General features: G+C 72.4%; 44 protein-coding genes, 1 rRNA gene and 1 riboswitch. Of the genes, 17 read left to right on the forward strand and 28 right to left on the reverse strand.

Annotated features, from left to right (window positions below; translation table 11 throughout):
* Positions 1-182: 182 nt before the first annotated feature.
* The 5 genes from BZZ08_RS28725 to fabG all read right to left on the reverse strand — a co-directional run bounded on the left by BZZ08_RS28725 (position 183) and on the right by fabG (position 4,929).
* Positions 183-725, reverse strand: coding sequence for a hypothetical protein (locus BZZ08_RS28725; protein ID WP_104635127.1), 543 nt, complete (start codon positions 723-725; stop codon positions 183-185).
* Between the two features lie 84 nt (positions 726-809).
* Positions 810-1,493 carry a uracil-DNA glycosylase gene (gene ung, locus BZZ08_RS28730; protein ID WP_104635128.1) on the reverse strand — a complete coding sequence of 228 codons (684 nt, stop codon included), beginning with the start codon at positions 1,491-1,493 and terminating at the stop codon, positions 810-812.
* Positions 1,494-1,566: 73 nt separating this feature from the next.
* Positions 1,567-3,153, reverse strand: a complete 1,587-nt coding sequence (locus BZZ08_RS28735) for an ABC transporter substrate-binding protein (RefSeq protein WP_198601735.1) — start codon at positions 3,151-3,153, stop codon at positions 1,567-1,569.
* Positions 3,154-3,362: 209 nt separating this feature from the next.
* Positions 3,363-4,124: an SDR family oxidoreductase gene (locus BZZ08_RS28740; RefSeq protein ID WP_104635130.1), complete on the reverse strand. Its 762-nt coding sequence runs from the start codon at positions 4,122-4,124 to the stop codon at positions 3,363-3,365.
* Between the two features lie 43 nt (positions 4,125-4,167).
* Positions 4,168-4,929: a 3-oxoacyl-ACP reductase FabG gene (gene fabG / locus BZZ08_RS28745; protein ID WP_104635131.1), complete on the reverse strand. Its 762-nt coding sequence runs from the start codon at positions 4,927-4,929 to the stop codon at positions 4,168-4,170.
* A gap of 265 nt (positions 4,930-5,194) precedes the next feature.
* On the opposite strand from fabG, the gene BZZ08_RS28750 reads away from it, so the two are divergent.
* On the forward strand, positions 5,195-5,944 hold the full coding sequence (locus BZZ08_RS28750) for a hypothetical protein (RefSeq protein ID WP_104635132.1): 750 nt from the start codon (positions 5,195-5,197) through the stop codon (positions 5,942-5,944).
* Positions 5,945-5,993: 49 nt separating this feature from the next.
* Here BZZ08_RS28750 and BZZ08_RS28755 read toward each other — a convergent pair whose 3' ends face one another.
* The 3 genes from BZZ08_RS28755 to BZZ08_RS28765 all read right to left on the reverse strand — a co-directional run bounded on the left by BZZ08_RS28755 (position 5,994) and on the right by BZZ08_RS28765 (position 8,791).
* Entirely contained in the window at positions 5,994-6,377 is a 384-nt protein-coding gene (locus BZZ08_RS28755) for a DUF3037 domain-containing protein (protein WP_104635133.1), read from the reverse strand.
* Positions 6,374-7,129, reverse strand: coding sequence for a HipA family kinase (locus BZZ08_RS28760; RefSeq protein WP_104635134.1), 756 nt, complete (start codon positions 7,127-7,129; stop codon positions 6,374-6,376). The genes BZZ08_RS28755 and BZZ08_RS28760 overlap by 4 nt, the downstream gene beginning before the upstream one ends.
* Before the next feature lie 249 nt (positions 7,130-7,378).
* A complete protein-coding gene (locus BZZ08_RS28765; RefSeq protein ID WP_104635160.1) occupies positions 7,379-8,791 on the reverse strand; it encodes an aminopeptidase P family protein in 1,413 nt (470 codons plus the stop codon).
* Positions 8,792-8,916: 125 nt separating this feature from the next.
* On the opposite strand from BZZ08_RS28765, the gene BZZ08_RS28770 reads away from it, so the two are divergent.
* The 3 genes from BZZ08_RS28770 to BZZ08_RS28780 all read left to right on the forward strand — a co-directional run bounded on the left by BZZ08_RS28770 (position 8,917) and on the right by BZZ08_RS28780 (position 11,067).
* Positions 8,917-9,900 carry a LuxR family transcriptional regulator gene (locus BZZ08_RS28770; RefSeq protein ID WP_198601736.1) on the forward strand — a complete coding sequence of 328 codons (984 nt, stop codon included), beginning with the start codon at positions 8,917-8,919 and terminating at the stop codon, positions 9,898-9,900.
* Between the two features lie 205 nt (positions 9,901-10,105).
* On the forward strand, positions 10,106-10,603 hold the full coding sequence (locus tag BZZ08_RS28775) for a Rieske (2Fe-2S) protein (RefSeq protein WP_104635136.1): 498 nt from the start codon (positions 10,106-10,108) through the stop codon (positions 10,601-10,603).
* Entirely contained in the window at positions 10,600-11,067 is a 468-nt protein-coding gene (locus BZZ08_RS28780) for a pyridoxamine 5'-phosphate oxidase family protein (protein WP_198601737.1), read from the forward strand. Before BZZ08_RS28775 ends, BZZ08_RS28780 begins: the two co-directional genes overlap by 4 nt.
* 103 nt (positions 11,068-11,170) lie before the next feature.
* Here BZZ08_RS28780 and BZZ08_RS28785 read toward each other — a convergent pair whose 3' ends face one another.
* Positions 11,171-12,082, reverse strand: coding sequence for a LysR family transcriptional regulator (locus tag BZZ08_RS28785; RefSeq protein ID WP_104635137.1), 912 nt, complete (start codon positions 12,080-12,082; stop codon positions 11,171-11,173).
* Between the two features lie 74 nt (positions 12,083-12,156).
* On the opposite strand from BZZ08_RS28785, the gene BZZ08_RS28790 reads away from it, so the two are divergent.
* On the forward strand, positions 12,157-13,149 hold the full coding sequence (locus tag BZZ08_RS28790) for a DMT family transporter (RefSeq protein WP_198601738.1): 993 nt from the start codon (positions 12,157-12,159) through the stop codon (positions 13,147-13,149).
* A 40-nt stretch (positions 13,150-13,189) separates the two neighbouring features.
* Here BZZ08_RS28790 and BZZ08_RS28795 read toward each other — a convergent pair whose 3' ends face one another.
* Positions 13,190-14,527, reverse strand: coding sequence for an aminotransferase class I/II-fold pyridoxal phosphate-dependent enzyme (locus tag BZZ08_RS28795; RefSeq protein ID WP_104635139.1), 1,338 nt, complete (start codon positions 14,525-14,527; stop codon positions 13,190-13,192).
* 35 nt (positions 14,528-14,562) lie between these two features.
* Between BZZ08_RS28795 and BZZ08_RS28800 the strand changes: the two genes are divergently transcribed.
* Positions 14,563-15,249 carry a pyridoxamine 5'-phosphate oxidase family protein gene (locus BZZ08_RS28800; protein ID WP_104635140.1) on the forward strand — a complete coding sequence of 229 codons (687 nt, stop codon included), beginning with the start codon at positions 14,563-14,565 and terminating at the stop codon, positions 15,247-15,249.
* A gap of 48 nt (positions 15,250-15,297) precedes the next feature.
* On the opposite strand, the gene BZZ08_RS28805 is transcribed toward BZZ08_RS28800, so the two are convergent.
* From BZZ08_RS28805 to BZZ08_RS28815, 3 genes are all read right to left on the reverse strand, one after another.
* Positions 15,298-16,248, reverse strand: a complete 951-nt coding sequence (locus BZZ08_RS28805) for a DMT family transporter (protein WP_104635141.1) — start codon at positions 16,246-16,248, stop codon at positions 15,298-15,300.
* 187 nt (positions 16,249-16,435) lie between these two features.
* Positions 16,436-17,440: an EamA family transporter gene (locus BZZ08_RS28810; RefSeq protein WP_104635142.1), complete on the reverse strand. Its 1,005-nt coding sequence runs from the start codon at positions 17,438-17,440 to the stop codon at positions 16,436-16,438.
* 99 nt (positions 17,441-17,539) lie between these two features.
* Complete coding sequence (locus BZZ08_RS28815; RefSeq protein ID WP_104635143.1) at positions 17,540-18,088, reverse strand: Clp protease N-terminal domain-containing protein; 549 nt, start codon at positions 18,086-18,088, stop codon at positions 17,540-17,542.
* Between the two features lie 217 nt (positions 18,089-18,305).
* Here BZZ08_RS28815 and BZZ08_RS28820 point away from each other — a divergent pair, with 217 nt between their 5' ends.
* Positions 18,306-18,473, forward strand: coding sequence for a hypothetical protein (locus BZZ08_RS28820; protein WP_104635144.1), 168 nt, complete (start codon positions 18,306-18,308; stop codon positions 18,471-18,473).
* Between the two features lie 87 nt (positions 18,474-18,560).
* Here BZZ08_RS28820 and BZZ08_RS28825 read toward each other — a convergent pair whose 3' ends face one another.
* Positions 18,561-19,220, reverse strand: a complete 660-nt coding sequence (locus BZZ08_RS28825) for a PadR family transcriptional regulator (RefSeq protein ID WP_104635162.1) — start codon at positions 19,218-19,220, stop codon at positions 18,561-18,563.
* A 578-nt stretch (positions 19,221-19,798) separates the two neighbouring features.
* Between BZZ08_RS28825 and BZZ08_RS28840 the strand changes: the two genes are divergently transcribed.
* Positions 19,799-20,608 (forward strand): PhzF family phenazine biosynthesis protein, encoded by an 810-nt coding sequence (locus BZZ08_RS28840; protein WP_104635145.1) that lies wholly within the window; start codon positions 19,799-19,801, stop codon positions 20,606-20,608.
* Positions 20,609-20,671: 63 nt separating this feature from the next.
* On the opposite strand, the gene BZZ08_RS28845 is transcribed toward BZZ08_RS28840, so the two are convergent.
* Positions 20,672-21,499 (reverse strand): CPBP family intramembrane glutamic endopeptidase, encoded by an 828-nt coding sequence (locus BZZ08_RS28845; protein WP_104635146.1) that lies wholly within the window; start codon positions 21,497-21,499, stop codon positions 20,672-20,674.
* A gap of 80 nt (positions 21,500-21,579) precedes the next feature.
* Positions 21,580-23,097, reverse strand: coding sequence for a glutamate-cysteine ligase family protein (locus tag BZZ08_RS28850; RefSeq protein ID WP_104635147.1), 1,518 nt, complete (start codon positions 23,095-23,097; stop codon positions 21,580-21,582).
* 560 nt (positions 23,098-23,657) lie between these two features.
* Here BZZ08_RS28850 and BZZ08_RS28855 point away from each other — a divergent pair.
* From BZZ08_RS28855 to BZZ08_RS28890, 8 genes are all read left to right on the forward strand, one after another.
* Positions 23,658-24,242 carry a hypothetical protein gene (locus BZZ08_RS28855; protein ID WP_198601739.1) on the forward strand — a complete coding sequence of 195 codons (585 nt, stop codon included), beginning with the start codon at positions 23,658-23,660 and terminating at the stop codon, positions 24,240-24,242.
* Positions 24,243-24,528: 286 nt separating this feature from the next.
* Positions 24,529-24,732, forward strand: a complete 204-nt coding sequence (locus BZZ08_RS28860) for a DUF5999 family protein (protein ID WP_030189388.1) — start codon at positions 24,529-24,531, stop codon at positions 24,730-24,732.
* A 230-nt stretch (positions 24,733-24,962) separates the two neighbouring features.
* Positions 24,963-26,015: a LacI family DNA-binding transcriptional regulator gene (locus tag BZZ08_RS28865; protein WP_104635163.1), complete on the forward strand. Its 1,053-nt coding sequence runs from the start codon at positions 24,963-24,965 to the stop codon at positions 26,013-26,015.
* Between the two features lie 29 nt (positions 26,016-26,044).
* On the forward strand, positions 26,045-26,440 hold the full coding sequence (locus tag BZZ08_RS28870) for a TOBE domain-containing protein (RefSeq protein WP_104635164.1): 396 nt from the start codon (positions 26,045-26,047) through the stop codon (positions 26,438-26,440).
* A 206-nt stretch (positions 26,441-26,646) separates the two neighbouring features.
* The gene (modA, locus tag BZZ08_RS28875) at positions 26,647-27,480 is read left to right on the forward strand and encodes a molybdate ABC transporter substrate-binding protein (protein ID WP_104635149.1); all 834 of its coding nucleotides are present in this window, start codon (positions 26,647-26,649) and stop codon (positions 27,478-27,480) included.
* Entirely contained in the window at positions 27,477-28,337 is an 861-nt protein-coding gene (gene modB, locus BZZ08_RS28880) for a molybdate ABC transporter permease subunit (RefSeq protein WP_446750276.1), read from the forward strand. Before modA ends, modB begins: the two co-directional genes overlap by 4 nt.
* Positions 28,338-28,363: 26 nt before the next feature.
* A complete protein-coding gene (locus BZZ08_RS28885) occupies positions 28,364-29,431 on the forward strand; it encodes an ABC transporter ATP-binding protein (RefSeq protein WP_104635166.1) in 1,068 nt (355 codons plus the stop codon).
* 26 nt (positions 29,432-29,457) lie between these two features.
* Positions 29,458-29,877: a TOBE domain-containing protein gene (locus tag BZZ08_RS28890; RefSeq protein ID WP_104635150.1), complete on the forward strand. Its 420-nt coding sequence runs from the start codon at positions 29,458-29,460 to the stop codon at positions 29,875-29,877.
* A gap of 66 nt (positions 29,878-29,943) precedes the next feature.
* On the opposite strand, the gene gcvP is transcribed toward BZZ08_RS28890, so the two are convergent.
* Positions 29,944-32,829 carry an aminomethyl-transferring glycine dehydrogenase gene (gene gcvP, locus BZZ08_RS28895; protein ID WP_104635151.1) on the reverse strand — a complete coding sequence of 962 codons (2,886 nt, stop codon included), beginning with the start codon at positions 32,827-32,829 and terminating at the stop codon, positions 29,944-29,946.
* Positions 32,830-33,006: 177 nt separating this feature from the next.
* A riboswitch (glycine riboswitch) is annotated at positions 33,007-33,102 on the reverse strand.
* Between the two features lie 150 nt (positions 33,103-33,252).
* On the opposite strand from gcvP, the gene BZZ08_RS28900 reads away from it, so the two are divergent.
* Positions 33,253-33,639, forward strand: a complete 387-nt coding sequence (locus BZZ08_RS28900; protein ID WP_198601740.1) for a PRC-barrel domain-containing protein — start codon at positions 33,253-33,255, stop codon at positions 33,637-33,639.
* Here the strand turns inward: BZZ08_RS28900 and BZZ08_RS28905 are convergent.
* The 11 genes from BZZ08_RS28905 to rrf form a co-directional block, all read right to left on the reverse strand.
* Positions 33,546-34,988 carry a DNA polymerase IV gene (locus tag BZZ08_RS28905; RefSeq protein ID WP_104635153.1) on the reverse strand — a complete coding sequence of 481 codons (1,443 nt, stop codon included), beginning with the start codon at positions 34,986-34,988 and terminating at the stop codon, positions 33,546-33,548. The genes BZZ08_RS28900 and BZZ08_RS28905 overlap by 94 nt on opposite strands.
* Before the next feature lie 70 nt (positions 34,989-35,058).
* Positions 35,059-35,745: a MerR family transcriptional regulator gene (locus tag BZZ08_RS28910; RefSeq protein WP_198601741.1), complete on the reverse strand. Its 687-nt coding sequence runs from the start codon at positions 35,743-35,745 to the stop codon at positions 35,059-35,061.
* Between the two features lie 162 nt (positions 35,746-35,907).
* Positions 35,908-36,381: a bifunctional nuclease family protein gene (locus BZZ08_RS28915; RefSeq protein WP_030189411.1), complete on the reverse strand. Its 474-nt coding sequence runs from the start codon at positions 36,379-36,381 to the stop codon at positions 35,908-35,910.
* A gap of 108 nt (positions 36,382-36,489) precedes the next feature.
* Positions 36,490-37,227: a transcriptional regulator FtsR gene (gene ftsR, locus BZZ08_RS28920; RefSeq protein WP_104635155.1), complete on the reverse strand. Its 738-nt coding sequence runs from the start codon at positions 37,225-37,227 to the stop codon at positions 36,490-36,492.
* Between the two features lie 44 nt (positions 37,228-37,271).
* Positions 37,272-38,123 (reverse strand): FHA domain-containing protein, encoded by an 852-nt coding sequence (locus BZZ08_RS28925; RefSeq protein ID WP_241965593.1) that lies wholly within the window; start codon positions 38,121-38,123, stop codon positions 37,272-37,274.
* Between the two features lie 148 nt (positions 38,124-38,271).
* Positions 38,272-39,129 carry a DUF881 domain-containing protein gene (locus BZZ08_RS28930; RefSeq protein WP_104635157.1) on the reverse strand — a complete coding sequence of 286 codons (858 nt, stop codon included), beginning with the start codon at positions 39,127-39,129 and terminating at the stop codon, positions 38,272-38,274.
* 5 nt (positions 39,130-39,134) lie between these two features.
* Positions 39,135-39,467: a small basic family protein gene (locus BZZ08_RS28935; RefSeq protein ID WP_003977440.1), complete on the reverse strand. Its 333-nt coding sequence runs from the start codon at positions 39,465-39,467 to the stop codon at positions 39,135-39,137.
* Positions 39,464-40,369 (reverse strand): DUF881 domain-containing protein, encoded by a 906-nt coding sequence (locus BZZ08_RS28940; protein ID WP_104635158.1) that lies wholly within the window; start codon positions 40,367-40,369, stop codon positions 39,464-39,466. Before BZZ08_RS28940 ends, BZZ08_RS28935 begins: the two co-directional genes overlap by 4 nt.
* A 99-nt stretch (positions 40,370-40,468) precedes the next feature.
* Positions 40,469-42,964, reverse strand: a complete 2,496-nt coding sequence (locus BZZ08_RS28945) for a mannose-1-phosphate guanyltransferase (RefSeq protein WP_052838780.1) — start codon at positions 42,962-42,964, stop codon at positions 40,469-40,471.
* A 112-nt stretch (positions 42,965-43,076) separates the two neighbouring features.
* Positions 43,077-43,685 carry a CDP-alcohol phosphatidyltransferase family protein gene (locus BZZ08_RS28950; protein WP_052838778.1) on the reverse strand — a complete coding sequence of 203 codons (609 nt, stop codon included), beginning with the start codon at positions 43,683-43,685 and terminating at the stop codon, positions 43,077-43,079.
* A gap of 109 nt (positions 43,686-43,794) precedes the next feature.
* Positions 43,795-43,871: ribosomal RNA gene (gene rrf, locus BZZ08_RS28955) — 5S ribosomal RNA — on the reverse strand; the annotation flags it as partial.

Below are 43,871 nucleotides of genomic sequence, written 5' to 3' on the forward strand. Positions count from 1 at the left end.
GCCCGCCCGCCCTGCGCCGCCGGCGCGCACCCGTGCGCCCGAGCCCTCCCGGCCCCGGGTGCCGGATCTGCCCCGGGGGTCCGGCGGCGGCACCGGGGGGTGCCGTTCGGATCTTGCCGGGGTCGCGGGGTCTGGCAACACGGCACCGTCGCCCGGAGCCGGCCTGACCCGAACGACGCCCCCTAGGGCCGCTGCCGCGGCGGCCGGCCCCACTCCCCCGGCCGGTCGGGCCCGTCCGTGCCCCGGCCGGCGCGGTCCAGGCGCAGCTCCAGCCGCTCGATCGAGGCCCGTACCCCCTCGCCGTAATGTCCGGGGGCGAGGGACTCGGCCGCGGCGCGGGCGCGCCTCAGGTGCAGCCGGGCGGCCTCGCGGTGACCGAGCCGGTCGTAGTCCGCCGCCACGTTCAGGTGGAGTGAGGGGTAGAGGGCCCGGGCGGCGGGGGTGCCCTCGTGCCGGTCGGCGAGCATGTCCTGCGTCAGTTCCTCGGCGGCCGACAGCGCCCGCAGGTCCCAGGCCAGCTCCTCCTCGGGGTCGTCCTGGGTGTCGGCCAGGTAGTGGGCCAGCGTGCAGCGGTGCAGGGCGTCACCGCGCTCGCCGATCTCCGCCCACAGGCCGAGGAAGCGGTGCCGGGCCTCCTCGCGGTCGCCCGCGTGGTGCAGCATGGCGACCTGGCCGATCCGCGTCAGCACGGCATCCGGCGCCGCCTGCTCCTGTCCCTTCGCCACCGCGTCCTCCGTGCCCTCGTCGGCTGTCCCGACGACGCTAACCGCACGCGTCCGCTTTGCCCGACAGGCGGCACCGGGCCCGGCTCACCCCAGGTTGGGGATCGTCCAGTCGATCGGCTCGTGGCCCTGCCCGGCGACCGCCTCGTTGATCTGTGTGAAGGGGCGGGAGCCGAAGAACTTCTTCGCGGACAGCGGGGAGGGGTGCGCCCCCTTGACCACGACGTGCCGCGTCTCGTCGATCAGCGGCAGCTTCTTCTGCGCGTAGTTGCCCCACAGCACGAACACCGCCGGATCGGTGCGGTCGGCCACCGCGCGGATCACGGCGTCGGTGAACAGCTCCCAGCCGCGGGACTTGTGCGAGTTCGCCTCACCGGCCCGGACCGTGAGCACCGCGTTGAGCAGCAGGACGCCCTGCTTCGCCCACGGCATCAGATAGCCGTTGTCCGGGATCGGGGTGTCCAGCTCCGCGTGCATCTCCTTGTAGATGTTGCGCAGGGACGGCGGGACCTTCACGCCCGGCCGGACCGAGAAGCACAGCCCGTGCCCCTGGCCCTCGCCGTGGTACGGGTCCTGGCCGAGGACCAGCACCTTCACCCGGTCGAACGGCGTGGCCTCCAGCGCGGCGAAGACCTCCTCGCGCGGCGGGTAGACGGGGCCGTTCGCCCGCTCCTCCTCGACGAACTCCACCAGCTCCTTGAAATAGGGCTGTTGCAGCTCGCCGCCCAGCACCTCGCGCCAGGACTCGGGCAGCATGGCGATGTCGGTCACGTCAACTTCCTTACGCTGTGCGGTCGCTTCCACTGCTCACGAACCTACCGCCGACCACTGACAACGGGAGCGCCTACCAGCTCGTCTTCCGTTCGAGCTGCCACATCATCATGATCGTCGACGGGTCCAGGGCCTGCTCCGCGCCCGAGATGTCCGTGCTGGCGGCCACGTACTGCTTGCCCTGCCACAGCGGCAGCAGCCGCGCGTCGTTCACCATGATCTGCTGCGCCTGCTCGAACTCCCGCTCCACGTTGGCGCGGTCGCTCTCCCGGCGTGAGCGCGGCAGCAGCTCGCCGGTGATCTCCGGGGTGAGGTAGGGCGTGCCGAGCGCGTTCTGCTTGCCGACGAAGGGGGCGATGAAGTTCTCGGCGTCCGGGAAGTCCGGGGACCAGCCGCGTCCGAAGACCGGGTACTCGCCCTTCTGGTAGCCGGCTACGTACGTCTTCCAGGGGCGGCTCTTGAGGGTGACCTTGAACAGGCCGGAGGCGTCGAGCTGCCGCTTGATCTCCTCGAACTCCTCGGCCGTCTCGGAGCCGTAGCGGTCGGTGGTGTACCAGAGGGTGAGCGGGACCGGGTCGGTGATGCCGGCGCCCTCCAGGATCTTGCGGGCCTTGGGGACGCTGGGGTCGCCGTAGTCGTCGAAGAAGCCCGTGGTGTGACCGGTCAGGCCCTTGGGGACCATCGAGTACAGCGGGTCGACGGTGTCCTGGTAGATCCTGTGGGCGATCACCGTCCGGTCGATCACCTGGGCGACGGCCTGGCGCACCTCCTTGCGTCCCGCCCACGGGTCCTCGGGGTTGAAGACGAGGTAGCTGATCTCCGTACCGCTGCCCTCGACCAGCTGGAGGTTCTCCTCCTTGCCCTCCTTGCCCTGGAGCGTGACGACGTCGTCGGCGGCGAGGCCGCGGTACGTCACCTGGATGTCTCCGTCGCGCAGCGCCTTCACCATGCCGGCGGAGTCCTTGAAGTAGCGGATGGTCACCGCCTTGTTGTGCCGTTCGGCGAAGCCCTCGTAGCGGTCGTTGCGCACCAGTTCGGCCCGTTCGCCGTCCTCGTACGTCTGGAGGGTGTACGGGCCGGAGCCCACGACGCCGTTGCCTTCGTGCAGGGCGTCCGCGGGGTAGTCGCCGGGGTCGACGATCGACATGGCGGGCGTGGCGAGCACGAACGGGAAGGTGGCGTCGGGCTTGTTGAGGTGGAAGACCACCTCGCGCTCGCTCGGCGCCTGGACCCGTTCGAGGCTGCCGAGCAGGCCGGCCGGACCACCGTTGACGTTGATGTCCTTGATCCGGTCGATCGAGTACTTGACGGCCCGGGCGTCGAGGCGGTCGCCGTTGGAGAAGGTCAGGCCCTCGCGCAGCTCGCAGCGGTAGACCTGGTTCGTGCTGTCGGTGAACGAGCACTGCTCGGCGGCGTCGGGCTGGGGTGCGGTGGCCCCGCTGGGGTAACTGAGGAGCGTCTGGTAGATGTTCCGGAACAGTTCCCAGGAGCCGTCCCAGGACGCGGCCGGATCGAGCGTGCTGGGAGCGCTGGTGGTCCCGACGACGATCGGCTCCTCGTCCTCCGAACTGTCGGACGACAGGATGCCGCATCCGGTGACCAGTGACGATATGGACACGATGGCCGCGACCCGCCGCAGGCCTCGCTTCCGGTTGAACACGCGCACGCTCCTCGATCCGCCGTACCAAGGGTCGGCAGACCATACCGCAGCGCCAGGCCCCCTGAACCCCCTTCTGAACAGGGGTTTTGATCATTTGAGGATGACTACGTTGTCATCGTGCACGGGGCTCCGATACGCGGACACGGGCGCCGTTCGCGTCGACGGCGCCCGTGTCCGGGATCGATCCAGAGGGGTCCTCGTGGGCGAGATCAGGCCACGCCGGCGTTGAGGAAGATGCCGCCGTCGACGACGAGCGTCTGACCGGTGACCCAGTCGGACTGCTCCGAGGTGAGGAACGCGGCGGCGCCGCCGATGTCGGACGGCACGCCGAGCCGGCCCAGCGGGTAGCCCGCGGCGGCCTCCTCCTCGCGGCCCTCGTACAGGGCGGCGGCGAACTTGGTCTTCACGACCGCCGGGGCGATCGCGTTGACCCGCACCTTGGGCGCGAACTCGTGCGCCAGCTGCGCGGTGAGGTTGATCAGCGCGGCCTTGCTGACGCCGTACGCGGCGATGAACGGCGAGGGCGAGAGGCCCGCGACGGAGGCGATGTTGACGATCGCGCCGCCGTTGTCCTTCTGCCAGGCGTGCCAGGTGCGCTGGGCGAAGCCGAGCGCCGAGATCACGTTGGTCTCGAAGACCTTGCGCGCCACGTTCAGGTCGAGGTCGGCGATCGGGCCGAACACCGGGTTGGTACCGGCGTTGTTGACCAGGAAGTCGACGCGGCCGAAGGCCTCCATCACGCGCTCGACGGCGACGGCCTGGTGGGCCTCGTCGTGCGCCTTTCCGGCGACGCCGATGACCCGGTCGGAGCCGAGCCGGTCGACGGCCTCCTTCAGCGCGTCCTCGTTGCGGCCGGTGATGCAGACCCGGTCGCCGCGCGCGACGAGCGCCTCGGCGACGCCGTAGCCGATGCCGCGGCTGGCGCCGGTGACGAGCGCGACCTTGCCGGAGAGGGCGGGGAGTTCAGTCATGTCAGTGGTCCCTAATCCCAGTGTTCCCTAGTCTCCGCGCGCCCTAGTCGAGCGGTCCGCCGGCCACGTACAGCACCTGGCCGGAGACGAAGCCGGCGGCCTCGCCGGTGAAGAAGGCGATGGCGTTGGCGATGTCCTCGGGCTCGCCCACGCGCGCGACCGGGATCTGGGTGGCGGCGGCGGCCTTGAAGTCGTCGAAGCCCATGCCGACTCGGTCGGCGGTGGCCTTGGTCATCTCGGTGGCGATGAAGCCGGGGGCGACGGCGTTGGCGGTGACGCCGAACTTGCCCAGTTCCTTGGCGAGGGTCTTGGTGAAGCCCTGGAGACCGGCCTTGGCGGCGGAGTAGTTGACCTGGCCGCGGTTGCCGAGGGCGGAGGAGGAGGACAGGTTGACGATGCGCCCGAACTTGGCGTCCACCATGTGCTTCTGGCAGGCCTTCGACATCAGGAAGGCACCGCGCAGGTGCACGTTCATGACGGTGTCCCAGTCGGAGACGCTCATCTTGAACAGCAGGTTGTCGCGCAGCACGCCCGCGTTGTTGACGAGGATGGTCGGGGCGCCCAGCTCCTCGGCGATCCGCGCGACGGCCGCCTCGACCTGCGCCTCGTCGGAGACGTCGCAGCCGACCGCGATCGCCCTGCCGCCGGCCGCGGTGATCTTCTCCACGGTGTCCTTGCAGGCGGCCTCGTCGAGGTCGATGACGGCGACGGCACGGCCCTCGGCGGCCAGTCGTACGGCGGTGGCGGCACCGATGCCGCGCGCGGCTCCGGTGACTACGGCGACCCGCTGCTCAGTGGTGGACATTCGCTGCTTCTCCTCGTCCTGGGGATGCGGCCCGTGCGGAGCGTGCGCCCTGGGTGAGCGACCGCTTAGTACCTTCCGCAGACGTGACGCTAGAAGCCCTGGCACCCGGTGTCAACGGGACACCGGCCCGGTGTGATCCATTACCTGGCCTTCCCGGTGCGCCGGGCCGCCCCGGTCGCCCGAACGGCCCAGCGCTGCGGGCCGCCCGGCCGCCGGGCCCCTAGCGTCGAAGCGCGAGCCACTCGTGGCCGGAAAGGAGGCGTCCATGCGCCGTCGCACCGGTGCAGCAGGCATAGCCGTCGCGATCGCCGCGATCGTGCCGCTGGCCAGCCCCGCACCCGCCCAGGACCTCAACTCGAACCTGGAGCCGGACTGCCGGAGCTTCACCTACCAGGAAGCGGTACCGATCGGGCTGGACGAGGATCCGGGCCTCCCGGACCCGTCGTGCCCCGAGGGAATGTACGAAGCCCCGTCCGACGAGGCCCCGCTGGAGGAGGGCCTGCTCGACGACGGCCGACTCGACGGGGGCGGAGTCGACGACGGGCGACTCGACGGTGCGCTGCCCGACGGAAGCGGAGCGGGCCAGGCCCGGCCGGACGGGAACGGCTCCGGCGGGGGCGGACTCGGCCAGGACCGGCCGGACGAGGGCCGGATCGACCAGGACCGGCCCGGGCAGTCGCACGCTGCCGGCCAGGGTCCCTTCGACCAGGGCGGGATCCGCGAGGTCCGGGAGGACGACGGCGCGGGCGGCGCGGCGCGGGGAGACCGGGACCAGCTCCCGACGATCTCCGCCACCTCCGTACCCCGTCCGGCCACCACGGTGCCGGCCCCGGCCGTGACCGCACCGGCGCCCGTGACCTCCCCCGCCGTGACGCCGACGCTCGGCACACAGGGCGGCCTGGGCGGCGCCTCGGGCACCGGACCCAGCGACTGGGACATCGGCATCGGCCTGAGCTTCGTCACCGGCGCCGCGCTCGCGGCGGGTTACGTGATCAGACGCCGCCGACGCGCCTGAGACACGCCCCCGGGCCGCACGTGCCGGACCGTCCGGGCGGGCCCCGCCCCTACCGCACCAGCAGGTCGAGGAGCCGTTCCGTCTCGGCCGCCGGATCGGCCGTGAGGCCGGTGTGGACGGGGCCCGGCTGGACGATGGTCGACCGGGGCGCGATCAGCCAGCGGAACCGGCGGCCGGGATCGTCCTCGGCCGCCTGGCCCGCCGCGTCCCCTCCGGCGCACACGCCCTCCACGGCGCGCAGCGCCGCGCGCACCCCGGGCAGGTCCACCCGCGGGTCGAGGGCCAGCAGCCGTCCCTCGTCGAGGGCGGTGCGGGCACCGACGTAGGACCTGGCGCGGCAGTAGACGAGCACGCCGGCGTTGACGCACTCCCCGCGCTCGACGCGCGGCACCACGCGCAGCAGCGCGTACTCGAAGACGTGGCGGTCGCTCACCGCACCCCCTTGACGCGTTCGTGGATCGTGGCGGCCCGCGCGAGCAGGGGTCCGGCGTAGGCCCTGCGGAGGTCGTCGGGTGTGGCGAAGCCGGGTTCGTCCCGCAGCCAGACGTCCGGGATCTCGGCGGTGACCTCGGCCAGCAGCTCCTCGGTGACCAGCGGCGCGAGTGCGGCGGCGGCCGCGCGGACGTCCGGCGCGAAGCGCGCGAGGGCGTGGTCGGCGGCGTCGTAGGGGCGGGCGGCGGAGGTCTCGGCGCCGGGCCAGTTGTGGTGCCAGATCATGGTGGCGCCGTGGTCGATGAGCCACGTCTCGCCGCGCAGGCACAGCAGGTTGGGGTTGCGCCAGGAGCGGTCGACGTTGTTGACCAGCGCGTCGAACCAGACGATCCGCCCGGCCTCCTCGGCGCTCACCTCGAAGGCGAGCGGGTCGAAGCCGAGCGCGCCGGAGAGGAAGTCCATGCCGAGGTTGGTGCCGCCGCTGGACTTGAGCAGCTCCTGCACCTGCTGGTCGGGTTCGCCGAGCCCGAGCACCGGGTCGAGGTCGACGGTCACCAGCCGCGGCACCCGGAAACCCAGCCGGCGGGCCAGCTCGCCGCAGACCACCTCGGCGACGAGCGTCTTGCGGCCCTGGCCCGCGCCGGTGAACTTCAGGACGTAGGTCCCGAGGTCGTCGGCCTCGACGAGTCCCGGCAGCGAGCCGCCCTCACGCAGCGGCGTGATGTAGCGGGTCGCGAGGACCTCTCTCAACACTTGTGCGGGCCACCCGTCTCTTCAGCCTTGCCCGTTCCCGCGGGGAGACTTCCCCCGGGCATGGGGTGAGCATAGTGACCGCGGGTGACCGTCGGCGAGACGGGCCCGGCCCGATCCCTCCGGGACGCTCTTCCCACGTATCCGCAGCGCCCGTGCCCGGATGTGCTCCTGGCCGTCGCGGTCCCCGGGTTGCCGACCTCGGCCGGCCACGCCTCCGCGCAGGTCCGGGGGACCGTCCGTGCCGCGGGCTCAGCCCGCGAAGCGGGCCATCCAGGACTCGACCTCGTCCGCGCCGCGGGGCAGGCCCGCCGACAGGTTCTCGTGGCCGTCCTCGGTGACGACCAGGTCGTCCTCGATCCGGACGCCGATGCCACGCCACTCCTCGGGCACGGTCAGGTCGTCCGCCTGGAAGTACAGGCCCGGTTCGACGGTCAGGCACATGCCCGGCTCCAGCAGGCCCTCCACGTACTCCTCCGTGCGGGCCCGCGCGCAGTCGTGGACGTCCAGGCCCAGCATGTGACCGGTGCCGGCCATGGTGAAGCGGCGTTGCAGGCCCAGCTCGTACGCCCGCTCGGCGGGGCCCTCGATGAAGCCCCACTCCACCAGCCGCGCCGCCAGGTGGCGTTGGGCGGCCTCGTGGAAGTCGCGGTACGCGGCGCCGGGCTTGACCGTCGCGATCCCGGCCTCCTGGGCCTCGTACACGGCGTCGTAGACCTCGCGCTGAAGCGGCGTGAAGGTGCCGCTGATCGGCAGGGTGCGGGTGACGTCGGCGGTGTAGAGGGAGCGCGTCTCCACGCCGGCGTCCAGGAGCAGCAGGTCCCCCGGGCGGACCGGGCCGTCGTTGTCCGTCCAGTGCATGATGGTGGCGTGCTCGCCGGCGGCGCAGATCGTGCCGTAGCCCACCGCGTTGCCCTCCAGGCGCGCCCGGCGGAAGAAGGTGCCCTCCAGCCAGCGCTCCGAGGAGGCGACCGCCCGGGACAGCTCGCCCACGACGTCGGTGAAGCCGCGCACCGTGGAGTCCACCGCCTTGCGCAGCTCCCCGAGTTCCCAGGCGTCCTTGACCAGGCGCAGGTCGCTGAGCGCGTCCTCCAGCTCGTCGTCCCGCTCGGCGTCGGTGCTGACGGCCGCCTCCAGGGCGGGGTCGACCCCGCGCACGATCCGGGTCCGTACGCCCCGGGTGGCGGCCAGGTCGGCGGCCGCGGTGCGCACGTCGCGGCACGGCAGGCCGAGCACGCGCTCCGACTCGGCGAGCGAGCGGCGCCGGCCGGTCCACAGTTCGGCGTGGGCGCCGGTCCAGAACTCGTCGTCGTCCCGGCTGTCCCGGGGCAGTTGGTAGCAGTAGGCGTCGTGTCCGCCGTCCGCGCGGGGTTCGAGCACCAGGGCTCCGTCCCGGGCCTGGTCACCGGACATGTGCACATACCCGGAGTACGGGCGGAAGGGGTAGGTGTCGTCGTTCGAGCGGACCTTGAGGTTGCCCGAGGGGACCACCAGCCGTTCGCCGGGGAACCGCGCCGAGAGCGCCGCACGGCGCCGGGCCGCGTACGGGGCCTGTTCGGCGGGCGTGAGGTCGTGCCGCTCCGTGTCCGCCCAGCCCGTGCGCATCAGGGCGGACAGCTCCGCCGAGAGCTTCGGGTACAGGCTGTTCTTCCGACGGTTCGCCACGTCGTGCACCTTCCTTCGCTGGTTCTTCCGCCCGGACGGTACCGCCTCGTGACGGGCTCCGGGGCTCAGGAGTGCCAGTGGCACTGATCGGCCACCACGGGACCGGGCGGGCCGATAATCGCCTCATGGCGAACGAGAGACTCGGCGAGTCCCTGCGCGTACTGGGGCTCGATCCCACGGCCTGCCGGGTGTATCTGGCCCTGCTGGAGCTGTCCCCCGCGCCGCTGGCGGCGATCGGCGCGGCGACCGGCCTGAGCGGAGCCCGGCTCACCGCGGCGTACGCCACCCTGGCGGACACCGGTCTGGCCAGTGCCGCGGCCGGGGGCGCGGACGTGGTGGCCCCGGTGCCGCCCGCGGCGGGCCTGGAGGTGCTCGCCCGGCACCGGGCGGCCGAGCTGGAGAAGTCGCGTGTCGCCGTCGGGGGCGCGTTCGAGTCGTTCCGGCGTCGGCGGCTCGCCGCCTACAACGACGGCCTCGTCGAGGTCGTCACCGGGGAGGACGTCGGTCCGAGGATGCGTCAGGCGTGGGCCAGTGCCCGCGAGCAGATCCGGCAGTTCGAGTCCCCTCCGTACGTCCACCTGGCGGGCGCGACCGACGACGCGCTCGCGACGCTGGCCCGCGGGGTGACGCAGCGGGTCGTCTACGCGCGCGAGGCGCTGGAGCGGCCCGGCCAGCTCGAGCACGTCATCGAACCCTGTGTCGAGGCGGGTGAGCAGGCCAGGGTGCTGCCGTCGGTGCCGGTCAAGCTGCTGATCATCGACGAGGCGTACGCGCTGGTGTCGTTGTCGATCAGGGACGTCGACGTGCACAACACCATGCTGGTGGTGCAGCCCTGCGGTCTGCTCTCCGCGCTGACGGCCCTGTTCGAGCAGACCTGGCGCGAGGCCGTCCCGCTGCACGGCCTCGCGCCCCGCCCCGCCGGGCTCCCGCCGGCCGACCGGCGTCTGCTGCGGCTCCTGGCCGGCGGCGCGACCGACGAGGTCGCCGCGCGCGAGCTGGGCATCAGCCGCCGTACGCTGTTCCGCCGCCTCCAGGTCCTCATGGCCCGCCTCGGCGCAGCGAACCGTTTCCAGCTGGCCCTGCAGGCCCAGCGCGCGGGCTGGCTGTGAACCCGCCCGGGACCGGCGACGGCCGCGACGTTGGTCCGGCCCCGGGCGCGCACGCGGTCACGGCGCCCGGTACGGCTCGGGGAGTTCCCCACGCGGTCGCCCGGCGGCCGGTCGGCGCGGGGCGGCTGCCCGCTCTGAACATCACGGGCCGCGTGGCCGTACCTCTCGGCAGATCGTCACGCATCCACCCCGGAAGGGACCCAGCATGACCAGCGCCTCGTTTCATCCCGCAGCGGGACCGGCCCGTCGTACCGTCGTGGCGGCGGCCGGGGCGGCGGGACTCACCGCCGTGCTGGCCGCCTGCTCAGGCTCGGACGACGACGCGTCCGGCGACACCGGCACCGCTCCCTCCGGCAGCCCCTCCCAGGAGGCGGGCGGCAGCGGTTCGGGCGGCGGCGAGAACGCGGGGGCCGGGGCCGCCCTCGCGGCGACGGCCGACATCCCCGAGGGCGGCGGGAAGGTCTTCCCGGACCAGAAGGTGGTGGTGACCCAGCCCGCGGCAGGCGACTTCAAGGCGTTCTCCGCCACCTGCACCCACCAGGGCTGCGCCGTGAAGAGCGTGGCCGACGGTCTCATCAACTGCCCCTGCCACAACAGCAGCTTCTCGATCACCGACGGCAGCGTGCAGGGCGGTCCCGCGCCCAAGCCGCTGCCGGCCGTGCAGATCACGGTCAGCGGGGACTCGATCCGGCTGGCCGGATGACCGTGACGCAGCGCCGGGGGCGCCGGATCATGATGACCCCCGGCGAGCTGGAGGCGTTCCTCACCACCCAGCGCACCTGCCGGGTCGCCACCGTCTCGGCCGGCGGCGCCCCGCACGTGAGCACCCTCTGGTTCGTCTGGGACGGTGCCTCGATGTGGCTCTACTCGGTGGTGCGCAGCCGGCGCTGGACGGACCTGCGGCGCGATCCGCGGGTCGCGGTCGTCGTCGACGCCGGTGAGGAGTACGACGAGTTGCGCGGCGCGGAGCTGTCCGGCCGGGTGGAGTGCGTGGGCGAGACGCCGCGCACCGGTGAGCTGTGCGCCGAACTCGACTTGCCGGAGACGCTGTTCGCCCGCAAGAACTTCGGCCTCCACGAGATGCCGCACGACGGCCGGCACGCCTGGCTGCGGCTGACGCCGGAGAAGGTCGTCTCCTGGGACTTCCGCAAGCTGGCGTCCGGGTAGCCCGGCGGCGCCCACGGCGAGAGGCGGGCCCGGCGGCGCCCGTCCGGCCGCTCACTCCGGCCGGCCGCTCCCCGTCCGGCCCACCTCCCCCGCCGGTCGTCGCTCACCCCGTCCGGTCCACCTCCCGCGCCGTCGCCCGCAGCGCGTCCACCGCCGCCCGGATCGACGGGCGGCGGTCGGCGTCCGCGCGCCAGACCACGTACACGTGCCGGCGCACCCGCTGCTTCAGCGGCACGGTGACCACCGCGGCGGGCATCGGATGGCGCCCGAGCAGGGGTGCGATGCACACGCCGAGCCCCGCGGCGACCAGTCCGAGCTGGGTGTGGGTCTCGGCGGCGCGATGGCCGACGATCGGCTCGATGCCCTTCGAACGCAGGGTGAACATCAGCCACTCGTGGCAGAACTCGCCCTCGCCCCACGTGATCCACTCGTCCTCGGCGAACTCGGCGAGGTCCACCTCGTCCCGGCCGGCCAGCCGGTGGCCGACGGGCATGGCGACGTCGGCCGGGTCGTCCAGGAGCGGCGCCTTGACCAGGCCGTCGGGCAGCGGCATCGGCTTGTTGTACCAGTCGAGCACGACGGCCAGGTCCAGGTCGCCGCGCACCACGCCGTTGACCCCGCGCTCCGGCTCCAGCTCCGAGGAGCGGATGCGCAGCGCGGGGTGCTCGGTGCGCAGGGCGGCCAGCGCGGCGGGGAAGAGTCCGCGGGCGGCCGTCGGGAACGCGGACAGCCTCAGCTCGCCCGCCACCTGTCCGCGCTGCGCCTCCAGGTCGGCCTGGGCCAGCTCGACCTGGGAGAGGATGCGGGCCGCGTGCTCGGCGAGCAGCCGGCCGGCGTCCGTGAGCCGCACGCCGCGCCCGTTCTTCGCGAGGAGCCGCTGACCGGCCTCCCGCTCCAGTTTGGCCATCTGCTGGGAGACGGCCGAGGTGGTGATGTGCAGTCCGGCGGCGGCACCGCTGACCGATCCGTGCCGGGCGAGGGCGTCGAGGGTCCGCAGGCGCTCCAGGTTCAACATGTAAGCGATGCTACGAGATATTCGGTGCGAAATCTCGATTGTGCTACGAGAACGGCTGCTTCATCGTTGCCGGCATGAGCAGCGTCCCGTCCTCCTCCGCCTCCGTTCCCTCCTCGCCACGCCGCGTCCTCGACTGGCGGCTGCGCTTCGGGCTCCTCGCCCTCGTCTGGGGTTTCAGCTTCCTCTTCATGAAGGTGGGCACCGAGAGCTTCGCCCCGTTCCAGGTCACGCTCGGTCGGCTGGCGTTCGGTACGGCTGTGGTGGCCGCGGCCATGGCGGTGAAGCGGGAGCGGCTCCCGCGCGGGGCGTGGACGTGGGTGCACCTGACGGTCGCCGGGTTCCTGCTCAACGCGCTGCCGTTCTCCCTGTTCGCCTTCTCGGAGCTGACGATCCCGTCGTCGCTCGCGGGCATCTGCAACGCGACCTCGCCGTTGTGGGGCATGGCCCTGTCGCTGGTCGCCCTGTCCGAGGACCGCCCGACGCGCCGCCGGGTGGCCGGTCTCGGCATCGGCTTCCTCGGCGTCCTGACGGTGCTGGGCGTCTGGCAGGGCTTCCACGGCCTCGACGTCACGGGCACGGCGCTGGCCCTGCTGGCCTCGTTCAGCTACCCGGTCGGCTGGATCTACGTCCGCCGCACCCTGGCCGGGTCCAGCCACTCCCACCTCTCGCTGACCGGGGCCCAGCTGGGTCTGGCCACGCTGCAACTGGCCGCCGTGACGCCGGTGTTCACCTCGGTGCCGACCGCCTTCCCGGTGCTCCCCGTGCTGGCGGTCGCGGCCCTGGGCGTCCTCGGCACCGGGCTCGCCTTCCTGATCCAGTACGACCTGGTCGCCGAGGTCGGCCCGACGACGGCCCAGATGGTCACGTACTTCACCCCGGTCATCGCCACGGCCGCGGGTGTCGCGCTGCTCGGCGAGTCGCTGTCCTGGTCGACGCCGGTCGGCGCGGCCGTCGTCCTCGCCGGCGCGGCGCTGACCCAGTCCCGCCCCAGGACCGGCCGGAGCCGCACCGCGACCGCACCGTCGCCGCGGACGTCGCCGGGGGTACGTGAGGGGTCGCGGGTCTGAGGACCGGGGCCGCTCGGGGCCACGTCCTGGTGGAGCCCGCTCAGACGTAGCTGCGTGGCGGTCCCGCCCCCGGGCCCACCGCCGCCGCGACCGCCGCCGCCAGCGGCCCGGTATCCTCCTCCCCCAGCGTCGAGACGGTGATCCGGATGCCGGGCGGCGCCCCCAGGCGGAAGCGGGCGCCGGGGGCCACGGCCCAGCCGGCGTGCAGGAGCCGGGCGACGGCGCCGGTCTCGTCCGGCACCGGGATCCACAGGTTCATGCCGCTGCGCCCGTGTCCGGTGACCCCGTGTTCGGCCAGGGCGCCGAGGAGCGCGTCCCTGCGCCGCCCGTACACGCCCGCCACCGCGCGGGCGTCCACCGCGCCGTCGGCCCACAGCCGGGCCACGGCCCGCTGGGTGATGCGGCTGACCCAGCCGGGGCCGAGCCGCTGCCGTCCCCGCACCCGGTCGAGCGTGAGGGGGTCCCCGGTGAGCACGGCGAGCCGCAGGTCGGGGCCGCATGCCTTGGCGGCGGAGCGGACGAAGGCCCAGCCGCGGGTCGTACCGGCGAGGGGATGCAGCGGGAGGTCGACGATGCCGTGGCCGTGGTCGTCCTCGATGAGCAGTGTCCCGGGGTGGTCGCGCAGCACGGACCGCAGGGCACGCGCGCGTGCCGGGCCCACCGCGGCGCCCGTCGGGTTCTGCGCGCGGTCCGTGACCACCAGGGCCCGGGCGCCGGCCGCGAGGACCCGGCGCACGTCCTCGGGCAGCGGTCCCTGGTCGTCGACTCCGACGGGGACCGTGCGCAGCCCCAGCGCGGGTACCAGGTCCAGGAGGCTGCCCCAGCCGGGGTCCTCGACGGCGACGGCGTCACCCGGCTTGAGATGGGCCGCGAGGACCCGCTCCATCGCGTCCAGCGAGCCGGACGTCACCGCCACGGGCCCGTCCGGCACACCGTCGGCGTCCAGTTCGGCCCGCGCGACCCGGGCCAGCTCCGGGTCCACGGGCGCGTGCCCGTACAGCACCGGTTCGCGGTCGCCCTGTCCGGCCGCCGCGGCGAAGACCGGGCCCAGCGCGGGCAGCAGCGCCGGGTCCGGATTGCCGTCGGACAGGTCGCGCACGCCCGGAGGAACGTCGACGCGGATGAACTCCCGCCCGGTGGTGGCCGGCTTCGCGCGCACCCGGCTGCCCCGCCGCCCGGCCGTCTCGATGACCCCGCGTTCACGCAGGGTGCGGTAGGCGGCGGCGACGGTGTTCGGATTGACCCCGAGCCGCTGCGCCAACTCCCGCATCGGCGGCAGGGGTTGTCCCGGTCGCAACTCTCCCGAGCCCACCGCCCGCTCGACGCTCGCGGAAATCTCCGCTGCGCCCCGCCCTGTGATCCGATACTCTCCTAGCACAAAGCCAATTATGCACTAGTGCAATGGAGAGCGTCATGCAGGGGACCACGGGGACGCCGTCGCAGCCCACCGGCACCTATCCGCCCACCGACCGCACCGTCCCCACCCGCTCCCCCGACCGGGCCGCGTACGACAAAGAGCTGGTGCACTCGATACTCGACGAGGGCTACGTCTGCCACCTCGGCTTCGTGCGCGACGGCGCCCCGGTGGTCCTGCCGACGCTGTACGGCCGGGTGGGCGAGCGGCTCTACGTGCACGGCTCGACGGGCTCGCGCCCCCTGCGGATGACGGGCGCGGCCGACCCGGGGCTGCCGGTCTGCCTGACGGTGACGCACGTGGACGCGCTGGTGCTGGCCCGCTCGGCCTTCCACCACTCGATCAACTACCGGTCGGTGGTGGTGCACGGCACGGCGTACGAGGTGACGGATCCCGAGGAGCGGCGCACGGCTCTGGACGCCCTGGTCGACCACGTGGTCCCGGGCCGTTCCCGCGATTCGCGGCCGGCCAGCAAGAGGGAACTGGCCGCCACCGCCGTGATCCGCCTCGACCTGGACGAGGTCTCCGCCAAGCTCCGCACCGGCGGGGTGAATGACGAGCCGGAGGACCTGGCCCTCCCACACTGGGCCGGTCTCGTCCCGTTGCGCAAGGGGTACGGGGCTCCGGTCGCCGACCCGGACCTGGCCCCCGGCACGGCGCTGCCCGACTACCTGTCGGCCGGGTGACACCGGCCCGCGCGGGAGGCGCGGGGCCCCTCGGGAGGGGCCCCGCCGTCATGCGGGCGTAGGCCGCGCCCGCATCTCCCGCGCCGCCCGTGTCTCCGCCACCGCGAGCCCCGCGACCGAGCCGAGCATCAGCAGCGTGCCGGCCAGGGTCGCCGCCGTGAGGTGTTCGCCGAGCAGCAGGACGGCGAACGCCGCGGCGCTGACCGGCTCCAGGAGCATGATCACGGAGACGGTCGCGGACCGGACGACGGCCGCGCCGGCGAAGTAGAGCCCGTAGGCGAGGGCGGTCGGGACGGCGGCGACGTACGCGAGGAGCCACAGCAGCCGGACCGGTTCGGCGGTGTGCGGCACCAGGCCCTCGACGAGCGCGAGCGGCAGCAGGCACAGACTCGTGACCGCGAACGCCCCCACGGACGTGCCGGCCGCGTCCGCCCCGCCGTCCCGGCCCCACCAGCGGGTGAGCAGCGTCATCACCGAGTACCCGGCGGCGGACAGCAGCGCGAGCAGCAGACCCGGCAGGCGAACGGTCGTACCCCCGCCGCCGAGGACGAGCACCACGAGCCCCGCGAGCGCGCCGACGATCGCCGCGGCGCCGCCCGCCCCCAGGTGTTCGCCGAGGGCGAGGCGTGCGCCGAGGGCGATCAGCACGGGCCCCGCGCCGAGGGTGACGACCGTGGCCACGGCGAGCCCGGTGGACTGCACGGCGGCGAAGTAGGCGGTCTGGAACACCGCGAGCCCGATGCCGGTGACGAGGGCGCGCCGCGCCCTGCGGGCGAACGGCGCGCGGACGGCCGGGCGCACCCGCGGGCGCAGCGGGCGGACGGCGAGCAGCAGGAGGAGCCCCGCCGCGCAGCGCCAGAACGACAGGGCGACGGGGCCCATGTCGCTGGCGCGGTAGACCAGCGAGGCGGCGGCACCGGCGGTGCCCCAGGCCACACCGGCGACGATCAGATAGAGGAGGCCACGCCCGACGGGCAGGCCGGAGACGGCATTCGACACGAGTTCTCTCCGCAGACGCGCGCGAGGCGCGGAAGTTCGGGGCGGCCCGGAACGACCGGGGCGCGGGGACTTTCGTCTGCGGGCAGCACCGTCCGGCCCGGCGACAGCGCGCCGGGCTCGTCACAGGGGCCCGCCTCAGGCGGCCGGAGGCGGGAGGACGAGTGCGTCGGCATGCATGGTCCGCACCCTAGGTCGCCGTTCCCCGGCTCGACAACTCCCTTTCGGGACCGCCACCGGCCACCGGGTCCGCGGAGCCCTTCGCCGGCGTCGAGGTCTGGGCGATGAAGGCGCCGGCCAGCACGACGACGCCGCCGATGATCTGCGGGGCGGAGAGGTGCTCGCCGAGCAGCACCCAGGCCAGGACGGTCGCGATGACCGCTTCGAGACAGGCGACCACTCCGGCGACCTGCGGCGACAGCCGGCGTACGGCGACGATGCCGGTGACGTAGGCGAGCACCGTGGCGATGAGCACGATCCAGGCCAGCAGCAGGGCGGCGGCGACGGGTGTGCCGTCCATGGGGGCGGTGCCGGCGAGGACGGACCAGTCCATCGACCAGGGCCGGGCGACGAGGGTGAGCACGGCGGCGCCGACGAGCAGCCCGTAGGCGATGACGCCGAGCGGGTCGGGCGCCTCCTCGCCGGCGTCGCTGCCCTGGTCGGACAGGACGAAGTAGCCGACCTGGCAGCAGGCGGCGCCGAGGGCGAGCAGCAGTCCGAGGGCGTCGAAGCCGAGACCCGACCAGACCTCGACCACGCAGGCGAGGCCGCCGACCGCCAGGACCACTCCGAGCGCGGCGGCCCGCGTCACCGGCCGCCGCTGCACGAACCGCACCCAGCCGAGGACCAGGGCGGGCGCCAGGTACTCCACGAGCAGCGCGACGCCCACCGGGATGCGGGAGATGGCGGCGAAGTAGCAGGCCTGCACACCGGCCACGGCGAGCAGCCCGTACCCGGCGACCAGCGCGGGGCGGCGGCGCGGCAGCGCGCGGTGGCGCACGGCGAGCGGCAGCATCACCAGGGCCGCGCCGGCCACCCGCAGCCAGACCACGTGGAGGGGGTCGAGTCCGGCCTCGATCAGCGGTTTGGCCGCGACTCCAGAGCCTCCGAAGGCGACCGCGGAGGCCAGTGCCAGGCCGAGCCCGGTTCCCTTGCCGCGGTCGCCGCGGGCGCTGTCAGACGTATGCACCGGCACATGATGACAGGGGTCGACATGACCGTCACTCCCAATGACACCTGTCTCACCGACTGGACGGCCTGGTGGCGCCCGTGGCGGGAGCGACGGGAGGCGTGCTCAGGGACGCTCAGGGGTCGGCTCGACATGGCTCTCCACGCGGGCGAGCACGGTGTGCGGTTCGACGGCGGCGCGGGCCAGTACCTCGGCGGCCCGCGTCAGCGGGTCCGCGACCAGGGCGGCCAGCAGGTCCACGCCACCGGCCCGGGCGGCCCCGCGCCGGGCCGCGCGGGCCCAGGCGTCCTCCAGGGCCGCCGCGGCCGGCGGGGAGAACCCGGCGGCGCCGGTCACGACGGGTACGGCGCCGGAGTCCTCGACGGAACTCTGCCAGCGCAGGCCGTAACCGATGCTGCGCTGCACGAGGTAGCCGAGGACGCGGGCGATTCGCGGTCCGTCCCCGAGCAGCTCACGGGCCTGCGCGTCGGACTCCAGCAGCGAGTGCAACAGATGGGCCGTGTCGATCTGCCGGTCCCCGTCCCGCACCGCCCGGCGGCGGGCACCGGAGACCGCCGAGGCCAGTTCCGCGCTGAAACTCTCCTCGAGGTCGGTGCCGTCCGGCCACCGGCCGCCTTGCTCGCCGGCCGACTGCCGGGGGATACGGGGCTGCACATCTCCCAGCTCATCAGTCCCGCGGGGCCCGGTCATCCCCGAAGGGAAGCATTTCGTCGTCCCACACAGAGTGGACCCGCCCGGACGGAATCTCCTCCTTGGGGATGAGATCAGGCCGTTCCGGCAGGCCGGGCGCGCGCCGCCTTGCCACACCCCCGGGGGCAACCGAAGGGCCGCCTCGCGGGTCGAACAGGGCATGAGGAGCAGGTGCTGGCTCGTGGCACTGCCCGCCGTCGACGGCAGGCAGTACGTGTACCGGGTGGACGCCCCCGTGGAGGCGCTGCCCGCCGACCTGTTCTGGGACGCCTGGCACTGCCACGACGAGAGCACCCTCCCGCGCGCGTGGGACGTCTTCGACGCGGCGGTGATACGGCGGGTCGACTGACCGTCGACTGACCGTCCCCGCGAGCACTCCCCGCGCACGAAGGGCCCCGCGGATTTTCTCCGCGGAGCCCTGTCATGCCGGTCGGTGTCAGTCCTCGTCGGCGAGGATCAGGTACAGCTTCTTGCGGGCGTCGCCGATGACGGCGAGCGCCTTCTCCCGCTGCTCCTTGCTGCCGGTCTTCCAGACCTGGCCGAAGGCCTCCATCAGGCCGAAACCGGCCTGCCGGATGTCGTTGAGAGCCTCCCAGTCGACGCCCCGCGAGGCCTCCTCCCAGGGCGCCTCCGGGCCTTCCTCGGCCGCGGTGCGGCCCGCCTCGGTGAGCGCGAAGAGCTTCTTGCCGCCCTCGCTCTCACTGGCGATCAGCCCCTCGTCCTCCAGCAGCTGGAGGGTGGGGTACACCGAACCGGGGCTGGGCTTCCACGCCCCGCCGCTGCGCTCGGCGATCTCCTGGATCATCTCGTAGCCGTGCATCGGCCGGTCCTTCAGGAGAGCCAGGATCGACGCCCGCACGTCGCCCCGCCGCGCCCTCCCCCTCGGCCCGCCGCGCCCTCGGCCGCCCCAGGGACCCCCGTGACCGAAGCCCGGCCCGAAGGGACCACCGGGACCGCCGGGACCGCCCGGCCCGAAAGGCCCGAACGCCGCACGTCCCCCCTCGAAGCCACCTCGCCCGAAGGGTCCGAAGGGGGCACCTTCTCCGCGCCCGGGGCCGTGTCCACCGTGTCCACGCTCGTATCCGTGGTTACGCATCGCCATCACTCCATCCAGTCGTTGATCTGTCGCGATGCCTCAACGATATATCGGAACGTATCGCACGGCAAGCCCCCGGAAGCTTTGCGGTCCGCCCGGGGCCCGTCGTCGGCCGGGCCGATGACGAGGGCGCCGCCTTCGCGGCCGAGTGCGCAGGTGGGGACGGCGGCTCGCGGCCACGCAGGCTGGACTTGCCCGCCCGCCCTCGCGCCCACCGTCGCCGACCGGCTCATGCACCGGCTGCGGACGCCCGGGACCACCCTGGCCCGGCGCGAGACCGAGGTCCCGGCGCGGCTGGCGCCGCCGGCCTGTCCGACCGGGCCGTCGGCGCCACCTCACCGAGGGCACCGTCAGGTCCCACCCGGCCCGCGTCTACGCCAGGCTCAACGTCGACGCGCGCACCGCCGCCGCCACCGCGGCCTCCCTCGGCCTGATCCGCCGCGGACCGGGCCCGAGCCTCCGCCGCGCCCGCGAAGACCTGCCGGACCGCGACGAGGGCTGCCGATCCCGCGAAAAGCGGTCCAGCGCTCCGGAATTGGCCTTCGTCCACGGCCCCCGGCAGGCCCTAGCGTCGGGGCATGCGCATCAGAATCGTCGACGCCTTCACCGACCGCCCCTTCGCCGGCAACCCCGCCGGGGTCCTGCTCCTCGACGCCTTCCCGGACGACGACCGGCTCCAGCGGGTCGCCCTGGAGGTCAACCACTCCGAGACGGCGTTCGCCCACCGCCTGCCCGCGGGCGGCGAGGCCGACTGGGCGCTGCGCTGGTTCACGCCGGCCACCGAGGTCGCGATGTGCGGCCACGCCACGCTCGCCACGGCCCACGTCCTGCACACCACCGGTGCCCACGAGGGACCGGTGCGGTTCGCCACCCGCAGCGGCGTGCTGGTGGCGACGCCGCACGAGGACGGCTCGATCACCCTGGACTTCCCGACCGCGCCGCTCACCCCGGTCGAGACCCCGGCGGGCGTCGCCGCGGCCCTGGGCGCCGAGCCCCGTACCGTCCTGGACACCGGGCCGAACATCGGGGACCTGCTGGTCGAGGTCGCCGACGAGGGGACCGTCCGCGGCCTGACGCCCGACCTCAAGGCACTGGCCGCCCACTCCGAACGCGGCGTCATCGCCACCGCCCGCGCCGAGGACCCGGCCCGCGGCTACGACTACGTCTCCCGCTGCTTCTTCCCCAACGTCGGCATCGACGAGGACCCGGTCACCGGCAGCGCGCACACGGCCCTGGCGCCCTTCTGGTCCGAGCGCCTCGGCCGGCCCGGCCTCACCGGCCTCCAGGCGTCGGCCCGCTCCGGCCTGGTGCGCACGGAGGTCCGTGGCGGACGCACGCTGCTGAGCGGGCACGCGGTGACGGTGGTCGACGGCGAGCTGCTGGCCTGATCCCCGCCGAGGCCCCGAACCTCGCGCAGGCCCGATCCTCGCGGAGGCGCGGGGCCCGCACGGTCACGCCGTGGGCAGCCAGCCCACCTTCCCGGCGAGCAGCCCGTAGCCGACGAACGCCCCGATGTCGAGCAGCGAGTGCGCCACCACCAGCGGGCCCACGCGCCCCCAGCGGCGGTAGAGGTAGACGAACACGACGCCCATCACCATGTTGCCGATGAACCCGCCGATGCCCTGGTACAGGTGGTACGAGCCGCGCAGCACCGAGCTGGCCGCCAGCGACGCGCCCGTGCTCCAGCCGAGCTGGTCCAGCCGGCGCAGCAGGTAGCCGACGACGATGACCTCCTCCAGGACGGAGTTCTGCACCGCCGAGAGGACGAGGACGGGGTACTTCCACCACACGTCGGGCAGCGCCTCGGGCACTACGGTGAGGTTGAAGCCGAGGCCGCGGGCGGCGAGGTAGAAGGCGATGCCGGTGCTGCCGATGACGGCGGCGACGGCGGCCCCGCGGCCCAGGTCCGGCCACGGGCGGGTGCGGTCGAAGCCGAGGGCGCGCAGACTGCGGCCCTCGCGCAGCAGGAAGTGCGCGACGAGGGCGACCGGGACGAGCGCCGTGGTGATCCCGAAGAGCTGCCAGGCCAGGTCGAGCCAGGGGCGGCCGGGTGCGGCGGAGGCGTTGAGGGTGGCCGCCTGGTCCTTGAGCCCGCCCGGCCGGGTGACCGAGCCGATGAAGCTGATGAGGGCGGACACGCCGCTCGCACCGAGCGACAGCGCGAGGACGAGCAGCGTCTCGTCACGCAGGATCCGCCGTGAGAGCCGCTCCTCGGTCAAGGGCTGTTCGCCGAGTCGCTTCTGAGGGAACGCGTCGTCCACCGGGCCCGCCTCCGCCATGCACACCTGCCTCCAGCTGGGACGTCACAGCTTGCCCGATCAGTATGGGGCGGCGCGCGGCGGGGCGGGCCGGGCGGCGGTCAGCCCAGCGGCGCGGGTTCCGGCAGACCCACCGGCCACAGGTGCACCGGGTCGCCCTCGCGCATCAGCTCGACGTACCGGCGGGTCGTGGCGGCCAGCGCGGCCTCCCGGGACAGACCCGCCTCCAGCGCCCGGTGGAACGTGGCCGCCTGCCAGGACGCGCCGTTGACCCGGCGTCGGCACCGCTCCTCGATCACACCGAGGTAGAAGTCCCGGTCGGCGGGCTCCACCCCCCACGCGTCGAGACCGGCCTCGGCGAGCGGCAGCAGCTCGTCGCGGACGAGGACGGCGGCGTCGACCTCGGTGGTGCCGCCGAGGCGCCCGCGCCGGGGCCACTCGAAGCGGGCGTCGATGCCGTGCCGGCACGCGGCCTCGAAGTTGGCGGCGGCGGCCTCGAACGGCAGCCGGGTCCACACCGGCCGGGGCTCCTCGGCGAGCGCGCGGACGACGCCGTAGTAGAAGGCCGCGTTGGCGATGACGTCGGTGACGGTGGGGCCGGCGGGCAGGACCCGGTTCTCGACACGCAGGTGCGGCACGCCGTCGGCGATGTCGTAGACGGGGCGGTTCCACCGGTAGACGGTGCCGTTGTGCAGGACGAGTTCGGACAGCGAGGGCACACCGCCCGCGTCCAGGACCTCCAGCGGGTCCTCGTCGTCGCAGATCGGCAGCAGTGCCGGGAAGTAGCGCCGGTTCTCCTCGAAGAGGTCGTACGCCGAGGTCACCCAGCGCTCGCCGAACCAGGTGCGCGGCCGGACGCCCTGGGCCTGCAGTTCGGGCGGGCGGGTGTCGGTGGACTGCTGGAACAGCGGGGGCCGGGACTCGCGCCACAGCTCGCGGCCGAAGAGGAAGGGCGCGTTGGCGCCGAGGGCGATCTGGGCGGCGGTGACGGCCTGGGCCGCGTTCCACACGTCGGCGAAGCGGTCCGGGGTCACCTGGAGGTGGAGTTGCACCGAGGTGCAGGCGGCCTCGGGGGCGATCGACTTGGAGGTGCAGGTCAGGCGCTCGACGCCCTCGATGTCGAGGGTGAAGTCCTCTCCGCGGGCGGCCACGATCTGTTCGTTGAGCAGGGCGTAGCGGTCGACGGCGGAGAGATTGGACGAGACCAGGTCGTCCCGGTCCAGCGTCGGCAGAATGCCGATCATCGCGATTCCCGCGTCCACCTCGCCCGCCTTGCGGTCCGCATATGCCAAGGAGGTGCGGATCTCCTCGGCGAGCCGGTCGAATACCCGGCCGCCCAGGCGGTGCGGCGCGATGTTGACTTCCAGGTTGAACATGGCGAGCTCCGTCTGGAAGTCCCGGCTCGCGATGCGTTCGAGGACTTGCGCATTCAACATTTTCGGCATCCCGTCGGCACCGACGAGATTCAATTCGATCTCCAGCCCCATCAGGTTCTTCGGGCGGTCGAACCGCTTCTCCGCCAGAAGTCGCTCCAGGCCCGTCAGGCACCGCTGGAGCTTCTCGCGGTAGCGCTGGCGATCGGACAGGTCGTACTGACCTGCCACGACCTTCTCCCCCATGGAAGAGTCCCTTCTCGGAGCGATGAGTGGAAGATCCGGCCGCCGCCGTCCGGTGGCCGGTCAGGTGGGATGATGCCCCGCCGAAGCGATCGATAACGTCCCCGCGCCGACCCGGCAGCCGCTACGCTGTCCCGATGTGACCGGTGGCACATTCACCGGGCATGGCGCGTCGAGCAGTTTCCCGGGCCGACAACTCGTGAAAAACGCCGACGACAATTGGCCGACCGCTCGGTGAACATTCCCCGAGGTCATCGCCGTACACCTGGTCCGAAATGCGGAGGATTACCGCATCTCGACGGCCGAATTCAACCTTGTACTGGTTGCCGGAATCGGCTAGCCGAAACACAGTCTGAACACATGTCGTATAAACTCCGCGGACAAGGCAGCGGATCGGCGCCCACGGTCGAAGGACCCTGCCGTCGCGCCGACGCGCGGCAGGCCTCTCCCGCTTCTCGGTTCCCGGACCCGGCCCCTGCCTTCCCCAGCCCTGTGAGCCGACAGCGTCGTCCGCCCTGCTCCGCCCTCGCGCCATCGTGCCTTCGAATGAGAGGCGACCCATCATGCCCCTGCGTGTCCCCGCGGCCCCCGCGCCCGCCCTGCGCTCCGTCCTCACCGCCCTCTCCTCGCCCACCGCGGTCCGCGAGGCCCGGACCCCCGCGCTGCTCGGCGCCCAGGGACCCGCCACACCCGAACTGCCGCTTCCCGTGCACGTGCTCGACCGGGTCACGGCGCAGGGCGTGGCGGCGACGCGACTGACCGGGTGGCGGTTCCACATCCGGTGCGGCGACCGGGCGGTGGCGGCGGCGGAGACGATGCTGACCCCCGACGGCTGGGCGTTCTCGCACTTCTTCGAGGGCCCCTACGTCGCCTCGACCGAACGCGCGCTGCGGCAGGCCGAGTCGATGGCCCAGCCCTACCAGCCGCGTCTGCTGTCGGTTCCCGAGCTGTACATGCTCACGCTGTGGCTGCACGGCGACGGCACCGCGGACGCCTCCGCCGGGCACCCCGCGGCCACCGATCTGCTGGTGCCGCTGGCGCCGGCCCCGCCCGGCATCGCGGCGCACCGGCCGCACCGGGTCGCCGAACTGCTGCCGGTCCTCACGCACCGGGTGACGCCGACGCGGCTGCTGGGTTCTCCCGCCTGATCCGTCCCGCCGCACCGCTCCCCCGCCCACCCGCGCGGACTAGCCCCATTCGGCCATGCCGAACCATCCGAAGTGACAGTGCAGTTGGGCTGAACCGTCCGCGCGGGTGACGCGTCATCAACCTGTGAGAAGCGGTGCTGCGAAATACCTGCGGATCGACGCCCGTGGGGCAACACTGGGTTCGGAACGACTCACACAACGGGGGGCGGCCATGAACGAGGCTTCACGCCGCAGGACAGACCAGACGACGAACTCACCCATCACCACAGACCGAGAGACCCCACTCATGTGTCAGCACCAGCCACCGTGCCCCTCAGCCGTCTCCGCCGACCGGGAGTCCGCCCGTCTCGTGGCGCACCACCCGGAGCAGGGGTGGAGCCTGCTGTGCAACGGTGTCGTCCTCTTCGAGGACACCGGTGAGCTACTGCCGGACGGTCAGGCCATCGCCCCGCACCGCCCCGTCGGCGCGGGCCTGACGACCGCCGCCTGACCACCCGCCGGGGCGGTGCCGGTCACCGCGCCCGGTGCAGCACGGGCCGGCCCGCAGCCACGGCTGCGCACCGGCCCTCACGCACGTCCGGGACCGGTCACTGCGCGTGACGCGCCCGTTCCGCCTCTGCGACCGGCCCGGTTTCCTGGTCCGAAACGCCTTCCCCCGAGCGTCCGGTCTCCGGAAGACTCCTGGAGGTTTCGCGGTCGGTGTCGGCGGAGGTGGCGGAAGTGGCAGCAGACGAGGTCAGGGCCACGACGGCTGCCGGCCGCCGGGGCAGGGTCACGATCACGGACATCGCCCGCCGCGCGGGCGTCTCGGTGCCGACCGTGTCCCGCGTCGTGAACGGCCGCTCGGACGTGTCGCCCGGGACCAGGGCGCGGGTGGAGGAGCTGCTGCGCCGGCACGGGTACCGCAAGCGCGCCACGGCACCCGGTCGCCGGGCCGCCCTGATCGACCTGGTCTTCAACGACCTGGACAGCCCCTGGGCCGTGGAGATCATCCGCGGGGTCGAGGAGGTGGCCCACGCCGCCGGGGTCGGCACCGTGGTCTCCGCGATCCACGGACGCTCGGGCGACGCCCGTCAGTGGATGCGCAATCTGCGGGCCCGGGCCTCCGACGGCGTCGTCCTCGTCACCTCGGCCCTGGATCCCGTACTCCACCAGGAGCTGCGGATCCTCGGCGTACCGCTGGTCGTCGTCGACCCGGCGGGCTCCCCCGCCCTGGACGTGCCCACCGTCGGCGCCGCCAACCGGTCGGGCGGCCTGGCGGCCACCGAGCACCTGCTGGCGCTGGGACACCGCAGGATCGGCCTGATCGCCGGGCCGCCGCGGCTGCTGTGCTCGCGGGCCCGCCACGACGGCTACCGCGCCGCCCTGGAGGGCGCGGGCATCGCCGTGGACGAGTCCCTGATCGTCCCCGGCGACTTCCGCCACGAGTCCGGCTGCGCGGCCTGCGAGGCCCTGCTGGGCCTGCCGGAGCCGCCGACGGCCGTCTTCGCGGCCAGCGACCAGATGGCGCTCGGTGCGATCGAGGCGCTGCGCAGGCGAGGACTGAGGGTGCCGCAGGACATGAGCGTCGTCGGCTTCGACGACCTTCCGGAGGTCCGCTGGTCGGCTCCGCCCCTGACGACCGTGCGCCAGCCGCTCGCCGACATGGGCAGGGCGGCCGCGCGCACGGTGCTCGCCCAGACCCGCGACGAGCGGCCGGACCCGCCGCGGGTCGAACTGGACACGGACCTGATCCTGCGCTCCAGCACGGCACCACCACCCGCTTCCCGCTGAGCGCTCCCGCGCGGCCTATCGTGACCGGCATGCAGTCCTACACGATCGGCCAGGCGGCGCGGCTGCTCGGCGTCAGCCCGGACACCGCGCGCCGCTGGGCCGACGCGGGCCGGATCTCCACCCGTCGCGACGAGGGCGGACGGCGCGTCGTCGACGGGCGCGACCTGGCCGCGTTCTCGGTCGAACTCGCCCGCTCCGGCGGCACCGACGAGGAGACCCCGTACACCTCGGTCCGCAACGCGTTTCCCGGGATCGTGACCGCGATCAAGCTCGGGGACGTCGCGGCCCAGGTCGAGATCCAGGCCGGCCCGCACCGGCTCGTCTCCCTGCTGACCAGGGAGGCGGTGGAGGAACTCGGTCTGGAGGTGGGCGTGGAGGCCACCGCCCGGGTGAAGTCGACGAATGTCCATATCGACAGGCCATGAGCGGCCGGCCGGCGGACGCGCGCCGAAGGCTCGTCGACCGTGCGAACGCACATGCCAACCTTTCCTCGCGCATGGCTTGCTCATGCGATGCGACAGGAGACATGGCCCTCGCAGATGCGGAAGTATGATCGGCGCAATGGGGGGCACCGTTCACTCGGCCGCCGAGCCGTCGGCCCCTGCCCGAAACGCCGAGGGAGTGGCCCGTGATGATTCGATCCGTGCGCAGGACCCACCGCATCCGCCGTTCCGCGCGGGTGGCGGGCGCGGGGGCCGCGGCGCTACTGGCCCTGAATGCCTGCTCGTCGTCGGACACGGGCTCGGACACGGACTCCGCCGGTGCCTCGTCATCCTCCTCCGCGAAGCTCTCCGGCCAGGTCACCGTCTTCGCCGCGGCCTCGCTCAAGGAGAGTTTCACGACGCTCGGCGAGACCTTCGAGAAGCGGCATCCGGGCACCGGGGTCACCTTCAACTTCGCCGGCAGTGACACCCTCGCCGCCAGCATCACCGGCGGCGCCCCGGCGGACGTGTTCGCCTCCGCCAGCCCGAAGACGATGGCCACCGTCACCGACGCCGGGGCGGCGGCCGGCACCCCCGCCACCTTCGTGCGCAACCAGTTGGAGATCGCCACGCTGCCCGGCAACCCCGAGCACATCTCCTCCCTCAAGGGCCTCACCGAGTCCGGTCTCAAGGTCGTGCTGTGCGACAAGACCGTGCCGTGCGGCGCCGCGGCCCAGAAGGCGCTGGAGGCCGGCGGTCTCGAACTGACCCCGGTCTCCTACGAGCAGGACGTCAAGGCCGCCCTCACCAAGGTCGAGTTGAAGGAGGCGGACGCCGCCGTCGTCTACAAGACCGACGTGAAGGCGGCCGGCGACAAGGTGACGGGCGTCGACTTCCCGGAGTCGGCGAAGGCGGTCAACGACTACCCGATCACCCTCCTCAAGGACGCCCCCCATCCCGACGCGGCCAAGGCGTTCATCGAGCTGGTGAAATCCGCCGAGGGACAGCGGGTGCTCACCGGGGCCGGGTTCCGCACGCCGTGACCAAGTCCGCCGGAACGACGCCCGCACCTCCCGGCACCGACCTCGTGGCCGGTGGGCCGCGCCGTCCCCGCCGCCGGGGGCGCACGGTGCCGGTCCCCCTGCTGGTGCCCGCCCTGATCGGCCTGGCGTTCCTGCTGCTGCCCCTGCTCGCCCTGGTGATACGCGCGCCGTGGCGCGGCCTGCCGGAGCAGCTGTCCAGCCCCGAGGTGTGGCAGGCGCTGCGGCTGTCGCTGCTGTGCGCGACGTCCGCGACCGCGCTGAGCCTGCTCGTGGGCGTGCCCCTGGCCTGGCTGCTGGCCCGTACCGACTTCCCCGGCCGGGGGTTCGTCCGCGCGCTGGTGACGCTGCCGCTCGTGCTGCCGCCGGTGGTGGGGGGCGTCGCGCTCCTGCTGGCGTTCGGACGCAACGGCGTCATCGGGCAGTGGCTGGACGCCTGGTTCGGGATCACCCTGCCGTTCACGACGACGGGCGTCGTCCTCGCGGAGACGTTCGTGGCGATGCCGTTCCTGGTGATCAGCGTGGAGGGCACCCTGCGCGCTGCCGACCCGCGCTACGAGGAGGCCGCCACCACCCTGGGCGCCTCCCGCTTCACCGCGTTCCGCCGGGTGACGCTCCCGCTGATCGCGCCGGGCATCGCGGCGGGCGCCGTGCTGGCCTGGGCGCGGGCCCTGGGCGAGTTCGGGGCGACGATCACGTTCGCGGGCAACTTCCCGGGCCGGACGCAGACCATGCCGCTGGCCGTCTACCTCGCCCTGCAGAACGACCCCGCGGCGGCGATCGCCCTCAGCCTGGTCCTGCTGGCCGTCTCCATCGCCGTCCTGGCCGGTCTGCGGGACCGCTGGATGAGTGCGTCGTGACCCACACCGGTGAACGGAAGGCCGCCATGGACTCCCCCGAGGTCCGCCCGCCCGAGGACGGCCTGGACGCCCGGCTCGTCGTGGACCGCGGCGCGTTCCGCCTGGACGTCGCGCTCACCGCCGCGCCCGGCGAGGTCGTGGCCCTCCTCGGACCCAACGGCGCGGGCAAGACCACCGCCCTGCGCGCGCTCGCCGGCCTGGTCCCGCTCACCGGCGGTCACCTGCGCCTGGACGGCGCGGAGCTGGACCGTACGCCGCCGGAGTCCCGCCCGGTCGGCGTCGTCTTCCAGGACTACCTGCTCTTCCCGCACCTGACCGCCCTCGACAACGTGGCCTTCGGACCGCGCTGCCGAGGCGCGAGCAAGGCGGAGGCCCGGACGCGGGCCGCCGGGTGGCTGGACCGGATGGGCCTGGCCGACCACGCGAGTGCCAGACCGCGCCGCCTCTCCGGGGGCCAGGCCCAGCGCGTCGCCCTGGCCCGCGCGCTGGCCACCCACCCGCGGCTGCTGCTCCTGGACGAGCCCCTCGCGGCCCTGGACGCCCGGACCCGGCTGGAGGTGCGGGCGCAGCTGCGCCGCCATCTCGCCGAGTTCGAGGCGGTCGCCGTCCTGGTCACGCACGACCCGCTGGACGCCATGGTGCTGGCCGACCGGCTGGTCGTGGTCGAGGACGGCGCGGTCGTCCAGGAGGGCGGGCCCGCCGACATCGCCCGTCGGCCCCGCACGGACTACATCGCGCAGCTGGTCGGCCTGAACCTGTACCGGGGACGGGCCGACGGCCACACCGTGCGCCTCGACGCGGGCCCCGGCCTCACCACCACCGAGGACCTCGCGGGCCCGGTCTTCGTCGCGTTCCCGCCGAGCGCCGTGACCCTGTACGACGCGCGGCCCACGGGTTCCAGCGCCCGCAACCTGTGGCGCTGCAAGGTCGCGGGCCTGGAGAGTCACGGCGACCAGATCCGCGTGGAACTCACCGGCGAACTCGCGCTCGCCGCCGACCTCACCACGGTCGCCGCGGCCGAGCTGGGCCTCCACCCGGGCGCACCGGTGTGGGCGACGGTCAAGGCGACGCAGACCCACGCATACCCGGCATAACGCCCGCGCCGGGCTACGGTGCCCCCATGAGCCTGAGCATCCGCAACCAGCTCCCCGGCACCGTCACCGCCGTCACCCCGGGCGAGGCCATGGCGACGGTCGGCGTCCGTCTCTCCGGCGGCCAGGACCTCACCGCGGCGATCACCCGGGAAGCCGCCGAGGACCTCGCGCTCGCCCCCGGCACCGCCGTGCGGGCCCTGGTGAAGTCGACGGAGGTGGCACTGGCCACCGGGCGCGTCGACGGCCTGTCCATCCGCAACCGGCTGCCGGGCACGGTCACCGCCCTCACCACCGGCGCCGCGATGGCCTCCGTGTCGGTCGCCGTCGAGGGGATCGAGCTGACCGCCGCCATCACCAGGCAGGCCGCCGACGAGCTGGAGCTGTCCGTCGGCGTTCCCGTCGTCGCGCTGGTCAAGGCGACGGAGGTGTCGCTCGCCACGGGATGAGACGCGGAGAGGCTCCGTCCAGGCCTGGGAGCCCGGACGGAGCCTCTCTCACTTCCGCGGCGGGACTCAGTCCTCGTAGGCGTCCAGCGGCGGGCAGGAGCAGACCAGGTTCCGGTCGCCGTAGGCCTGGTCGATGCGGCGCACCGGCGGCCAGTACTTGTCGGCGGCGGACACACCGGCCGGGAAGACGGCCTCCTCGCGCGTGTACGCGTGGTCCCACTCGCCGCCCAGCGCGCCCGCGGTGTGCGGGGCGCCGCGCAGCGGGTTGTCGTCGGCGGACCAGGCTCCGGAGCCGACCTTCTCGATCTCCGTGCGGATGGCGATCATCGCCTCGCAGAACCGGTCCAGCTCGGCCAGGTCCTCGGACTCGGTCGGCTCGATCATCAGCGTGCCGGCCACCGGGAAGGACATCGTCGGCGCGTGGAAGCCGTAGTCGATCAGCCGCTTGGCGACGTCGTCGACGCTCACACCGGTCGCCTTCGTCAGCGGGCGCAGGTCGATGATGCACTCGTGCGCGACCAGCCCGCCGGGGCCGGTGTACAGCACCGGGAAGTGCGGCTCCAGACGCTTGGCGATGTAGTTGGCGGACAGCACGGCCACCTGCGTGGCCCGCTTGAGGCCCTCGCCGCCCATCAGCCGGACGTACGACCAGGAGATCGGCAGGATCCCGGCCGAGCCCCACGGGGCCGCAGAGATCGGTCCGACCCCGGTCTGCGGACCGGCCGCGGGCTGCAGCGGGTGGTTGGGCAGGTACGGCGCCAGGTGCGACCGTACGCCGACGGGCCCCACGCCGGGACCGCCGCCGCCGTGCGGGATGCAGAAGGTCTTGTGCAGGTTCAGGTGGGAGACGTCGCCGCCGAAGCGGCCGGGCTTGGCGAGGCCGACGAGGGCGTTGAGGTTGGCGCCGTCGACGTAGACCTGGCCGCCCGCGTCGTGCACCTGCGCACAGATGTCGGCCACGTGCTCCTCGAACACGCCGTGCGTGGACGGGTAGGTGATCATCAGCACGGCCAGCTCGTCGCGGTGCTTCTCGATCTTGGCGCGCAGGTCCTCGACGTCGATCTCGCCGTCCTCGGCGGTCTTGACGACGACGACCTTCATGCCGGCCATCACCGCGCTGGCGGCGTTGGTGCCGTGCGCGGAGGACGGGATGAGGCAGACGGTGCGCTGCTCGTCGCCGTTGGCCCGGTGGTAGCCGCGGACGGCGAGCAGACCGGCGAACTCGCCCTGCGACCCGGCGTTCGGCTGGAGGGAGACCTTGTCGTACCCGGTGACCTCGGCGAGCCGCTCCTCCAGCTCGCGGATGAGGGTCAGGTAGCCCTGTGCCTGCTCGGCGGGCGCGAAGGGGTGCAGCGCGCCGAACTCGGACCAGGTGACCGGCTCCATCTCGGTGGTCGCGTTGAGCTTCATGGTGCAGGAGCCCAGCGGGATCATGCCGCGGTCCAGCGCGTAGTCCCGGTCGGCGAGGCGGCGCAGGTAGCGCAGCATCGCGGTCTCGGAGCGGTGCTGGTGGAAGACGGGGTGGGTCAGGAAGTCGTCGGTGCGCAGCAGCGCCTCGGGCAGGCTGTCCCCGGCCTCCGCGTCCAGCGCCTCGACGTCGCCCTCGACGCCGAACGCGTTCCACACGCCGCCCACCTGGGCACGCGTGGTGGTCTCGTCGCAGGCGAACGACACGTGGTCGGCGTCGACGAGCCGCAGGTTGATGCCGTTCTCGCGGGCGGCGTGGACGATCGCGTCGGCCCGGCCGGGCACCCGCGCGGTGACGGTGTCGAAGTAGGCGCCGTGCACGATCTCGACGCCCTCGGCGGCGAGACCGGCCGCGGTGATCGTGGCGTACCGGTGGGTGCGCCGGGCGATGGCCCGCAGGCCCTCGGGGCCGTGGTAGACGGCGTACATGCCGGCCATGACGGCGAGCAGCACCTGCGCGGTGCAGATGTTGCTGGTGGCCTTCTCGCGGCGGATGTGCTGCTCGCGGGTCTGCAGGGCCAGGCGGTAGGCCTTGTTGCCGTCGGCGTCCACGGAGACGCCGACCAGGCGGCCGGGGAGGCTGCGGGCGAACTTCTCGTGCACGGCCATGTAGCCGGCGTGCGGTCCGCCGAAGCCCATCGACACGCCGAAGCGCTGGGTGGTGCCCACGGCGATGTCCGCGCCCAGCTCGCCGGGCGAGGTGAGCAGCGTGAGGGCGAGCAGGTCGGCGGCGACGGTGACGAGCGCGCCCAGCTCGTGCGCCCGGTCGATCACCGGCTTGATGTCGCGGACGGCTCCGGAGGCGCCCGGGTACTGGATCAGGACGCCGTTGATCTCCCGCTCGGCGACCTCGGCGGGGATGCCCTCGCTCAGGTCGGCGACGACGACCTCGACGCCGGTCGGCTCGGCACGGGTCTGTATCACGGCGACGGTCTGCGGCAGCGCGTCCGCGTCCACCAGGAACAGGCCCTTCTTGTGCTTGCCCATGCGCCGGGAGAGGGCCATCGCCTCGGCGGCCGCGGTGCCCTCGTCGAGCAGCGAGGCGCCGGAGGTGGGCAGGCCGGTCAGCTCGGCGACCATCGTCTGGAAGTTCAGCAGGGCTTCGAGGCGACCCTGGGAGATCTCCGGCTGGTACGGCGTGTACGCCGTGTACCAGGCCGGGTTCTCCATGACGTTGCGCAGGATGACCGGCGGGGTGAAGGTGCCGTAGTAGCCGAGGCCGATCATGGAGTCGAGGACCTGGTTGCGGTCGGCCAGGGAGCGCAGCTCGGCCAGCACCTCGGCCTCGGAGCGCGCGCCCGGCAGGTCCAGCCGGTCGGCGTTCTTGATCACATCCGGCACCGCGGCGGCCGTCAGTTCGTCGAGCGAACCGTAACCGACCTGCGCGAGCATCTTGGCCCTGGCCTCGTGGTCGGGGCCGATGTGGCGCTGCTCGAAGGGCATGGCCTGTTCGAGCTCGGAGAGCGGAGTGCGGTGGGCGGTCATTGCGGAGGCCTCCTGGTCTGACGACCTTCGAGGGGCACCACGGCGCGGGTACCCGGACGGCCTCCCCCTCTGTCATCTCAACCTGAGAGCTTCACCGGGCGAGCCCTGGGGCTCTCCCGGCTTTCACCGTCGGTGAGAGCGGAAGCCGTCGACACCCGCCCTGCTTTCCAGAGTGACCTCGTCCGTGCGGTACGTGAGCCTGAGAGATTCCGGGGAGGATTTGCTCCTTCGGCGCCTCCGATGGTGTCCGGAGGACTCTCCCGCGCGGGGTCAGCAGCCGTTTGCCAGCGTACCAGCGAGGTCGCCGCACGGACTTCGAGTGGCCGACCCGCCACTTGTGCTCTTTTGTAGTACTTACGGATGATTAGGCGGCTGGTGTGCGACCCCAGTGCGGCCCAGTGGTGCGATCAAGTGGAGGGCCCCGTGCGTACTGACATCGATCCGCGGAACCTGATCGGCCGCAAGGCGTTCGACCGCGACGGCACCAGGATCGGCACCGTGGACGAGGTCTACCTCGACGATGCCACCGGCGTCCCCGAGTGGGCGGCGATACGGACCGGTCTCTTCAGCAGGGACGCCTTCGTCCCCCTGGAGCCCAGCGAGCTGGTCGACGGCGCCCTGCGCGTGCCCTTCGACCGGGCGCTGATCAAGGAGGCTCCCGACTTCGGTGTCGGCCGCCACCTCTCGCCCGAGCAGGAACTCCAGCTCTACCACCACTACGGCTTGGACGTGGCGGCCGGTCCCCCGCCGCCCGACCACGACTTCGGCAAGCTGGCCGGCAAGGGCAAGGGCCCCGACGCGGAGGGCTGACCCGCCCCGCCCTCCGCGTCGGCGACCAGCGGCAGCGGATCCGCGGGGGTCAGCTCCGGGTCGTCCACCGGGAAGGTCCGCACCCTCCCGACCTCCGAGTACGGCGTCTCGAAGCGCACGGTGACCCGTCCGAGACCGCTGCCCTGCACCCAGCCGTGCCCCAGATCCGTGTGCCGCACGTCGTGCCCCGCCGGCCACCGGCGCTCGGTGGGTGAGGGTCGGTGCTCCTCGGCGGGCCCGGTCTGCGGCTCCTCGGCCGGTTCCTCGGCCCGGTCCCCCGCGGCCTGGGCGAACAGGTCCTCCTGCGTGTAGTCGGCGAGCCCGCTGACGCCCACCCCGAGCAGCCGCACGCCGCCCGTGGTGTCCACCGAGTCCAGCAGTCTGGCCGCCGCCTCGCGCACCACCGCGGGGTCGTCGGTGGGCCCGCGCAGGGTCTCGGAGCGGGTCAGCGTGGAGAAGTCGTATCTGCGCACCTTGAGCACGATGGTGCGCCCGGACAGACCGGAGGCGCGCAGCCGCCGCACGCAGCGGTCCGCCAGCCGCCCCACCTCGACACCGACCCGCACCCGGTCGTGGATGTCCACGTCGTAGGTGTCCTCGACCGACACCGACTTGGTCTCCCGCTCGGCCACCACCGGCCGCTCGTCCCGCGCCAGCGCCATGGCGTACAGGGCGTGGCCGTGCGCCTTGCCCAGCAGCCGCACCAGCTCGTCCTCGCCCGCCTCGGCGATCTCGCCGACCGTGGTGATCCCGGCCCGCCGCAGGTGGTCTCCCGTGGCCGGTCCCACCCCGGGCAGCGTCCGCACCGTCATCGGCTCCAGCATGGCCCGCTCCGTCCCCGGCGGGATGAGCACCAGCCCGTCGGGCTTGGCCTCCTCCGAGGCGATCTTGGCGAGCATCTTGGAGGCGGCGAGCCCCACGGACCCGGTGAGGCCGGTGACGGTGCGGATGTCCGTGCGCAGCTTCACCCCGGCCAGGCGCGCCGACTCCGCGTCCCAGGCCGTCCCGCCGGCCTCCAGGTCCACGAAGGCCTCGTCCAGGCTCAGCGGCTCCACCAGCGGCGACAGCTCCCGCAGCAGCCGCATCACCTGCTCGCTGATCGACCGGTACAGCTCGAAGCGCGGAACGAGGTAGGCGGCGTGCGGCGCGAGCCGGCGGGCCTGGCCCATCGGCATCGCGGAGTGCACGCCGAACACCCGCGCCTCGTACGAGCAGGTGGCGACCACGCCGCGCGGTCCGAGGCCGCCCACCACCACGGCCTTCCCGCGCAGGCTCGGCTTGGACGCCTGCTCCACCGAGGCGAAGAAGGCATCCATGTCGAGATGCAGGATCGTGGGCGCGGTTCTCACATCTCCGATGCTGCCCTACGCCACTGACAATCCCGTCATCACGGCAGGAGGACACCCGGCGCCGTGCGGTTCAGACCGCCCGGTTGTTCCGCCGCCGGGCCAGCTCGTCGGCCGGATTGTGCCCGACCAGGGTCTCGCCCGTGTCGATCCGCTCCCCGTGCAGCTGGGACAGCGCGCTCTCCACGTCCCGCCACACCACGCCGACGGCGATCCCGAAGACGCCCTGGCCGCCCTGGAGCAGAGCATGCACCTCGTCGGGAGACGTGCACTCGTAGACGGTGGCGCCGTCGCTCATCAGCGTCAAGCGCTCCAGGTCGCGGAAGCCGCGCTCCCTGAGGTGCTGGACGGTGGTGCGGATGTTCTGCAGGGACACACCGGTGTCGAGGAAGCGCTTGACGATCTTCAGCACGACCACGTCGCGGAAGCTGTACAGGCGCTGCGTTCCGGACCCGTGCGCGGGCCGCACGCTGGGCTCGACGAGGCCGGTGCGGGCCCAGTAGTCGAGTTGCCGGTAGGTGATGCCGGCGGCCGCGCAGGCCGTCGGGCCGCGATAGCCGATCTGCTCGGACGCCATGGACGTCGCCCCTCCGCTGGTCGGCACGGCTGCCGGTCGCTGCGGACCGGGATCGGCCGCGCCACCGTGCTGGGCGTGACCCGCGCTCACGCGCAACCGGGAGCCCGGGGGCGGGTACGGACCGCCTGCCCCGAGGCTGTGCCCGGGGCCACCCCCAACCGTACCGTCGCCGCTGATTCTCACGCCGACCTCCGTCCTTGACCTGCCTCCTCGAAGGTAGGCAGTCACCAAGGGTGCGTCAACGATCGCCACACTCGGCACGCCGAGTGATAATCACCCTACGAGTGGTTTCCCGTGCCCTGTTGCGGGAAAGGCTAGCCGGATGTGCGCGGACGGGGCCGCGTCTCACTGGTTGCTGGTCCCGAAGTCCTCGGGCGAGATCTGGTCGAGGAACTCGCGGAACTTCTCCACCTCGTCCTCCTGCTCGTCCGGAATGGCGATTCCGGCGTCGTCGAGGACCGTGTCGCTGCCGTAGATCGGCGTACCGGTGCGCAGGGCCAGCGCTATGGCGTCGGACGGCCTGGCACTGACCTCGACCCCGCTCGCGAAGACCAGCTCGGCGTAGAAGACGCCGTCGCGCAGGTCGGTGATGCGCACTTCCGTGAGCTCCTGGCCGACGGCTTCCAGCACGTCCTTGAACAGGTCGTGGGTCAGCGGCCGCGCGGGAGCCATGCCCTGCTGGGCGAAGGCGATCGCCGTCGCCTCCCCGGGTCCGATCCAGATGGGAAGGTAACGGTCGCCGCCCACCTCGCGCAGCAGCACGATCGGCTGGTTGGAGGGCATCTCGACCCGGACACCTACGACATCGAGCTCGTTCACACAGCAACCCTAGGCCGTGCCCGGGACGTTTGGGTAGTCGGGCCGGGATCGGGTGGGCGATCCGGGTCCCGATCGGGCGGGTGATCCGGAACCGCGGTCCCGCCCGTTTCAGGGCAGCCGCACGCCCAGGGCGGTCTGCACCAGGGCGGCGTGCAGCCGCACCGCCAGCCCGGCCAGCTCCTTGGCGCGGGCTTCCGCGTGCGCCCTGGTCTGCGGGTTGCGGTGCCGCTTCAGCGGGGCCACCACCTGGTCCACCAGCCCGGCCTCCCGGTCGGCGGCGGCCTTCATCACCCGCAGGTGCCGCGGCTCGATCCCGAACCGCCCCAGCTGCACCACCAGGGACGCCACCGTGACCGCCTCGGCGTCGTACGCCCCGTCGGGCAGTGGGGCGAGAAGTCCGTAGGACTCCCACTCCTTCAGCTCCTGGTCGTCGATCCCGGCCGTGGCGAGCAGCTCGTCCCGCCCGATCCGGGCCACCGTGGGGCTCTCGGCGGGTTCCGGTACGGCCTCGCCGTCCCGCTGCCGGCCGACCCGTGGCAGCGCGACGGCCTCGCCGCGCTCCACGGCGTCCAGGTGCTCGCGGATCACCTTGAGCGGCAGATAGTGGTCCCGCTGCATGCGCAGCACCCGGCCGAGGCGCTCGACGTCGTGCGCGCTGAACTTGCGATACCCGGCCGGGGTCCGCCGCGGCTCGACGAGGCCCTCCGACTCCAGGAAACGGATCTTGGAGATGGTGATGTCGGGGAACTCGTCACGCAGCGCGTTCAGCACTGCGCCGATGCTCATCAGCCCACTGTCCGTGGCGGCGGCGCCTTGCCCGGCACCGCCGCTCGGTGTTTGAAACATGGACCTTCCCTGGAGGTTCCCCGGGCGGGCGGCCCGGGGGCGGGTCAGTAACCCCGCTGGCTCGCGTAGAACACCAGCCGGTACTTGCCGATCTGCACCTCGTCACCGTTCGACAGGGCGACCTGGTCGATGCGCTCCCGGTTGACGTACGTGCCGTTCAGGCTGCCGACGTCGGCGACCGTGAACGAACCGTCCGGGCTGCGGCGGAACTCCACGTGCCGGCGCGAGACCGTCACGTCGTCCAGGAAGATGTCGCTCTGCGGATGACGACCGGCGGTGGTCAGCTCGCCGTCCAGCAGGAAGCGGCTGCCCGAGTTCGGACCGCGGCGCACGACCAGGAGCGCGGAGCCCAGCGGCAGCGCGTCCACGGCCGCCTGCGCCTCGGGGGAGAGCGCCGGGATCGCCGTCTGGCCGGTGACCTCGGCGTCGTAGGCCTCCAGACCGGAGATGGAGATCGTGGAGGTCGTCTCGGACGCGCGCTCCGGGACCGCGCCGGCCCGCAGCGGAGCGCCGCAGTTGGAGCAGAAGCGGCTGTTCTCCGCGTTGCGGTTGCCGCACCTCGTACACACCAGGGCCGACATGGACGGATCCTCCTGCCGCGGCTGCCCCGCCGGGGCGTTCGACGCGTACGGGTCGGGGTTGAACCCTCCACCCGTACCCGGGGCCGAGGGCTGGCCGAAACCTATGCCGCCGGACTGAGCAGGGTCAACAGACGGCGCGCCCGGACCACCCACCTGGTCCCGGTACATCGGGCGTCGGCCCTCCGCGTCGGGCTGTGCGCGATGACGGGCGGTCGCGTTGTCGCCGCCGCCCTCTCGCGCGCTCTTGCCGAACAACTTCGCAAACAACTTCACGGGCGATTCCCCTTGACCGAAACAGACCCGCCCGTGGGGCAGGACGAACCCTTACTGAACGCACTGGCCGACCCGGACACCTTCACAACGTCCGTCTCCACCAGACAGTTTCCACCACGCACCACCCAATCGGTGCGCCGACCCCCCGCAACCTCATGCCCTCGCCGGACGTCCCCCATGCACCGTCGGTTCACTGGGAGGACGACCGAGCGTAGTCAGGCCGCTCCGCCGCTCGCAAGGCGTCCACGACGATCTTGCTCGACCGCTCAACAGTAACGGTGGCCTGTTCCTTCTCCAGAGTCTGCACCACTCCTCCAGGAATGTTGAGAGCCGGTTCGAGGTCCTGCGGCTTGCCGATGACCTGGAAACGATAGGGCGCGTTGATCTTGTTCCCGTCGACGCTGACGGACTTGTCGGCGTCCGCGAGATAGGTGCCGGCGACGACCCGTACGCCGTTCACCTGGATCGCCTCCGCACCCGCCGCGCGCAGCTCCTGGATCGCGTCGAGCAGCATGTCCGCCTCGACCGTCCCCTTCGTGTCCTCGATGGTCACCGTGATGCCGGGCCCCTGCGCGGCCACGGTGCCCGCGAGGATGCCCAGCTGCCGCTCCTTCTCGAGCGTCTGCTTGCGGGCCTCCTCCGCCTGGTCGGAGCTGTTCTCCAGCTCGTCGCGCTGCTTCTCGAGACCCTGTTTCTCGTCTTCAAGACGCTGAGTCCGGTCGTCCAGTTCATCGAGGATGCGGACCAGATCCTCCTGGCGGGCGCCACGCAGCGCGCTGTCGCTGTCACTGTTGGACGCCACCTGGACCGCGAGGCCGAATCCGAGCCCGAACAGGAGCAGGGCGACGATGAGTTGCGCGCGTGTCAGGCGCGGCGGCCACAGCCCCTTCAGGAGCCGCTGCCTGCCGGACATTCCGTTGCGCTCCGGCCGCGCACCCTCCGGGGTGCCGTCCGCCGGGCCGTCCCCCGAGGCGGACCGCGAAGGCGGCACTTCGTCGGGCAGCTCCTTGCGCAGCCGGTGCGCGTGGTGCTCCTCGTGGTCGCTCATCGGCCTCACGCCCGGAAGACGTGGCGTCGGATCGCCGCGGCGTTGGAGAAGATGCGGATGCCGAGGACCACCACGACACCGGTGGACAGCTGGGCACCGACGCCCAGCTTGTCGCCCAGGAACACGATCAGCGCGGCCACGACCACGTTGGACAGGAACGACACCACGAAGACCTTGTCGTCGAAGATGCCGTCGAGCATGGCCCGCAGACCACCGAAGACGGCGTCCAGCGCCGCCACGACGGCGATCGGCAGATACGGCTCCACGGCCGCCGGCACCTCGGGCCGGACCAGCAATCCGGCCACGACTCCCACGACGAGGCCCAGTACGGCGATCACGATGTGCCCTTCTCGGTTATCGGTTGTGCTGTACGTACGATCACACTCGGTGCGGCCGGCAGCTTGAGGTCGTCCGCGACGGAGATGGCGGTCCGGATGCCGTAGCTCTCCTCCAGGGCATGGAGGTACAGCCCGTCCGCGCTGTCCTGGAAGCCCCTGCTCAGCCGCGCGCCGTCCCCCACCGCGAGCACCGTGTACGGCGGCACCAGCGGCCTGTTGTCGACCAGTATCGCGTCACCGGCGGCCCTGATCGCCGACAGTGCCGTCAGACGCTGACCGTTGATGGAGATCGCCTCGGCACCGGACTCCCACAGACCGTTGACCACGCGCTGCATGTCCCGGTCCCGCAACCGGCCCGTGTCGGAGAATCCCGAGGTGCCGCGCGGCCGGCCGTCGGCGTCCGTGCCGGTGTCCTTGGCGTCGTTCACCACGAGCTTCACACCGGGGCCGTGCACTTCGACCGCGCCCGACAGGATGCCCACCAGGTCGGTGCGGTCGCCGTCGCCGCTCTTCTCCAGCGCCTCGCGCCGGCGCGTGTTCACGTCGTCGCGCAGCTCGTCGACGCTCTTCTCCAGCTTGTCGGCCGCCGAGGTCTCCCCCTCTATGCGGTCGACCAGCTCTTCACGCTCCTTCGCGACGACGGGAGCGGCGACCCGGGCCTGGGCGGCGCCGACCGTCACGACCAGGGCCGCGAGGACGAGACCGGCCGCCAGGCCCAGCTTGGCGCGCACCGTCTTGGGCATGCCGCCGCTGCCGTCGGCCTTCTTTCGCGCGGCGGCCTCGGCGTAGCCGTCGTCGAGGCTGTGGTCCATGACGTTGGTGAGCAGCGACATGGACGCGTCCGGGCGCGCGGGCCGCGTGGCTGTGCTCCGAACGGGGGGTGGCTGCGGCATGCCGCACATCGTCGCACGCCACCGCCACTACCTCCGAACGGCCCCACCGGCGTGCCGGACAGGCCCCCTTGGGGACACCTGTCCGGCACGCACGCGTGCGGCGCGTTCTCAGCGGCCCGCGCTGTCCACCACCGCGGCCCACTCGTCCAGCAGCGCCTGCGCGGAGGCGTCGTCGGGGCCCTCCGCCCACAGGTGGGTGACCGCTTCGGCCGGGTCGGGCAGCACCATCACCCAGCGCCCGTCGGTCTCGACCACCCGCACCCCGTCCGTGGTGTCCACGAACCGGTCTCCGGCCGCCTCGACGACCCGTCGCATCACCAGGCCCTTGACGGCCCACGGGGTGGCCAGATCCCGCTTGAGGACATGGGCCCGCGGGATCCGCGCGTCGATCTGGCTCAGCGTGAGCTGCGTACGGGCGACCAGCCCGATCAGCCGCACGAAGGCCGCCGTGCCGTCGTAGACGCTGCTGAACTCGGGGACGATGAAGCCGCCCTTGCCGTCACCGCCGAAGATCGCGCCTTCCTCGCCGCCGACCCTGGTCAGGTCGTCCGGAGAGGTGGTCGTCCACTCGACCTGTGTGCCGTGGTACGCGGCGACCTGCTCGGCGATCCTGGTGGTCGTCACCGGGAGCGCGACCCGGCCGCTGCGCCGCTCGGCCGCGATCAGGTCGAGCATCACCAGCAGCGCCCGGTCGTCCTCGATGATGCGGCCCTTCTCGTCGACGAGCGACAGCCGCTCACCAACCGGGTCGAACCTCACACCGAACGCGGCCCGCGAGGACGCCACGATCTCCCCGAGGCGCACCAGACCGGACCGCCGCATGTCCGCCGACTCGGTGGGCCTGGCCTCGTCGAGACCCGGGTTGATGGTCAGCGAGTCGACCCCCAGCTTCCCGAGCAGGCTGGGCAGCACCAGTCCCGCGCTGCCGTTGGAGGCGTCGACGACCACCTTGAGTCCGGACTCCGCGATGCCGGTGATGTCGACGTTGCGCAGCAGGGACCCGGTGTACGAGTCGAACACGCTGGACGGGAAGTGCAGGTCCCCGATCTCTCCGGGGAACGCCCTGCGGTACTCCTGCCGCGCGAACACCCGGTCCAGCTTCCGCTGGCTGCCCTGCGACAGGTCGGCGCCCTGTCCGTCGAAGAACATGATGTCGACGGAGTCCGGCACTCCCAGCGTGGTCCGGATCATGATCCCGCCGGCACTGCCCCGCGCGGTCTGCTGCCGTGCCACGGGCAGCGGTACGTTCTCCAGGTCGCGTACGTCGATGGCGCTGGCCTGCAACGCGGAGATCACCGCCCGCTTCAGCGCCCGGGCACCACGGGAGTGGTCGCGGGCCGTGGTGACGGTGGACCCCTTCTTCAGGGTCGTCGCGTAGGCGCCGGCCAGCCGCACGGCGAGCTCGGGCGTGATCTCCACGTTCAGGATGCCGGAGACTCCGCGGGCGCCGAACAGATGCGCCTGTCCCCGGGACTCCCAGATGACCGAGGTGTTGACGAAGGCACCGGCCTCGATGGTCTTGAACGGGTAGACCCGCACATTCCCCTGGATGATCGATTCTTCACCGACCAGGCATTCGTCACCGATGACCGCGCCGTCCTCGATCCGCGCGGCACGCATGATGTCGGTGTTCTTGCCGACCACACAGCCCCGCAGATTGCTGTGCGGCCCGACGTACACGTTGTCGGCCACCACGGCCTTGTGCAGGAAGGCGCCGCTCTTGACGACGACGTTGGACCCGATGACGGTGTGCTCGCGGATCTCGGCGCCGGCCTCGACCTTGGCGTAGTCGCCCACATACAGGGGCCCGCGCAGCACCGCGTCGGGATGCACTTCCGCGCCTTCGGCCACCCAGACCCCGGGCGAGATCTCGAAGCCGTCGATGTCGACGTCGACCTTCCGCTCCAGGACGTCGGCCTGGGCCTTCACATAGCTCTCGTGGGTGCCGACGTCCTCCCAGTAGCCCTCGGCGACATAGCCGTAGATGGGCTTGCCTTCCTTCATCAGCTGCGGGAAGACGTCACCGGACCAGTCCACGGGCACATCGGGGTCGACGTAGTCGAAGACCTCGGGCTCCATGACGTAGATCCCGGTGTTCACGGTGTCCGAGAAGACCTGGCCCCACGTCGGCTTCTCCAGGAAGCGTTCGACCTTGCCCTCTTCGTCGACGATGGTGATGCCGAATTCCAGCGGGTTGGGCACGCGCGTCAGACACACCGTGACGAGCGATCCCTTTTCCTTGTGGAAATTGATCAGGTCGGTGAGGTCGAAGTCGGTCAGGGCATCGCCGGAAATGACGAGGAAGGCATCGTCCTTCAGTGCTTCCTCGGCGTTCTTGACGCTTCCGGCGGTACCGAGTGGCTTCTCCTCGTTGGCATAGGTGAGCTCCATACCGAGCTCTTCGCCGTCACCGAAATAGTTCTTGACCAGCGAGGCCAGGAACTGGACGGTCACGACGGTCTCATTGAGCCCATGCCTTTTGAGCAGCCGCAGAACGTGCTCCATGATCGGCCGGTTGACCACCGGCAGGAGCGGCTTGGGCATGCTCGAGGTCATGGGACGAAGGCGTGTGCCTTCGCCTCCAGCCATCACGACGGCCTTCATGTCGGAAGCGTCCTCCTCTGAGAGACGACGGTTTAGCCGACTTCACCCGTCCAGGGTCCCGCACTTTTCCAGCGGGGGCCATCCGGCCACCGGGACCGCAGAATCAGCGAGTTCAATCGGCTGCGACGTCCGCACGTACCAGACGGCGGACCTGCACCACATAGAGAACACCTGCCCACCAGTACAGGGTTGTACCCCATCCGGCGAACGCCCATCCGAAAACTGCGGCGAGTGACGCGATCCATCCGCTTCCGTCACTCAGCAGAAGCAGGGGGAAGGCGTACATGAGGTTGAACGTGGCGGCCTTGCCCAGGAAGTTCACCTGCGGCGGCGGATAGCCGTGGCGCCGGAGGATGCCCACCATGACCAGCAGCATCGCTTCCCTGGCAAGCAGTACAAGCGTCAACCAGAGCGGGAGAATCTCGCGCCAGGTGAGACCCACCAGTGTCGAGAGGATATAGAGCCGGTCGGCCGCCGGGTCCAGCAGCCGGCCGAGGCTGCTGATCTGGTTCCAACGCCGCGCGAGCTTTCCGTCCAGGTAGTCGCTGACCCCGCTCAGGGCCAGCACCAACAGCGCCCAGCCATCGCTCTGCGGTCCGCCGAACTCGGGCCGCAGGATGAGCCACAGGAACAGGGGCACGCCGAGCAGGCGTGCCATGCTCAGGATGTTCGGGATGGTGAGGACCCGGTCGGTCTGCACGCGGGTCTCCTGGACCTCCACGCGGGGGCCTCCTGGGGGAAACGAGCCAATGATGCCCACTGACCTTACCTCAACGCAAAAAAGCTCTGGCTCTCGGGCTGTGTGCCCAAGAGCCAGAGCTCTAAAAGGAGTTCGGCGGCGTCCTACTCTCCCACAGGGTCCCCCCTGCAGTACCATCGGCGCTGTAAGGCTTAGCTTCCGGGTTCG

Source organism: Streptomyces sp. MH60, from assembly GCF_002939385.1.
Taxonomy (GTDB): Bacteria; Actinomycetota; Actinomycetes; order Streptomycetales; family Streptomycetaceae; genus Streptomyces.

What these genes read in the sequence shown, in the direction of transcription:
- BZZ08_RS28885 (WP_104635166.1), top strand. Translation starts at nt 28,364, where the DNA reads ATGGACTCCCCCGAGGTCCGCCCGCCCGAGGACGGCCTGGACGCCCGG.
- BZZ08_RS28890 (WP_104635150.1), top strand. Translation starts at nt 29,458, where the DNA reads ATGAGCCTGAGCATCCGCAACCAGCTCCCCGGCACCGTCACCGCCGTC.
- BZZ08_RS28945 (WP_052838780.1), bottom strand. Translation starts at nt 42,964, where the DNA reads ATGAAGGCCGTCGTGATGGCTGGAGGCGAAGGCACACGCCTTCGTCCC.
- BZZ08_RS28855 (WP_198601739.1), top strand. Translation starts at nt 23,658, where the DNA reads ATGCCCCTGCGTGTCCCCGCGGCCCCCGCGCCCGCCCTGCGCTCCGTC.
- BZZ08_RS28930 (WP_104635157.1), bottom strand. Translation starts at nt 39,129, where the DNA reads ATGAGCGACCACGAGGAGCACCACGCGCACCGGCTGCGCAAGGAGCTG.
- fabG (WP_104635131.1), bottom strand. Translation starts at nt 4,929, where the DNA reads ATGTCCACCACTGAGCAGCGGGTCGCCGTAGTCACCGGAGCCGCGCGC.
- BZZ08_RS28790 (WP_198601738.1), top strand. Translation starts at nt 12,157, where the DNA reads ATGAGCAGCGTCCCGTCCTCCTCCGCCTCCGTTCCCTCCTCGCCACGC.
- BZZ08_RS28870 (WP_104635164.1), top strand. Translation starts at nt 26,045, where the DNA reads ATGCAGTCCTACACGATCGGCCAGGCGGCGCGGCTGCTCGGCGTCAGC.
- BZZ08_RS28850 (WP_104635147.1), bottom strand. Translation starts at nt 23,097, where the DNA reads ATGGGGGAGAAGGTCGTGGCAGGTCAGTACGACCTGTCCGATCGCCAG.
- BZZ08_RS28785 (WP_104635137.1), bottom strand. Translation starts at nt 12,082, where the DNA reads ATGTTGAACCTGGAGCGCCTGCGGACCCTCGACGCCCTCGCCCGGCAC.
- BZZ08_RS28800 (WP_104635140.1), top strand. Translation starts at nt 14,563, where the DNA reads ATGCAGGGGACCACGGGGACGCCGTCGCAGCCCACCGGCACCTATCCG.
- BZZ08_RS28940 (WP_104635158.1), bottom strand. Translation starts at nt 40,369, where the DNA reads ATGTGCGGCATGCCGCAGCCACCCCCCGTTCGGAGCACAGCCACGCGG.
- modA (WP_104635149.1), top strand. Translation starts at nt 26,647, where the DNA reads ATGATTCGATCCGTGCGCAGGACCCACCGCATCCGCCGTTCCGCGCGG.
- BZZ08_RS28845 (WP_104635146.1), bottom strand. Translation starts at nt 21,499, where the DNA reads ATGGCGGAGGCGGGCCCGGTGGACGACGCGTTCCCTCAGAAGCGACTC.
- BZZ08_RS28840 (WP_104635145.1), top strand. Translation starts at nt 19,799, where the DNA reads ATGCGCATCAGAATCGTCGACGCCTTCACCGACCGCCCCTTCGCCGGC.
- BZZ08_RS28780 (WP_198601737.1), top strand. Translation starts at nt 10,600, where the DNA reads ATGACCGTGACGCAGCGCCGGGGGCGCCGGATCATGATGACCCCCGGC.
- BZZ08_RS28775 (WP_104635136.1), top strand. Translation starts at nt 10,106, where the DNA reads ATGACCAGCGCCTCGTTTCATCCCGCAGCGGGACCGGCCCGTCGTACC.
- BZZ08_RS28770 (WP_198601736.1), top strand. Translation starts at nt 8,917, where the DNA reads ATGGCGAACGAGAGACTCGGCGAGTCCCTGCGCGTACTGGGGCTCGAT.
- BZZ08_RS28750 (WP_104635132.1), top strand. Translation starts at nt 5,195, where the DNA reads ATGCGCCGTCGCACCGGTGCAGCAGGCATAGCCGTCGCGATCGCCGCG.
- BZZ08_RS28825 (WP_104635162.1), bottom strand. Translation starts at nt 19,220, where the DNA reads ATGCGTAACCACGGATACGAGCGTGGACACGGTGGACACGGCCCCGGG.
- BZZ08_RS28860 (WP_030189388.1), top strand. Translation starts at nt 24,529, where the DNA reads ATGTGTCAGCACCAGCCACCGTGCCCCTCAGCCGTCTCCGCCGACCGG.
- ftsR (WP_104635155.1), bottom strand. Translation starts at nt 37,227, where the DNA reads ATGTTTCAAACACCGAGCGGCGGTGCCGGGCAAGGCGCCGCCGCCACG.
- gcvP (WP_104635151.1), bottom strand. Translation starts at nt 32,829, where the DNA reads ATGACCGCCCACCGCACTCCGCTCTCCGAGCTCGAACAGGCCATGCCC.
- BZZ08_RS28740 (WP_104635130.1), bottom strand. Translation starts at nt 4,124, where the DNA reads ATGACTGAACTCCCCGCCCTCTCCGGCAAGGTCGCGCTCGTCACCGGC.